The 56,788-nt window shown below is 38.1% G+C and carries 59 protein-coding genes, 1 pseudogene and 1 other annotated feature (1 of these 61 cut by a window edge); of the genes and pseudogenes, 44 read left to right on the top strand and 16 right to left on the bottom strand.

Going from position 1 to position 56,788, the window contains the following annotated elements:
* Both KJS37_RS07970 and KJS37_RS07965 read left to right on the top strand, forming a co-directional pair.
* On the top strand, positions 1-497 hold the 3' portion of the coding sequence (locus KJS37_RS07970; RefSeq protein WP_096368413.1) for an isochorismatase family protein. Its footprint begins 88 nt before the window's first position; 497 of the gene's 585 nt are visible here — the last part of the coding sequence; the start codon falls outside the window, past its left edge; its stop codon occupies positions 495-497.
* 353 nt (positions 498-850) lie between these two features.
* The gene (locus KJS37_RS07965; protein WP_213496753.1) at positions 851-2,953 is read left to right on the top strand and encodes a DUF3329 domain-containing protein; all 2,103 of its coding nucleotides are present in this window, start codon (positions 851-853) and stop codon (positions 2,951-2,953) included.
* Between the two features lie 113 nt (positions 2,954-3,066).
* On the opposite strand, the gene KJS37_RS07960 is transcribed toward KJS37_RS07965, so the two are convergent.
* Positions 3,067-3,606, bottom strand: a complete 540-nt coding sequence (locus KJS37_RS07960) for a hypothetical protein (RefSeq protein WP_017369752.1) — start codon at positions 3,604-3,606, stop codon at positions 3,067-3,069.
* A 205-nt stretch (positions 3,607-3,811) separates the two neighbouring features.
* On the opposite strand from KJS37_RS07960, the gene KJS37_RS07955 reads away from it, so the two are divergent.
* The 4 genes from KJS37_RS07955 to KJS37_RS07940 are packed head-to-tail and all read left to right on the top strand — an operon-like array spanning position 3,812 to position 5,385.
* A complete protein-coding gene (locus tag KJS37_RS07955) occupies positions 3,812-4,054 on the top strand; it encodes a GlsB/YeaQ/YmgE family stress response membrane protein (protein WP_017369751.1) in 243 nt (80 codons plus the stop codon).
* A gap of 32 nt (positions 4,055-4,086) precedes the next feature.
* The gene (gene amaP, locus KJS37_RS07950) at positions 4,087-4,644 is read left to right on the top strand and encodes an alkaline shock response membrane anchor protein AmaP (RefSeq protein WP_213496751.1); all 558 of its coding nucleotides are present in this window, start codon (positions 4,087-4,089) and stop codon (positions 4,642-4,644) included.
* Positions 4,645-4,655: 11 nt separating this feature from the next.
* The gene (locus KJS37_RS07945) at positions 4,656-4,841 is read left to right on the top strand and encodes a DUF2273 domain-containing protein (protein ID WP_213496749.1); all 186 of its coding nucleotides are present in this window, start codon (positions 4,656-4,658) and stop codon (positions 4,839-4,841) included.
* Positions 4,842-4,872: 31 nt separating this feature from the next.
* The gene (locus KJS37_RS07940; RefSeq protein WP_017369748.1) at positions 4,873-5,385 is read left to right on the top strand and encodes an Asp23/Gls24 family envelope stress response protein; all 513 of its coding nucleotides are present in this window, start codon (positions 4,873-4,875) and stop codon (positions 5,383-5,385) included.
* A gap of 32 nt (positions 5,386-5,417) precedes the next feature.
* On the opposite strand, the gene KJS37_RS07935 is transcribed toward KJS37_RS07940, so the two are convergent.
* Positions 5,418-6,575 (bottom strand): DUF998 domain-containing protein, encoded by a 1,158-nt coding sequence (locus KJS37_RS07935; RefSeq protein ID WP_213496747.1) that lies wholly within the window; start codon positions 6,573-6,575, stop codon positions 5,418-5,420.
* A 204-nt stretch (positions 6,576-6,779) separates the two neighbouring features.
* Between KJS37_RS07935 and KJS37_RS07930 the strand changes: the two genes are divergently transcribed.
* From KJS37_RS07930 to KJS37_RS07920, 3 genes are read left to right on the top strand one after another with little or no spacing between them, the layout of a single operon-like run.
* Positions 6,780-7,175 carry a DUF2177 family protein gene (locus KJS37_RS07930; RefSeq protein WP_213496745.1) on the top strand — a complete coding sequence of 132 codons (396 nt, stop codon included), beginning with the start codon at positions 6,780-6,782 and terminating at the stop codon, positions 7,173-7,175.
* Between the two features lie 12 nt (positions 7,176-7,187).
* Positions 7,188-8,981 (top strand): DAK2 domain-containing protein, encoded by a 1,794-nt coding sequence (locus tag KJS37_RS07925; RefSeq protein ID WP_213496743.1) that lies wholly within the window; start codon positions 7,188-7,190, stop codon positions 8,979-8,981.
* Positions 8,978-9,751, top strand: coding sequence for a DUF1295 domain-containing protein (locus tag KJS37_RS07920; protein ID WP_213496741.1), 774 nt, complete (start codon positions 8,978-8,980; stop codon positions 9,749-9,751). The genes KJS37_RS07925 and KJS37_RS07920 overlap by 4 nt, the downstream gene beginning before the upstream one ends.
* A 46-nt stretch (positions 9,752-9,797) precedes the next feature.
* On the opposite strand, the gene KJS37_RS07915 is transcribed toward KJS37_RS07920, so the two are convergent.
* A complete protein-coding gene (locus KJS37_RS07915) occupies positions 9,798-10,721 on the bottom strand; it encodes a LacI family DNA-binding transcriptional regulator (RefSeq protein ID WP_213496739.1) in 924 nt (307 codons plus the stop codon).
* Entirely contained in the window at positions 10,718-11,527 is an 810-nt protein-coding gene (locus KJS37_RS07910) for a Cof-type HAD-IIB family hydrolase (RefSeq protein WP_213496737.1), read from the bottom strand. The genes KJS37_RS07915 and KJS37_RS07910 overlap by 4 nt, the downstream gene beginning before the upstream one ends.
* A 476-nt stretch (positions 11,528-12,003) precedes the next feature.
* On the opposite strand from KJS37_RS07910, the gene KJS37_RS07905 reads away from it, so the two are divergent.
* The 12 genes from KJS37_RS07905 (at position 12,004) to whiA (ending at position 24,550) form a co-directional block, all read left to right on the top strand.
* On the top strand, positions 12,004-13,338 hold the full coding sequence (locus KJS37_RS07905; protein ID WP_213496734.1) for an amino acid permease: 1,335 nt from the start codon (positions 12,004-12,006) through the stop codon (positions 13,336-13,338).
* Between the two features lie 279 nt (positions 13,339-13,617).
* Positions 13,618-13,779 (top strand): hypothetical protein, encoded by a 162-nt coding sequence (locus KJS37_RS07900; RefSeq protein ID WP_165711999.1) that lies wholly within the window; start codon positions 13,618-13,620, stop codon positions 13,777-13,779.
* Positions 13,780-13,837: 58 nt separating this feature from the next.
* On the top strand, positions 13,838-15,331 hold the full coding sequence (gene lsa(D), locus KJS37_RS07895; RefSeq protein ID WP_213496732.1) for an ABC-F type ribosomal protection protein Lsa(D): 1,494 nt from the start codon (positions 13,838-13,840) through the stop codon (positions 15,329-15,331).
* 368 nt (positions 15,332-15,699) lie between these two features.
* On the top strand, positions 15,700-16,095 hold the full coding sequence (locus tag KJS37_RS07890) for a hypothetical protein (protein WP_017369738.1): 396 nt from the start codon (positions 15,700-15,702) through the stop codon (positions 16,093-16,095).
* 159 nt (positions 16,096-16,254) lie between these two features.
* Positions 16,255-17,640 carry an NAD(P)/FAD-dependent oxidoreductase gene (locus KJS37_RS07885; RefSeq protein WP_213496730.1) on the top strand — a complete coding sequence of 462 codons (1,386 nt, stop codon included), beginning with the start codon at positions 16,255-16,257 and terminating at the stop codon, positions 17,638-17,640.
* Positions 17,630-18,280, top strand: a complete 651-nt coding sequence (locus KJS37_RS07880) for a hypothetical protein (RefSeq protein WP_213496728.1) — start codon at positions 17,630-17,632, stop codon at positions 18,278-18,280. The genes KJS37_RS07885 and KJS37_RS07880 overlap by 11 nt, the downstream gene beginning before the upstream one ends.
* The gene (locus tag KJS37_RS07875) at positions 18,281-19,588 is read left to right on the top strand and encodes a glycosyltransferase family 2 protein (protein ID WP_213496726.1); all 1,308 of its coding nucleotides are present in this window, start codon (positions 18,281-18,283) and stop codon (positions 19,586-19,588) included.
* The gene (locus KJS37_RS07870; protein WP_017369733.1) at positions 19,552-20,163 is read left to right on the top strand and encodes a hypothetical protein; all 612 of its coding nucleotides are present in this window, start codon (positions 19,552-19,554) and stop codon (positions 20,161-20,163) included. Before KJS37_RS07875 ends, KJS37_RS07870 begins: the two co-directional genes overlap by 37 nt.
* A gap of 106 nt (positions 20,164-20,269) precedes the next feature.
* Positions 20,270-21,715 (top strand): cardiolipin synthase, encoded by a 1,446-nt coding sequence (gene cls / locus KJS37_RS07865; RefSeq protein ID WP_165714459.1) that lies wholly within the window; start codon positions 20,270-20,272, stop codon positions 21,713-21,715.
* Between the two features lie 44 nt (positions 21,716-21,759).
* Positions 21,760-22,650: an RNase adapter RapZ gene (rapZ, locus tag KJS37_RS07860; protein ID WP_017369731.1), complete on the top strand. Its 891-nt coding sequence runs from the start codon at positions 21,760-21,762 to the stop codon at positions 22,648-22,650.
* The gene (locus KJS37_RS07855; RefSeq protein WP_017369730.1) at positions 22,647-23,633 is read left to right on the top strand and encodes a gluconeogenesis factor YvcK family protein; all 987 of its coding nucleotides are present in this window, start codon (positions 22,647-22,649) and stop codon (positions 23,631-23,633) included. Before rapZ ends, KJS37_RS07855 begins: the two co-directional genes overlap by 4 nt.
* Positions 23,630-24,550 (top strand): DNA-binding protein WhiA, encoded by a 921-nt coding sequence (gene whiA, locus KJS37_RS07850; protein WP_017369729.1) that lies wholly within the window; start codon positions 23,630-23,632, stop codon positions 24,548-24,550. The genes KJS37_RS07855 and whiA overlap by 4 nt, the downstream gene beginning before the upstream one ends.
* Here the strand turns inward: whiA and KJS37_RS07845 are convergent.
* A complete protein-coding gene (locus tag KJS37_RS07845; RefSeq protein ID WP_213496724.1) occupies positions 24,547-25,113 on the bottom strand; it encodes a TetR/AcrR family transcriptional regulator in 567 nt (188 codons plus the stop codon). The two genes, whiA and KJS37_RS07845, sit on opposite strands and share 4 nt — an antisense overlap.
* A 132-nt stretch (positions 25,114-25,245) precedes the next feature.
* Here KJS37_RS07845 and KJS37_RS07840 point away from each other — a divergent pair, with 132 nt between their 5' ends.
* Positions 25,246-26,124: an ABC transporter ATP-binding protein gene (locus KJS37_RS07840; protein WP_165711989.1), complete on the top strand. Its 879-nt coding sequence runs from the start codon at positions 25,246-25,248 to the stop codon at positions 26,122-26,124.
* Positions 26,125-26,136: 12 nt separating this feature from the next.
* Complete coding sequence (locus tag KJS37_RS07835) at positions 26,137-27,777, top strand: ABC transporter permease (protein WP_017369726.1); 1,641 nt, start codon at positions 26,137-26,139, stop codon at positions 27,775-27,777.
* Positions 27,778-27,799: 22 nt separating this feature from the next.
* On the opposite strand, the gene ntdP is transcribed toward KJS37_RS07835, so the two are convergent.
* The 3 genes from ntdP to KJS37_RS07820 form a co-directional block, all read right to left on the bottom strand.
* Positions 27,800-28,330 (bottom strand): nucleoside tri-diphosphate phosphatase, encoded by a 531-nt coding sequence (gene ntdP / locus KJS37_RS07830; protein ID WP_096368393.1) that lies wholly within the window; start codon positions 28,328-28,330, stop codon positions 27,800-27,802.
* 72 nt (positions 28,331-28,402) lie between these two features.
* Positions 28,403-29,347, bottom strand: coding sequence for a metallophosphoesterase (locus KJS37_RS07825; protein WP_213496821.1), 945 nt, complete (start codon positions 29,345-29,347; stop codon positions 28,403-28,405).
* 7 nt (positions 29,348-29,354) lie between these two features.
* Positions 29,355-29,999 (bottom strand): CatA-like O-acetyltransferase, encoded by a 645-nt coding sequence (locus KJS37_RS07820; RefSeq protein WP_017369723.1) that lies wholly within the window; start codon positions 29,997-29,999, stop codon positions 29,355-29,357.
* A gap of 284 nt (positions 30,000-30,283) precedes the next feature.
* Between KJS37_RS07820 and KJS37_RS07815 the strand changes: the two genes are divergently transcribed.
* Positions 30,284-30,739, top strand: coding sequence for a hypothetical protein (locus tag KJS37_RS07815; protein WP_213496722.1), 456 nt, complete (start codon positions 30,284-30,286; stop codon positions 30,737-30,739).
* 85 nt (positions 30,740-30,824) lie between these two features.
* Positions 30,825-31,838 carry an oxygen-dependent tRNA uridine(34) hydroxylase TrhO gene (gene trhO, locus KJS37_RS07810; RefSeq protein ID WP_019291868.1) on the top strand — a complete coding sequence of 338 codons (1,014 nt, stop codon included), beginning with the start codon at positions 30,825-30,827 and terminating at the stop codon, positions 31,836-31,838.
* Between the two features lie 20 nt (positions 31,839-31,858).
* Here the strand turns inward: trhO and KJS37_RS07805 are convergent, their stop codons facing one another.
* The 3 genes from KJS37_RS07805 to KJS37_RS07795 are packed head-to-tail and all read right to left on the bottom strand — an operon-like array spanning position 31,859 to position 34,352.
* Complete coding sequence (locus KJS37_RS07805; RefSeq protein ID WP_213432729.1) at positions 31,859-32,227, bottom strand: hypothetical protein; 369 nt, start codon at positions 32,225-32,227, stop codon at positions 31,859-31,861.
* Entirely contained in the window at positions 32,220-33,032 is an 813-nt protein-coding gene (yidA, locus tag KJS37_RS07800; protein ID WP_017369719.1) for a sugar-phosphatase, read from the bottom strand. The genes KJS37_RS07805 and yidA overlap by 8 nt, the downstream gene beginning before the upstream one ends.
* A gap of 21 nt (positions 33,033-33,053) precedes the next feature.
* A complete protein-coding gene (locus KJS37_RS07795) occupies positions 33,054-34,352 on the bottom strand; it encodes an HD domain-containing protein (protein WP_017369718.1) in 1,299 nt (432 codons plus the stop codon).
* A 200-nt stretch (positions 34,353-34,552) separates the two neighbouring features.
* On the opposite strand from KJS37_RS07795, the gene KJS37_RS07790 reads away from it, so the two are divergent.
* From KJS37_RS07790 to rpmA, 6 genes are all read left to right on the top strand, one after another.
* Positions 34,553-34,930 (top strand): YwiB family protein, encoded by a 378-nt coding sequence (locus KJS37_RS07790; protein WP_017369717.1) that lies wholly within the window; start codon positions 34,553-34,555, stop codon positions 34,928-34,930.
* Between the two features lies 1 nt (position 34,931).
* Positions 34,932-36,110 carry a DUF998 domain-containing protein gene (locus tag KJS37_RS07785; protein ID WP_017369716.1) on the top strand — a complete coding sequence of 393 codons (1,179 nt, stop codon included), beginning with the start codon at positions 34,932-34,934 and terminating at the stop codon, positions 36,108-36,110.
* A gap of 90 nt (positions 36,111-36,200) precedes the next feature.
* Complete coding sequence (locus KJS37_RS07780; protein ID WP_213496719.1) at positions 36,201-37,109, top strand: diacylglycerol/lipid kinase family protein; 909 nt, start codon at positions 36,201-36,203, stop codon at positions 37,107-37,109.
* 145 nt (positions 37,110-37,254) lie between these two features.
* Positions 37,255-37,327 (top strand) — a sequence feature (ribosomal protein L21 leader region).
* A 33-nt stretch (positions 37,328-37,360) separates the two neighbouring features.
* Positions 37,361-37,675 (top strand): 50S ribosomal protein L21, encoded by a 315-nt coding sequence (gene rplU, locus KJS37_RS07775; RefSeq protein WP_003136338.1) that lies wholly within the window; start codon positions 37,361-37,363, stop codon positions 37,673-37,675.
* A 3-nt stretch (positions 37,676-37,678) separates the two neighbouring features.
* Positions 37,679-38,023 carry a ribosomal-processing cysteine protease Prp gene (locus tag KJS37_RS07770; protein ID WP_004257958.1) on the top strand — a complete coding sequence of 115 codons (345 nt, stop codon included), beginning with the start codon at positions 37,679-37,681 and terminating at the stop codon, positions 38,021-38,023.
* On the top strand, positions 38,016-38,300 hold the full coding sequence (gene rpmA / locus KJS37_RS07765) for a 50S ribosomal protein L27 (protein ID WP_213496717.1): 285 nt from the start codon (positions 38,016-38,018) through the stop codon (positions 38,298-38,300). Before KJS37_RS07770 ends, rpmA begins: the two co-directional genes overlap by 8 nt.
* 97 nt (positions 38,301-38,397) lie before the next feature.
* On the opposite strand, the gene KJS37_RS07760 is transcribed toward rpmA, so the two are convergent.
* A complete protein-coding gene (locus tag KJS37_RS07760) occupies positions 38,398-39,030 on the bottom strand; it encodes an ATP-binding cassette domain-containing protein (protein WP_213496715.1) in 633 nt (210 codons plus the stop codon).
* Positions 39,031-39,036: 6 nt separating this feature from the next.
* Positions 39,037-40,209, bottom strand: coding sequence for a hypothetical protein (locus tag KJS37_RS07755; RefSeq protein WP_213496713.1), 1,173 nt, complete (start codon positions 40,207-40,209; stop codon positions 39,037-39,039).
* Positions 40,210-40,815: 606 nt separating this feature from the next.
* Here KJS37_RS07755 and ald point away from each other — a divergent pair.
* The 5 genes from ald (at position 40,816) to KJS37_RS07730 (ending at position 44,418) form a co-directional block, all read left to right on the top strand.
* Entirely contained in the window at positions 40,816-41,922 is a 1,107-nt protein-coding gene (gene ald, locus KJS37_RS07750) for an alanine dehydrogenase (RefSeq protein ID WP_213496711.1), read from the top strand.
* A 118-nt stretch (positions 41,923-42,040) separates the two neighbouring features.
* Positions 42,041-43,000 (top strand): PhoH family protein, encoded by a 960-nt coding sequence (locus KJS37_RS07745; RefSeq protein ID WP_004257953.1) that lies wholly within the window; start codon positions 42,041-42,043, stop codon positions 42,998-43,000.
* A 1-nt stretch (position 43,001) separates the two neighbouring features.
* Positions 43,002-43,475 (top strand): NUDIX hydrolase, encoded by a 474-nt coding sequence (locus KJS37_RS07740; protein ID WP_213432720.1) that lies wholly within the window; start codon positions 43,002-43,004, stop codon positions 43,473-43,475.
* A gap of 9 nt (positions 43,476-43,484) precedes the next feature.
* Positions 43,485-43,973 (top strand): rRNA maturation RNase YbeY, encoded by a 489-nt coding sequence (gene ybeY / locus KJS37_RS07735; RefSeq protein WP_014024619.1) that lies wholly within the window; start codon positions 43,485-43,487, stop codon positions 43,971-43,973.
* Positions 43,957-44,418 carry a diacylglycerol kinase family protein gene (locus KJS37_RS07730; protein WP_017369707.1) on the top strand — a complete coding sequence of 154 codons (462 nt, stop codon included), beginning with the start codon at positions 43,957-43,959 and terminating at the stop codon, positions 44,416-44,418. The genes ybeY and KJS37_RS07730 overlap by 17 nt, the downstream gene beginning before the upstream one ends.
* Before the next feature lie 2 nt (positions 44,419-44,420).
* On the opposite strand, the gene KJS37_RS07725 is transcribed toward KJS37_RS07730, so the two are convergent.
* Positions 44,421-45,065 (bottom strand): ComF family protein, encoded by a 645-nt coding sequence (locus tag KJS37_RS07725; RefSeq protein ID WP_213496709.1) that lies wholly within the window; start codon positions 45,063-45,065, stop codon positions 44,421-44,423.
* Positions 45,062-46,318, bottom strand: coding sequence for an ATP-dependent helicase ComFA (locus tag KJS37_RS07720; protein WP_213496707.1), 1,257 nt, complete (start codon positions 46,316-46,318; stop codon positions 45,062-45,064). Before KJS37_RS07720 ends, KJS37_RS07725 begins: the two co-directional genes overlap by 4 nt.
* A 54-nt stretch (positions 46,319-46,372) precedes the next feature.
* On the opposite strand from KJS37_RS07720, the gene KJS37_RS07715 reads away from it, so the two are divergent.
* Complete coding sequence (locus KJS37_RS07715) at positions 46,373-46,996, top strand: YigZ family protein (RefSeq protein WP_213496705.1); 624 nt, start codon at positions 46,373-46,375, stop codon at positions 46,994-46,996.
* 12 nt (positions 46,997-47,008) lie between these two features.
* Positions 47,009-48,031, top strand: a complete 1,023-nt coding sequence (locus KJS37_RS07710) for a DUF475 domain-containing protein (RefSeq protein WP_017369703.1) — start codon at positions 47,009-47,011, stop codon at positions 48,029-48,031.
* Between the two features lie 36 nt (positions 48,032-48,067).
* Here the strand turns inward: KJS37_RS07710 and KJS37_RS07705 are convergent.
* Positions 48,068-49,089: pseudogene (locus KJS37_RS07705) on the bottom strand (alpha/beta hydrolase).
* 317 nt (positions 49,090-49,406) lie between these two features.
* On the opposite strand from KJS37_RS07705, the gene KJS37_RS07700 reads away from it, so the two are divergent.
* From KJS37_RS07700 to KJS37_RS07675, 6 genes are all read left to right on the top strand, one after another.
* Positions 49,407-50,186 carry a formate/nitrite transporter family protein gene (locus tag KJS37_RS07700; protein ID WP_213432715.1) on the top strand — a complete coding sequence of 260 codons (780 nt, stop codon included), beginning with the start codon at positions 49,407-49,409 and terminating at the stop codon, positions 50,184-50,186.
* 13 nt (positions 50,187-50,199) lie between these two features.
* Positions 50,200-51,168 carry a glycine--tRNA ligase subunit alpha gene (glyQ, locus tag KJS37_RS07695; RefSeq protein WP_017369700.1) on the top strand — a complete coding sequence of 323 codons (969 nt, stop codon included), beginning with the start codon at positions 50,200-50,202 and terminating at the stop codon, positions 51,166-51,168.
* Positions 51,168-53,201 carry a glycine--tRNA ligase subunit beta gene (glyS, locus tag KJS37_RS07690; protein ID WP_213496703.1) on the top strand — a complete coding sequence of 678 codons (2,034 nt, stop codon included), beginning with the start codon at positions 51,168-51,170 and terminating at the stop codon, positions 53,199-53,201. The genes glyQ and glyS overlap by 1 nt, the downstream gene beginning before the upstream one ends.
* Positions 53,202-53,217: 16 nt before the next feature.
* Positions 53,218-53,457, top strand: a complete 240-nt coding sequence (locus tag KJS37_RS07685; protein ID WP_004257921.1) for a DUF896 domain-containing protein — start codon at positions 53,218-53,220, stop codon at positions 53,455-53,457.
* Between the two features lie 253 nt (positions 53,458-53,710).
* Positions 53,711-54,922 carry a voltage-gated chloride channel family protein gene (locus KJS37_RS07680; protein WP_213496701.1) on the top strand — a complete coding sequence of 404 codons (1,212 nt, stop codon included), beginning with the start codon at positions 53,711-53,713 and terminating at the stop codon, positions 54,920-54,922.
* A gap of 158 nt (positions 54,923-55,080) precedes the next feature.
* Complete coding sequence (locus KJS37_RS07675; RefSeq protein ID WP_213496699.1) at positions 55,081-56,547, top strand: AcpB/EbpR/MafR family transcriptional regulator; 1,467 nt, start codon at positions 55,081-55,083, stop codon at positions 56,545-56,547.
* Positions 56,548-56,788 lie beyond the last annotated feature (241 nt).

Raw genomic sequence — 56,788 nt, 5'->3', positions numbered from 1 at the left:
ATAGTAAAGAAGAAATTCTTGCCAAAAATGATAGATTGCTGGACAAGTTCAAGAATACAGCAGGACTTATTGTTTTTGTACATGTGAAGAATTATGGGCCAGAAATGCTCACTCCGCTTACAGATACAAATATAAGTGCTTCTGGTCCACTTCCTGAAAATTATAGCCAATTTGTTTCTCCTTTGGCTTATGATGAAGAGGTTAAAAATAAAATCCATGTCAAAAAGCATAATTGGGGCGCTTTTTATGGGACAGATCTGGATGTGCAGTTACGTAGACGAGGCATTGAGAATATTATCTTGACAGGTATCGCCACAACGATTGGTTGCGATACGACGGCGCGTGAAGCTTATCAACATGGATATAATGTGATTGCTGTTGAAGATGCAATGACAGACTTTAATGGAGCGCTACATACGGGTATTGTTAACGGTATCTTTACACGCTTAGGACGCGTCCGCTCGACAGAGCAAGTCTTGAGGATGGTACAGGATTAGACCATAGAGAGCAATAGTTTTTGGTGATTTGAAAAGTTTAAGATGTAGAAGAATAAACGCTTTTCTGCATCTTGAGCTTTTTATATTTTCAATTTTTAAGGGAAAAGTTGGGAGAGATTAAGAGCATCACCTGTAACAATATGTTAATCTCTTCATAAAGTAAGATTGTGTCATTTTTTTGCTATAATGTTATCGGTGATTTTTTCACATTTATTTGATAATGTAAGTTATTGAAGATTTAAAATGAGAAAATGTCTGATAGTAAAATAAAAAAATTTTAAGCCTATACTTTGCTGACTTAAAATGTAAAGAAAAAGGAAGTGACTTCGTGAAGTCATTTAAAGGTGTCACATATGAATAAGCGGACAAAATTCAATTTTCTAAGTGATTGGAATATATTGCGTACAATAGCAACTTTAGTAATTCTTTGGTTGACTTTTATTTTTATTTTGAACCTCAACCACTTTACAGGCTACACGGGCGATGATTTTTTGTATCACTTTATCTATACAGGTGCTTGGCCAAGTGAACATCTGAGTGAATATCATAATATTGGTGATTATATCTCAGCAGTCTATACGCACATGACACTATGGAATGCACGCATGACATCAATAATTTTCGAAATCTTAGCGATGCAGCTTCCTAAAGGAATTTTCAATATCCTTAATGCCGGTATTTATGTATTGGTTGGACTCTTGTTGAATGTGGTAATCAGTGGGAAAAAGGTACTTTTAAAACCTTTACATCTGGCACTAACCTTTCTTTTGATGTGGTTTTTTATTCCGGGGATGGGAAGTACGGTGCTTTGGGTCAGTGGTGCTGCGAATTACCTGTGGGCCACAGTAATTATACTCCTCTTTTTATTACCTTACCGTTTTAATGTAAGTACAAAACGTAGCTGGGAAGAATACTACCTCCCAGTTTTGGGACTTTTAGCAGGCTTAACAAATGAAGTCGGTGGCGCGACAACTGTATTGCTTGCTCTCATTTTTACGGTTTATAATTTTAAAAAATCGACAAACGGAAACACGGTGGCGCAGATTTTAGGAACCTTAGCTGCCGCCTTTGGTTTTGGGACGCAAGTCATCTTATCATCAGGATCTGCTGAAACTCAGAACTACGGTGCTTCTTCCGGTTTAGGCCAACGTTGTCTTGATATCGTATCGGGAACTGCGCATTATTCTGGTTTTCTTATATTGCCCATCCTTGTGTTTGGGGGAATTCTTTATTTTAACCGGAAGCAACTCCAAGAAAAAGCATGTTACCTCTGGCATGGAGGACTTATCTTTCTGGTATCAGGTCTTGCAGGTTGTGCTGCAATCCTAGCCTCGCCGATCACACCCGCCCGTCTTTGGTTTGCAAGTAATATTCTGTTTATCATAGCTTTATTAATGATGATTGAAGCATGGCAAGAGTTACGTACACAAAGCTTTTGGACCAATCTTCCTTTGTGCATTGCCATTCTTTGCTTAAGCTTTGTGAGTTTGCCAAGCTATGACTATAATTTAAAAGACATCAAAAATTCATATGAATATTTTTATACAGCCCAATCTATAGCTCAAAAAGCAAAGGAAGAGGGAAAAACTTCGATCCGCGTACCTGGGATTCCGATGACTTCTAACGACTTTAATGCTTATTTTGGAACGCCTTATTTGGTTTCAAGTGAGCACCCAGAAAAAGAATGGTCCAACACATGGTTTGCCAAATATTATGGGCTAGAGAAAGTCTATTTGGATGATACAGTGCCAATGGCAAAAGTAAACTTAGAGAATGCTCAACCTATTGATAACATTCTGAATGCTTACAATAAGTATTTTGGTTATTTCCAACGCAAGATTCTTCCTTTCAATACTGATAAGGTCTTAAAACGTGAGCAAACCGCTAAAACTTCAACATCAAAAGCAACCATTACTAAAGACCCTAAACCCGATAATAAAAACTTACCGGTAGATAAACCTTGGCTGCGTAATGCGCTCATTCGCTATATTGATGTAAATAAGGATGAAATCGTTGCAACAGAGCAAATCACTTCCCCTTATAATGAAGCTTACGATATCTCTCATGCAGCAACATCTGGGTATGAAACACTATCAAATAACCCTAAATCTTACGTTTTTAATAAGCGTTTTGATCAAGCCATAGATATTCACGTCAAACCGACGCTCCATAACATTACGCTATTCTTTAATGGCAAAAACCAAAAAAATGTTTCCATCACAAATGTTGAAGGCCAAACAGGAGAAACGATCACTGTACAATTGCCACGAGGCTACAGTAGCAATGGATCAAAAACAACACGTGTCATCATTGATGCAGAGACGACTTGGGATAAAACAGTAGAAGTAACTAAAATTCCATTTTGGAAAAATCTAGGAAGCTTCACTACATTTTACAGCGTATTTGGTGGATTGTTCATCTTTGTGGTTTATGATGCCTTTCTTAAGAAACGTTAAGAAGGGTAGTTTTGTAAAGTATTTAGAGATAAAAAAAGACTAACTTTAGTTAGTCTTTTTTGTTAATTTCCTATTTTTTATAAATTTAGTTTATTTGTTCTTAATGCTTACCGCTATTTTTGAATGAAGTAATAAGATGATGCTTCACCTGAAGCGAGGAGAGCATTCGCTTTGTCTTGAAGTTCCTTGTAGGATGTTGAGACTGTTGACTCATGCTTGTTTCCTGCTTTATCTACGTAAACCAAGACCCAAGCACGTCCGTTTGGAGTTGCTTCAGAGCTAGATGGTGTTGCATTAGGGTCAGCCTGAGGACTATGTCCACCTGCACCGTTATTTTCTACAGGATTATTTGAGTTATCGACCCAACCTTGATCTGAACTTTCTGATGTTGCAGGTTCAGACGGCTGTTCAGATGTTGCTGGGGCTTCAGAAGTAGCTGTTGTGGAATCTGAAGTTGAACTGGCATCTGAGCTTTCAGATGTTGATGTTTCTGAACTGCTGGCTTTACTTGTACTTTCACTTGAGCTTTTAACAGAGCTAGAAGGTTCAGAAGATGTGTCTTTCTTTGCGCTAGTTGTATTGCTGCAAGCTGTCAGTAGCAAGGCAGCAGCTAATGAACTAACTAAAAGTAATGATAATTTAAATTTTTTCATATGTAAGACTCCTTAAAATTCCTTTTTGTTACTTCCAGTATAACATATTGTCTCTTAAAAACCTGATTAATTATCTATAAATTAAAAGTTAATGAAGGAAAAACTCTCATCTAAAAAAGATAAGTCGAATAATTTGTAAGCGTTTTTTAACTTTGTTAGAATTATTATATAGAAAAAATAATAATTAGAAAGAAAGAGGTGCTTTATGATTTGGTCATTAATCGTTGGTGCAATTATCGGGGTGATTGCAGGAGCAATCACAAGTAAAGGGAAATCCATGGGTTGGATTGCTAATATCTTAGCTGGTCTTGTGGGTTCTGCTGTTGGTCAAGCCTTGCTAGGATCATGGGGCCCTAGTTTAGCAGGTATGGCTCTTATTCCTTCCATTATCGGTGCCGTTATCGTGGTAGCTGTTGTTTCTTTCTTCTTAAGTAAAATGGGCGATTAAACAGTAGTTGCAGTAACACGGGAGGAGGAAATGTGTCAAAAGGAAAAAAAATTATTCTAATTTTAGTTGATTTATTTCTTATTACAACCATCCTACCACTGTTTCTATACACACTCGGGAAATTTGATATAGACCAGCCAATCAAAGATATGTCACAAGTTCCTTACATTGGTCCCTACTTGCCTACATATTTCTTGTTTGCAACAGGAATTTTAGGAATTCTCTTACTCATTCTCTTACTCGTTATTATCTTCTATCCAAAAAGATATACAGGCTTTGTCCTAGGAGAAGGTAGAGGAGAACTGCTTCTTAAAAAATCTGCGATTGAAGGTTTTGTGCGAGAAACGCTCAAAGAAAATAGTTATATCAAAGACCCGAAAATCGATACTTTGTTAGGTAAAAATAAGATTAAACTTGCTATTAAAGGTGAGATTATACCTCGCGTGCAAATTTCAGAAAAGTCCCTACTTATTGAAGAAGAAATTCGTAAAGGACTTAAAGAGTTTCTGGGGGTAAATCATCATTTAAGTTTGAAAATAAAAGTGAACGCTGTAACACCAAAGAGTAAGAGCAGTTCACGTGTATTATGATTGGAGGTTAGATGAATCTTTTAGAAGAATATCAATATCCAATTATAGGTGGGGCAACTGGAGCGGTCATCGCCATATGTATCTTTACAATTGGCTTTTGGAAGATGCTCTTACTGTTTTTACTCATCGTGCTTGGTAGTTACATTGGTTTCTATCTCGAACGTACTGGATATCTTGATAAAATAAGTAAAAAATAATTAAATAATTTATAAATCAAAAGGAGAAGCTATGGTACAAGAAAACAAAAAAACTTTGGATAACTCAGTTGATGCAGTAAGTGGAACTTTAACTTATGAAGATAAAGTGATTCAAAAAATCGTAGGACTTGCCTTGGAAAAAGTAGACGGATTGCTTGCAGTTGATGGTGGCTTCCTGTCTAATCTCACAGGAAAACTCGTAAATACGGACGATGTAACTTCTGGTGTAGGTGTCGAAGTCGGTAAACAACAAGTGGCGGTCGATCTTAAAATCGTAGCTGAATATAAGAAATATGTTCCAGATATTTATAAAAATATAAAAGAAGTTATTTCAAAAGAAGTTAAAGGCATGACAGACCTTGAAGTTGTAGAAGTTAACGTAGATGTTATCGATGTTAAAACGAAAGAACAACAAAAGCAAGATGAACAAAGCCTCCAAGATAAAGTAGGCGATGCTGCAAAATCAACAGGACGATTTACTTCGGAAAAAGTTGATCAAGTAAAAGACAAAGTCAGCGATGATGATGAACCACGTGTAAAATAAAAAAATAAGGAGATTTTCTCCTTATTTTTTTATTAAATCTCTTCCTTTAGTTGGACAATTTTGACTTGATAGACACTTGATTCATGAAGCATTTTTTGGAGAGCATTAATCATCAGAACCAACCATGTAAAGGAAATTGCAAAGGCGATAATTTCGAAAACGGTCAGAGATAGATAATGCACTTTTAGAAATAAAATTGCTGAAGTAACAAGAGCGACGAAAACAATAGCTGACATGCTGAGAAATTCCTTCGAAATTTTGGGTAAAAGATATTTACTTAATACTATCAGGATAATAATGCACAAAACAATACCATACGCAGAAGCATTGTGAAAGGCCATTGTCCATGATTGAGCGGGGAAAATACCTACACCAGCAATAAATAGTGCGATGACATAGTAAAAGGCCTGAACAATCTTGACTTTGAAATTATATAAGTCGCTTTTTTGAAAATCCATAAATAAATAATCAGTAATTGTTAATAGCATCAAGGCAGAAAAAATCATCGTAAAATTAAATTGCCATTGATTTTTAGCCTCACCTGTTCCTAAAAAGCTAAAGTTGTATTGCCACCAAGCATTTTGGCCATTCATAGCCATGGAAAGAAAAATACCACCGATGAAGGTAATAAACAATAAGATAATCAGATGAGAAATTTTAACAGAGGCTGCAAAGAGAATTAAAAAGTAAAAAACAATAGCTGAAAAGAGTGCAGCTACAAAAGAAGCTGTGAAGCGATCGAGAGTTACTCCGACGAAGGTCATTCCCAAAATGTACCAAATTAATGCTTGAATCGCAAAAACAATCAAGGTATAGGCAAGGCTGATTGTGACAAGTTCTCTTATACGGCTAAGCATGCGTTTTTGAGGTGAGGTATTTTGCTTGGCGTAAACCCAGAGGAAGGTTGCAAAGCCAATAATTGTCGCACACAGCATGCTGATTCCAGCGACAGAATGATACCGCCCGCCTGTAAAATTAATCTGAGAATGGCCACTTAAAAAGAAAGTAAGTAGCGAGATAATTAAACTTAATAAACTGGGAATAAGCATATAGTGTAACGAAAAATTTTGTGCATCAATTTGACCAGCGTCACTTTTTAAGACAATCTGATTTTGCTCGATTGACATTTTATAGTTTTGTTTCTCAAATTTATCCGCAACTTCATCCGGGATTTCAATAATTTTTTTCATTTATCTTCTCCATTTTTTTAACTCCTATTTTTATTATTATATCAATATTTTGACGATTTAAGTTCTCCGATTCATTTAAGAAATAAAAATTTTCTGAATTGAAAGATTTGAGTTAAGTTTTTCGCTAATTTTAAAGAGAAGTGTTAAAATTAATGAAATGAAATCGGTTGCCGAGTAGGATATGTAGTGGAAAAGGGGTATAAGATGTTTCAATTTCTAAAGCTGTTTTTAATCAATGCAGTAATTTTCCTTATTTTAGATAGTTTATGGTTAATCTTTGCAAATAAAAAGTTTTATCAACCGTACATTGGCCATTTGATGGGGCAAACCAAACTTTTGCCTGCCATCATTTTTTACCTTATTTATGTGGCTGCACTTGTATTTTTTGTTTTGGTACCTGGACAAGTGAAAGAAAGCATTTCTTACGTTCTTTTAGCCGGAGCTTTTTTTGGAGCAGTATGTTATGCCACATATGATTTGACAAGTCTTGCGACATTGAGCGATTGGCCATTGAAAATTACAATTGTTGATATTATTTGGGGGAGTTTTGTGACTTCCCTTAGTGCAGCACTCACTTATATAATTGCTGCAAAGCTTTAGAAGGAGAAAGAAGTGGGAGAAAAAAATGAAAATTATCGCTTGTTACAGAGTTTTAGAGCTGGGGCAGAAAAAGTAATCCTTCAGAAAGAAGAGCTGAATAAAATAAATGTTTTCCCTGTGGCAGATGGAGATACAGGTAGTAATCTTGCCTCACTAATGCAAGCTATTATTGACAATGTACCGATGAAAAATTATCCTATGGATATTCTTTTAGATGAAATATCAGCAGCAGCACTTATTGGCGCTCGAGGAAATTCAGGAATCATTTTTGCCCAATATTTAAGTGCTGTGGCTGAGAACTATCAGAAAGCAGAAACGAATTTTGAAAGTTTTGTGGAAGCTTTAGAACAAGCTGTAAACAAAGCTTATAGTTCGTTAATAGATCCTAAGGAAGGGACTATTTTAACAGTAATGCGTGCCTGGTCTATTACACTGGTAAAAAATTATAGATTGAATCACTCCTTTGAAGAGGCCTTGTTAGAAGCAAAAGCAGAAGCACAAGAAGCACTAAATGCTACGCAATTTCAGATGACCTTATTACGGAAAAATAAGTTGGTAGATGCAGGGGCGAAAGGTTTTTATTATTTTATCCTTGGTTTTACAGACTTTTACTGCGGTAGAGTTTTAAAAGTTGGGGATGAAGAGGCAGATGACGGTCTAGAGAGGGTTAAAGAACTTTCGGTAAATCATATCATAGCTGAAGCACCGCGTTACAGATACTGTTCCGAATTTATCATCAAAGCACCCCAAATCTCTGAACTTCAATTACGAGAAGTACTGCAAGAAAAGGGCGATTCAATGGTTACTGCCGGAAATGCTAAACAGTTAAAACTCCATATGCACACTAATGAGCCTCAAAAGATCTTGGCAAAGCTAGAAAAATACGGACAAATTATCTACCAAAAAGTAGACGATATGCGGCTACAGTACGAAATTTCTCAACAAATGTTAGCTCCAATAGCGATTGTTACAGATTCTATAGCTGATTTATCTCAAGAATTTGTGCTTGCCCATCAAGTGCATGTTTTACCTGTAAATGTCACTGTGGGAGACCAAAATTTTCTAGACAAGTTGACAATTAATGCACAACTTATCAAAGAAAAAGCAGGTGAAAATCTTAAGATGAGTACTTCACAGCCAAGCATCCAAACTATTGATGCACTTTTCTCCTTTTTGGAAGGTAAGTATGAACATGTGCTTGTTATCACGGTAGCGTCACAACTTAGTGGCACATATCAGTTGATTGAGCAACGTATCAAAGAAAAAAATTATTCGAAAAACTGGATTCATCTCATTGATTCACGATTAAACTCTGTTGCTCAAGGTTTACTTGTACAACAGGCAGCCCTACTTGCGGAGAGGAGAGTTCCTATCCGACATCTTGTGCAAGAAATCCAGCAGCTACGTGAAAGAATATTCATCTATGTGGCAGTGGCTGACTTATCTCCGATGATACAGTCAGGAAGAATTCCTCAGTCTTTGGGAGCAATAGCTCAAAAACTCTCACTCCATCCAATAATTAGTCTAGACAAAACGGGCAATGGGAAACTCATCGGTGCTTCCTTAAGTCAGAAGCAAAGTATGAAAAAAATACTCAAAAAAATCCAATCCTTAGCAAAAAGTGGACAGATTGAAGATATTGCTCTGACTCATGTCTTGGCCCAAGGTGATATAGAAGATTGGCAGAAAATATTAAAAGAAAAAACGGGCAATGATTATAAGGTGATTGAGAGTTCATCTGCCATTGCTATCTCTGCGGGAGCGGGAAGTATCGCTGTCGCTGGCATTACAAAGGAGCGGTTATGATTTATGGAATAGTTTTAGGGGTTTTACTTGTTTATTTCATTTGCTGGTTTAAAGTAGCAGACCAGAAGAAAAACTATGGATTAATCGATATAGCATGGGGTGGTGGTTTTGTTTTGACAGCGTGTTTAAGCTATTTCTTCAATACTCAAATAACCATGCAAAATAGAGCAATTTTGGTTTTGGTTGGGCTTTGGGGTGTGAGGTTATTCGTTCATTTAGCTCGACGCAATTGGAACAAACCCGAAGATTATCGCTATACCAACATGCGCCGCAGATGGGGAAGTCACGCGCCAAAACTAAAGGCTTTTTTCTCCGTCTTTATGGTTCAGTACCTTTTACTTTTTATTATTGCGCTACCAATCATGCAAAGCAATCACCACCCGGAAAGTCAAATTTTTTGGTGGCAAATTCTTGGAGTAGTGGTTTGGCTGATAGGTTTTGTTTTTGAAGTAATAGGTGATTGGCAACTGGGACAGTTTAAGAAGAATAAAGAAAACAAAGGAAAATTACTGACCAGCGGCTTGTGGTCAGTGACGCGACATCCGAATTATTTTGGAGAAGCTGCATGTTGGTGGGGCATCTTCTTGATCGCTTTTACAGACATTTCTGATCTTTGGTTGATCGTGAGTCCACTTTTAATCACTGGTTTACTCTTGTTTGTTTCTGGAGTCCCATTACTTGAAAGGAAATACAAAGCACGCAAAGATTTTCAAGCATATGCACAAGTCACCCCTAAATTTTTCCCTTTCATCGGCAAGAAAGGACTGTAAAAAAATCCCAAGATAAATTTCTTGGGATTTTTATGTCACGCCTCAGTTAACGTTCAAGGATAAACTCAGAGTTAACAGAGGTCTGTTTATTTACTTTTGAAACAGCCTGTTCAAAAGCCATCCGCCCGACTTGACGGCAATGGTTGTCAATGGTGGGTAATTTGAGCAATTGTCCAGCCAGCAGACGTTCTTGTCCTACAATAATCGGTTTCGGAAGTCCTTGCTCATCAAACCAGCGCCATACATTGGCCGCAATTTCGTCGGAATTAGCAAAAATTCCGTCAAATTGTATTAATTGTGGAGCAAAGCGATAAGCATCCTCAGATGAGATAAGGCCTGATTTGATCTGCTCGGGTCTTGCCTCAAGTTGGTAAACATCCTTGTAAGCCTGTAGAGTAGTTGAAATTGTTGGACTTTTACCTCTGGATAAGAGAAAGCCAATATTTGAACAGTGTTGCTCCTTGAGCCATTCAAAGGCTTCACGATAAGCAGGGATCCGATTTGCATAGGTTGCTGGAATCCCTGAATTTTCAGGTTTGTAGCAGAGCACGATAGGACCATATTTCTGATATTTAAGAATCGTCTCTTCAGGTACTTGACGTGAAGTGAAAATGATGGCTTCAAAGGCCTTTTTACGTAATTTTTCTAGATATTCAATTTCTAAATCCTGATTATAGTTTGAAGGGAGAATAATGATTTTATATCCTGTTTCAAAGCTTTTCTCAAGGATTCCTTCTAAAATTTTGCTGAAAAAGGGTGACTTGATATAAGGAAGTACAACACCGATATTATGTGTAGCTCCATATGCCAATTCTTGAGCAATCGCATTTGTCGCATAGTCTAATTCGGCAGCAACTTTCAAGATTTCTTCACGCGTGTGTTGAGAGGCATAGCCATTACCAGAAAGCACACGAGAAACGGTGGCTTTGGAGTATCCAGTAAGTTTGGCAATATCAGAAAGAGATGTCATAAGGTTACCTGTTCGTTGATTTCACGAATAGCTGAGAGCGCCTCAGTTACACCGTGATCTGTATTTTTAGCTACCACTATTTTAACATGGGCTTTCACTTCTTCGCTAGCATTATCTACTGCGATAGGAAGACCGGCAACCTTCAAGAGTGGAATATCGTTATTTCCATCACCAATTGCAGCAATTTCCTCAAAGTCAATTTCCTTTTCTTCCAAAATAGCTTCCGCAGCATCAGCCTTAGTTTTTTCAGCAGATGTAATCTCTAAAGTATGTGCTGTGGAACGAGTCACATGGATATCAGGAATATCCAGCTCTTTTAAAGCATGCTCAATTTGTAGCATTTCTTCAGGATTGAAAGTCATCAGCATAATTTTGTAGATTTCAGATTGTCCGTCAAATGCTTTAATACGTGGTTCAGCTCCAGTAAGGGCTTTTTGGAAGAAGACTCCCTTGTCCTGTTTCTTAATGTACCAATGTGCCAAGCTGTACCAGCTGAGACTTACATTTGGAAAGTTTGAAGAGAAGTAGTCCAAAAGAGCGGAAACAATATCAGCTGGTAAGGTGTGCTTTTCAATCACTTGAATCCCAAAATCATTTTGAGTAAAAGTTAGATTGCCGTTGAAAGCAATCTGTGGTGTTTTCAGCTGAAGTTTATTCAATGTAGGTCCCATCTCAATCGGGCTTCGTGCGGAAACAAGGGTAACGGGGATATCACTCAGACAGACTGACCAGCGATTTGTATCAGAAAGGCTGCCGCGTGTGTCAAGAAGTGTTCCATCCATGTCTGTAAAAATGTGTTTAATCATCGTTAAATCTCCTTTATGTTTTTTGATGCTTTCATTGTAATTTATGAAACGCGTTCCATGTCAAGCGATATGCTTTTCCGATTTGGAAGATAAATTGAGGCGAAAAACTGGAATTTCATAAATTTTCACATAATTCTGTATAAATTCTTGCAATTTAAAATATTTTTACGTATAATAAGTCTTAAATTCATAAAGGAGAAAATCACATGAGCAAAACACTTCCATTGACAGTCTATTTCTTTTGGCGCAGATAAGTTGTGTTTATGCTTGGCATAGATACAACTTTTGAGTATTCTCAAAAAGTATCTGTGCCCGTGATAAAAAGCCGGGTAATTTACCCGGCTTTTTCTTTTTGAATTTAACCGCTCTTTAGTTTTTGTTAAACCATTAAAGTTAATCTATCGTGATCCAAGCAGGGCTTTACCTTTTTTATAAAAAACTAAAGAAGCAAAAAAAATAGAAATGAGGGATTTTACTTGGAAAATTCTAATCAAGAACTGAAGTCTTCAATGAAGACGAGACATGTGATTATGCTATCACTTGGTGGCGCCATTGGAGCGGGCTTATTTGCTGGTTCCAGTAACGCCATCCAAGCCGCTGGTCCAGCGGTAATGATTGCTTATCTTTTAGCTGGCGTAATTTTATATGTCGTGATGCATGGTGTTGGCCAAATAATCATTCATCAAAAAGAGAACACTGTTGGTTTAGCAGGGCTCATCTCCCCTTATGTGGGAAAAAGATTTGCCCACTTTACAGACTGGGTTTATTGGTCCTTATGGATGGCTGTTATGGTAGCAGAATCAGCAGCCATTGCTCAATTTTTAGGAGTTTGGCTCCCCCAAATTCCATCGTGGATTTTTGTACTTATAGTAGCTATTATTACCTTGGGGTTAAACCTTTATTCAGTACGTGTCTTTGCGGAAACAGAGTATTGGCTGGCTTGGACAAAAATTATTGTCATTCTTATTTTGATTGTTGTGGGACTTTATTTAGTCGCAACTCAAGTTTTCCACCTCGGCCTCAGTGAAGGCCTTGGAAGAATGAACACTTATGGTGGATTTATGCCCAATGGTATGCAGGGAGTGTTTAATTCCATGCTTATCGTCCTATATTCTTATGGGGGATCAGAACTCATCGCCTTGACAGTTGCAGAAGTAGAAAACCCTAAGAAAGCTATACCAAGAGCGATTCGAGGAGTTATTATCCGTATTTTCTCTTTCTATGTTATTCCAATGTTTATCTTTGTAGAGCTCTACTCATGGAAGTTCTTGAGTACAACAAAAGAAAGCCCATTTGTTTTGATTTTTGAAAAACTCGGGATTCCAGGAGCAGCTTTGATTGTTAACTTTGTTATTATTTTAGCTCTTTTTTCTGTAATTAACTCAGCGATTTATGCCACATCGCGTTCGGTCTATTCACGCGCCAAAGATGCAAAGGGTCCAATCGGACAAACGCTAGGTAGACTCTCGAAGAAACAAATTCCTGTCGCAGCAATTATCTTTTGCTCAGGTATGCTCTTTATCGGAGCTATTCTTTCCTTTATTTTTGGTGATAATCTCTTTGTCTATCTTGCGGGATCTATCTCTTACACGATTCTTATTGTGTGGATGATGCTCTTGATTGCTGCAATTATTTTCTATTTTAAAACAGGACTTGGTGGTTGGTTTATCAAGACGGTTTCTATCTTCACTTTAATTGTGCTGCTTATTGTGGGCTATAACGTTGTGATTTCAAATCCATGGGGAATTTCTGTATTTGCCTTAGTTGTCTGCCTCCTTAGCCTTTTAAGCTATCGTAAAAAAGAAGAATAAATAAATGAAACACTAAACTGTCAAGTATTTTTCTTGACAGTATTTTTTTGTTTTGATAAACTATTCTTAACAATAAAAGCGAGGTAAGGTCTATTGAAATTATAAGTCATGAAAATTGAAAAAATGTTAAAGGCGATTCTGAAAGAAAGTTCGCAGATGTTTTTTCGCATTCATGATTTATAGAAATAGACTTTCAAAAATAAAGCCCTTTTTAGGCTCATTTTGAACTCTTTTTCTCTATTTTTGTGGATGCGAAGATAGAGAAAAGGAGTTTTTATTTTGAATAAAAAACAGAAAGAGATGCAAGCTCGATTAGATAAAATCAGAGCGGTGCAGAAGAAAATGCCTGTTCAGACAGGACAAAAAATACAGGCCAAAGGACTTAAACACGCAACAAAGCCACATACAACTTCACAACATTATACGATAGGTTTTAATTAGAAATTAAGAACAGGGTGACATAACAAAAGCCCATGAGCTTTTTTAGTAAAGGAGAAGAATGTCGAATATTAAAATAAATAATTTAACATTTGGTTATACCGATCAGCTTATTTTTGACAATGTAAATATCAATATTGATGATCAATGGAAGCTGGGATTGGTTGGCCGTAACGGGAGAGGGAAAACTACACTTTTAAAAATCCTTCTTGGAGAAGTGGATGTACATCTTGAAATTAAAACCAATAAGAGCTTTGTGTATTTTCCTCAGACGATTAATGATAAAGACCAGTTGACCTTATTTGTCTTGCAAGAGTTAGCTGACTTTGAGCAGTGGGAACTTGAGCGTGAATTGACACTAATGGGCGTAGATTTAGATACTTTATGGCGTCCTTTCAATAGTCTTTCTGGTGGAGAGCAAACAAAGACACTCTTAGCACTTTTATTCTTGGATGAGCATAATTATCCGCTCATCGATGAGCCAACCAATCATCTTGATAAAGCTTCACGTGAGAAAGTTGCAGCCTACTTGTCAGAAAAAAAGGGATATATTTTAATCTCACATGACCGTAATTTTCTCAATAAGACGACAGATCATACACTTGCGATAGAGCGTGCGGACTTACAAGTATATGCAGGTAATTTTGCTATCTACGAGGAGGAAAAAAGATTGCGAGATCTCACGGAAAAGGCACAAGATGATAAACTCAGGAAAGAAATCGGTAGATTGAAGCAAACGGCGCGTGAAAAAGAAGCGTGGTCGCGTAACTTAGAAGCAACAAAATCCCGCAAGAAACGAGGTTTTGATTCGGAAACAAAACGTGTTGATAAAGGTTTTATTGGACGAAAAGCAGCAAATATGATGCAAAAGTCTAAAAATCTCGAAAAGCGCATGAAAGAGGATATCGCTGACAAGGAACTACTTCTAAAAAATTGGGAAGAAGTACCTGGATTGGAAATGAGTGTCTTAGAGAGTCATCAAAAACGCTTACTGACAGTGGAAAATTTAGCGGCTGGATTTGAAGACTTTCTTTTTGAACCTGTGTCTTTTACACTTGAACAAGGTCAGGTGCTTGCACTAACAGGAGAAAATGGTAGAGGAAAATCTTCTCTAATGAAAGTCCTCACAGGTGAATTTACTGGCCGTTATGTTGGAACATTTGAGTTGGCCCATAACTTGGTCATTTCCGAAGTAAGACAACTTGCAGATAATAAAGGTTTCCTAAATGAATTTGCTAAAGAAGAAAACTTAGAATTAGAACTTTTCCTCAACAATTTACGTAAATTAGGCGTAGAGCGCAAAGTTTTTGAGCAAAAAATCGAAAATATGAGTCAGGGACAGCAGCGTAAAGTTGAACTTGCCCGCGCTTTGAGTCAGCCGGCGCATATTTATCTCTGGGATGAACCGCTCAACTATCTTGATGTTTTTAATCAAGAGCAAATCATTCAAATGATAAAGAGGAGCAAGCCTAGTATGCTTGTCATTGAGCACGATCAGTATTTTGTTGATCAAGTAGCAGATGCCCAAATCGAACTCGTAAAAAGCAGCGTTTAGCACACTGCTTTTTTTATTGAAAAAATTCAGAGATTTCTTGACATGTTCCTTTTATTCATGTATACTAAAAGAGTCGAAAGAATGAAAGCGTTTTACGTGCGCGTTATTTTGAAGACACAGCTCTTTATCCAAAGAGCAATCTTTCCTATAAAATGTTTACAAAAGTAAGGACGTCCGTTGGTGAAGCGGGCGTTTTTACTTTAGAGTAAAAATTAGATTTTTATATCGTTCCAAGGAAATAGCTTACAAAAGGTACAAACTCAAGTCTAGACCGATGAGTAACAATAATGGTCGGCAAAGTATTTCGTTTTTAATATTGGAAATCTTATTGTAAAATAAAAGTAGAATTAATGAAATGGAGAAAAAAGATGTCTAAGGTCGGAAAGATACTGATTTCACTGTCAGGCGTGCTACTAGTTACAATTTTAGTAATGACTGCAGTAGTTTTTACACAAAATCGTGAATCAATGAAAAAACTTACAGCAATCGAAGAAAAATGGGAAGAACAAGGCCAAGGCGGCATTGGAACATATACTTTTTTAGTTTACTATGCCCCATCACCTGAAGAAGTTGAAAGTATGAAGACTAATTTTGAGACCAACCCTGATACTTTGCGAGTTTTTGTCGAAGCAAGCAGCCGCATTGAAGCTAAACAAGAAGCTATGAATCGCCAGCATATTGATGAGGCTCAAATTTTGCATATCGTCAATCCAGATGGTACAAGTAAGGATGGGTGGTGGCCACCAGTGCGTAATATGAATTAACTTTTGGAGAACATCTCAAATTGAGGTGTTCTTTTTTGATACCTCATTTCATCTAAATGTAAACATTAGAAAACCTCAAGTTACATTTTGCGCATTATGTTAGGGAAATAATTCTTATTTTAATATAATTAGTATTAAGTTAAAATAAGGAGACGTTTTATGAAAATTGTAATTATTGGTGGTTCTCATGCTGGTATTGCTTGTGCCAAGCGTGCGCGTGAAGAGTATCCAGAGTCTGAAATAATAATTTACGAAAGAAAAGCGGAAGTGAGCTTCATTTCCCAAAGCATTCCGCAATTTTTGATGGGGAAAAATAATCTGGCGAGCCAATCGACTTACACCTCTACTAGAGAGCTTGAAGATTTGGGGATCCATGTCAAAACGCGGACAACTATTGAAGATATTAATACAACAACTAAGCAGTTGACTTACACTGAAAAAGACGATGAAACCCCACTCACAGATCATTTTGACAAATTAGTCCTAGCAACTGGGTCATACCCTGTCATTCCCCCAATTCGTGGTGTGATCAATGACAACGTATATTTTGTTAAAAACAAACAAGATGCTTTTGCTCTTCGCAAATTTATGGATAAGAAAAAAGTTGTTGCGGTCATGGGAGGCGGCATGATTGGTGTTGAGCTTGCTCGTATTTTCCGAAAAAAAGGTATGGAAGTTTATATTGTCCAAGCTGGAAATCGCATCCTGAATAAGTATGTTGATGAAGAAGTTGGTGAAGAAATACGGAGCTTACTTGAAAAGGAAGGGATCAAAGTGCATACTTCATCTTTGGTTCTGGACATCAAAGATATTTCATCATCAAAACTCAGTAAAAAAGGCCAAACTATAGCTGTTTACACAGAACATAAACAAATAAATGTCGATGGTGTTGTTGTAGCTATAGGTTTTCGACCAAATTCGACTCTATTAATGGATCAGGTCCTCATTGGCGATAGGGGTGCAATCGAGGTTGATGAATATATGCGTACCAGTGCAGATGACATTTTTGCAGTAGGAGACTGTGCCACCACAACTATGAAGCAAGTAGAGCACAAAATCTATCTTCCCCATGCCTCAGATGCTTTCCGTGAAGGAGCCGTCGCTGCTATTAATCTTATGGAGCCTAAACGGATGATTACGCCGTCTCAAGGCACTTATTCTATGAATTTAGAGGAATATAGCATCTGTGTCTCAGGTCTAAGTAAAGAAACCGCTCGAAAAGAAGGCTACGAAGCTGAGCTGGTTTATCTAGAAAATCACTTTATCAACTCTGATGACTATGTCAAGGTATGGCTTACCTATGACAAAGGAAATCATAAGATTTTAGGTCTTCAAGCTATGGGCACAGTCTCTAATCTCTCAAGCTATGCCAATATTGTCTCAGTTGCTATCCAACAAGATATGACGATTGAAGACATGGAATTTGCAGATCTCTACTTTGAGCATGGGTTCCAAAATCCCGATAACTTTCTAAAAATTGCAGCACAAAAAGTAAGAGAGCAGCTTCACCAAAAGCAAGAGGGGAGAAATCCAGATGCTAAATAAGCGATCATCAACTGCGCTTGTTCAGCTTGACAATTTACTTCAAGCACTTGAGCGACTAGACAGTTTACGCATTCAGCGCACACAACTGAAAAAGGCCATGAAGCGTGAAATTAACGCTACTCGTAATCGTTATGCTTTTATCACAGGTTCAATTGCGGGGATATTTATTGCGGTCGCATTTTTCATCGTTGCTGGTGAATATATGCTTCAGCGGATGGACTTTGAATTTTTGATTCTTTTTGACGTTTTCTACTTTGTTTTTTCTAGCATGATTTCTATGGTGATTTTTCTACTTCTATGGGAGAAAGGGTTACTCAAGCGGTTTTCCAGCCCTACAGTAGCGAGGATTAATAGTGAGACTCAAACAGAGCGTGAGCGCCTTCTAAAAGAAACTAGAGAAATCTTAGATTCGGAAACAGTATCTCAAACAAATATTTCAGTGAATTACTTAACGCCTAAAGCTATCGAAATTTTTCAGAGCTATATTCAAACTGGTCAATGTGATACTGTACGCGAGGCAGCCCATATTTTTGAAATTGATTTAAAAAATAGTAGAAACCGCTATGCGAAGTTCTTCCAAAATTATGAGTCTTTAGTTTCACAAGAACGGAATTATATTGAAAAGAAGGGCGGAAACTAGATGGTTGGTTGGTTTAATCTTAGCAGCATTGTTGATGTAATGCTCTTCATTTTTATTTTTTATCCGATTGTTGGTGGGATATTCTGGATTATTGGTGGTACTTACTATCATTTCCGGACTAAAAATCGTCTTCCCAAGTTTCCAGAAGGTACTAAAGAGCCGTTCATAACCATCATGGTCCCTTGTCACAATGAGGAAGTTGTTATCGAGCGTACGCTGTATTACTTGGACACACAGATCAATTACAAAAATTATGAAATTATTGCTATATCTGATGGTTCAACAGACAATACCAATGCTATCTTGCGAAACTGGCAAGAGGCGAAGCCCGACTCACATTTAAGAGTTATTGAAGTACAGAAGAATAAAGGAAAAGCACATGGACTTACGCAAGCAGCCCTTCATTCGAAAGGGGACTTTCTCCTCTGTATCGATGCAGATTCTTTCGTTACTGGAGATGCACTTAAACATATGGTGGCTTGGTTCATGAAAGATTCTATTTTTTCTCCAAAAGAACTGGTTGCTGCAGTCACAGGAAATCCTATGCCACGTAATTTGACTTCTTTGTTGGCGAAATTACAATATGTGGAATATCATTCGATTATCGGAATGACCAAGCGTGCACAATCGATGATTGGACGAATTTTCACAGTTTCAGGGGTCTGTGTCATGTATCGGCGGGAAGCTTTGATAGACATAGGGCTTTTTGATCAATCCAAAATCACCGAAGATATCGCTGTCAGCTGGGCATTGCAGCTTAAGGGTTGGCGGATCCAATATGCACCGAATGCCCGTTGTTATATGGAAGTTCCTGAAAAAATTAGTGTCCTTTACAAACAGCGGCGGCGTTGGGCACAAGGTGGCCTTGAAGTTTTTATGTCTCACACTCTGGATGTGCTTTTACATCCTGTGAAAACTTTTCCATTCATCTTTTTGCTCATGGACCAATTTTTATCAATCATGTGGGCCATTTTCTGGTTTATCTCGTCACTATTTGTCATCTACTGGCTCTTTTTCTGGGTGGCACTTGGGGATGGTTTTCAGATCAGGCGTTTTATGATTAGTGCCTTGATTTTCATCATGTATGAATTTATTGTTGGTGTGACACAGTTGTTAACTTCAATTTGGTTTAATGATAGTGATAAAGCTGCCATGAAGTATTCCCTTTTCGCAGGCTGGTACACATGGATTTATTGGCTCATTTCACCATTCACTTTGCTCGCGGCTTTGCCAAGAGCGATTAAAGCACAAATAACAGGAGGAGGAGGAACATGGGTATCCCCAGAGAGACAGAAGACAGGAGATTAAATGGAGAACCACATGTTGATTCAGAACGTCCGCGCATCCTGTCACGTAAGGAAATCGAGAATGAAGTGGTTTACGATGCATTCTTTGATCCAAAAGCAGCACCAGATTCGAAGTTGATAACAACCCGGTTGCTTAATGTTTGCGGGATAATCATTGTCTGGTTAGTAACCTTTGTACCTGGGATAGTTACTTTATGGCAAGTCTTTTTGACTGAAGAGATATTAGAAACAGAGGAGCCCTTCTTTTATTTGGAGTCCACAACACGACTTTTCTATACCTTTACGCAATCAATCCTTATGACCCTACTTGTAGTGTCGATCATTATTGCTTTGCTTGCGTTCAACCGTAAATGGTTTAGAACTAAGGGATATTTTTCTGATAAATTCCAGGACAAACGAAAGAACGCTTTGGAACAAATTGAGATCAAAGCTGATATTTTAGAGTTCCATTTCTCAAGAAAATTAGGTGAGGAAGCAGTACGCCGAAATATCAAGTGGGTCGTTATTTTACCCGAAGAAAATATTGATACCGACGAGATTGAGCTACTTTATGATGATTATATTAAGAAACCTTGAAGTATATTCAAGGTTTTCTAAAAGTATTATTATCTAAAATGAAAGCGAAACAGTCCTTAATTTGCTATAATTAGATAAGAATACTTTTAGAAAAAGGAGTTTTATTTTGGGGATTCTTGCCATTGTTGAACTATCTATTTTTGTCCTAAACTTCTTTTTATCATTGACCATCATTTTTCGGGAGCGAAAAAGCACCTCAACAACATGGGCTTGGCTCTTTGTGGTCAACCTGCTACCGGTCTTTGGCTTTATTTTATATATCTTGGTTGGTCGTGGCATTGCACACTATCGAATTTTTAAAGTGCAGCGTGCCTTTCGTGTGGGATTTGAGGAACAATTGAAACGTACTTGGAGAGTATATAATGAAGAGGGCTTCATAAAAAAAATAACGCGGAATCATGGTATTACACAGCTGATTCATATGCTTTTTGTTGAAGAAAAAGCCGTTATTTCAGCAAACACAGGAGTGAAAATCTTCACAGATGGTCGTGCAAAGTTTGATGCACTGCTTGACGATATTCATAATGCCAAACACCATATCCATTTAGAGTATTACATCTTTCGTATGGATCATCTGGGAAGGGAGCTTACCGATGCTCTTACTGCAGCTGTAAAACGTGGTGTTGAAGTGAAAGTCCTCATTGATGCTTGGGGAAGCAATAAAACGAAAATGCATGAGTTTGATGAATTGACGAAAGCTGGGGGAGAGGTGTCCTATTTCTTTCCGCTGATTTTATCCCTCATCAATCCCCGAACAAATTATCGTCTACATCGTAAGATCGTGGTTATCGATGGTCAAATTGGTTACACAGGTGGTTTCAATGTGGGAGACGAATACGCAACAGAAACGGCTAAATTTGGTTATTGGAGGGATACGCATCTCCGTTTAACAGGAGATGTTGTGTATTCTTTACAGAATCGCTTCATTATGGATTGGAACAGTCAACATAAGTTTGAAATATCAGAAGCAGAAGAGTACTTCCCAGTAGCCTTAGAAGAAGACCGTATCATCACACAGTTTGTGACCTCTGGTCCAGATGAAGTTAAAGCACAAATCAAAATGACCTATATGAAAATGATAAACAGTGCAGAACGTGAAATCATCATTCAAACACCTTATTATGTTCCAGATGATGCTTTACATGAATCTTTGAAATTGGCACTTTTATCTGGTGTAGAAGTTCGGCTTATGATTCCTAATAAGCCAGATCATCCGCTGGTGTATTGGGCAACCTATTATTATGCGGCAGACTTGCTTAAGATGGGGGCAAAGGTTTATACTTATGAGAAAGGGTTTGTGCATTCTAAAACGCTCATCATTGATGGAGAGTATGCATCTGTAGGATCAGCAAACTTCGACAATCGAAGTCTCCAACTTTGCTTTGAGGGAAATATGGTCCTTTACGATTATGATATTTCGCAAAAATTACGTGAAGACTTTAAGAAAGACCTTGAAGTCAGTAAACGATTGACCATGGAAATATACGAAGAGCGTAGTACTAGTATTCGCTTTAAAGAGGGGCTTGCAAGACTCATTAGTCCAATGCTTTGAACAAAATAATCCTATTTATACTTTATAAGAAAGAGGAGAAAAACATGGATAACAAACTGAATATTGTCATTATTACAGGTATGTCAGGCGCAGGTAAAACTGTAGCTATTCAATCTTTTGAAGATATGGGCTACTTTGCCGTGGATAATATGCCACCTAACTTAATTGAAAAATTTGTTGAGCTTCTCAATACACCAGATAGTAAGATAAACAAAGTCGCAATGGTTGTCGATATGCGCTCACGTATCTTCTTTGACCGCTTGCGCGGTATCGTTGCAGAACTTTCTAATCTTCCAGAAGTGAATTTCAAACTTTTATTCCTTGATGCAAGTGATGTTGAACTGGTTGCACGTTATAAAGAAACACGCCGTTCACATCCGCTAGCTATTGATGGACGTGTACTGGATGGGATTACACAAGAACGCGAAATTCTCTCAGATTTGAAGTCCTTGGCTGAAGTTGTTATTGATACAAGTGAGCTCACACCACGTAATTTGCGGGCCCGTATTCTTGAGCGTTTTTCAGAGACAAAAGAAGCACCATTTCGTATTGAAGTTATTTCCTTTGGCTTTAAGTATGGTTTGCCGATGGATGCAGACTTAGTCTTTGATGTGCGTTTTCTACCAAACCCACACTATATTCCAGAGCTTCGTGATAAAACAGGGCAAGATAAAGAAGTCTTCAACTATGTTATGAACCAGAAAGCTTCTGAAGATTTTTATAAAAATTTAATGAATATGCTCTTGCCGATTATACCTGCCTACCAAAAAGAAGGAAAATCTGTATTGACAATTGCTTTTGGCTGTACAGGTGGACAACACCGTTCTGTCGCATTTGCTGAACGTGTATCCAAAGCACTTCTTAAAGAAGATTGGCATTTAAATACTAGCCATAGAGATAAGGATAGACGGAAAGAAACGGTTAATCGATCATGAGTAAATCAAAAGTAGTAGTTATAGGAGGCGGGACTGGGATTCCCGTTATTTTGAAGTCTTTGCGTCAAGAAAATATCGATCTTTCCGCAATTGTAACAGTAGCAGATGATGGCGGCTCTTCGGGCCGTCTGCGTTCAGCAATTAATATTGCTCCACCTGGAGACTTGCGCAATGTTCTTATCGCAATGAGCGACATGCCAAAATTTTACGCAGATATTCTCCAATATCGTTTTGATGCAAGCGATGGGGAACTTTCTGGTCATCCTTTAGGAAATCTGATTATTGCAGCGATTGGTGAGATGCAAGGATCGACTTATCAGGCGGTGCAAACTCTGGCTCGTTTTTTCCATGTGCGTGGAAATGTTTATCCCTCAAGTGATGTAGCTTTGACTTTGCATGCTGTCTTTAAGGATGGACATGAAGTTGAAGGTGAAAGTAAAATTGCTGATTATGAAGGTTTGATTCATCATGTATATTTGACTGAGACAAATACGGGACAGAGACCACGTGCCTCTAAAAAGGTTGTTCAAACTATAATGGAAGCAGATACGATTGTTTTAGGACCTGGCTCCCTCTTTACTTCAATCTTGCCAAATATTGTCATCCCAGAAATTGGTGAAGCCTTATTAAAAACAAAAGCCCGTATTGTTTATGTCTGCAATATCATGACACAACGTGGGGAGACGGAGCACTTCAGTGACGCCGATCATGTACGTGTCATCCACGAACACTTAGGTACTCGTGTGATTGATACCGTTCTTGTAAATAGTGCTGAGGTGCCAGAAGAGTATATGAATTCTAATAAATTTGATGAGTATTTGGTACAAGTTGTTCATGACTTTAAAGCACTCAGAGAGGAAGAAGTTAATGTTATTTCAAATGATTTCTTAGAATTGATTAATGGTGGAGCCTTCCACAACGGGGATGCAATTGCTTCAGAAATCATGGGCATCAGTACACGTTGTGAGAGAAAAAAAGAATGAGCTTTACAAGTGAAATAAAAAAAGAACTCACGAGTCAAAAAGCAAGCCGAGGAACTTTGCTTGCATTAATTCGGATGAATGGCTCTCTGGGTATTTCTGGTGGTTTAACCTTGTCCTTGTCTACAGAAAATGCAGCAACCGCAAAGTATATCTATCAGATGCTCCTCGAAATTTACCAGATACGTGCCGAGATTCGGGTGCATCAGAAAACAACATTATCCAAAAATAGAGTATACACGGTTTTTATCGAAGAGAAGGTCAATGCATTGCTCAATGAGCTACAACTTTCGGATTCGCTGATGTTTCTGGACTCTGGTATCCCTGAGTCAGTCAAATATGACCAACAAGCACAAGAAGATTATATGCGGGGGGCTTTTTTATCGAGTGGTTCAATGCACAACCCAGAAAAAGGCGATTATCAGTTGTCTATTTCTAGTGTATATTATGAACATGCTGAAGACTTAAAAGATATTTTTAATAATTTCGGTTTTGATGCGCGTGTCATTGCGCGGAAGAACCGCTACATCCTCTATTTATCTAAAGCAGAAGAAATCATGGATTTTTTGACTTTGATTGGTGCGATGAAGGCACGTTTAAAATTTGAAGATGCAAAAATAATGCGTGAAATGCGTGGCTTGGCAAACCGTCAATCCAACTTTGAGTCGGCAAATATAAACAAATCAGTGTCAGCAGCGCAAGATGTAATATCGGCCGTCAAATATTTAGCAGAGAAGAAAGAGCTGGAAAACCTGCCCCCTGCACTCACAGAGGTTGCACATGCACGGATTGCTCATCCTGAAGCAACAATTAAAGAGTTAGGGCAACTCTTGGACCCGCCTCTGGGTAAATCAGGTGTGAATCACCGGTTACGAAAACTGACAGCTTTAGCAGAAGAAATAAAAAAAAGCGGAAATTAATCCGCTTTTTTTAGAGCATTTAAAAACATTTCAGTAAGAATCTCAGGGCGCTTCAGTGCCCTTTCTAAAGGGATTCTTTTCATGCCTTCACTCATAATATCGATAAAAAGAATCAAATCCTCATCCGTGTAATCAGGAGAAATTTGACCTTCTGCACGTCCCTTTTGAAAGAGTTTTTGATAAACAAGATGTTGAATATGTCGCATATCTGTATCAAAGAAGTTAGGATCAGTAGCGTATTGATTCATCATGTTTTGCAAAAAAATATCAGTCATTAAATGAATCTGTCTTATTTTAAAACGCGAAACCTGACGAAAAGTCTCACGAAAATTTTCTTTCGTGTTTACCAACTGTTGAATTTCTTCAATCATAAAATTAAGTGCATCTCGTATAACGATATTCATCAAGTTATTTTTATTCTTGTAATATTTAAAAATTGTGACCTTAGAGACTTGTGCCAGTTGAGCAATTTCATCCATAGAAATATCTGAAATTAAGCGTTCTCGTAGTAGGTTAGAAGTCACTTCAAGAATGGCTTTTTTCTTTTTTTCTGTTTGATTCATTTTCTTGCCTCCACAAAAGAATACTTTATATGTATTATATCTTTTCGTTTGTACTCTTTCAACTAAAATAGTACAATATGAACTATAAAAGTAAAAATAGTACATATTAGTATGGAGTGAGGAGGCAAAGCAATGCAAAAGATTGTTGAAATAAAAAACTTGCAGAAAAATTTTGGTAAATTTCAAGCTTTGAAGAATGTTACATTAGATGTAAATGCCGGAGAAGTTTTGGGCTATATTGGTCCCAATGGTTCAGGAAAATCAACAACGATTCGTGTTTTGTTGGGGATTATTAAAAAGAGTGGAGGCTCAGCCACAATATTTGGTAAAGATGTGTGGACGGATGCCATTGAAATTCATAAGAAAATTGCTTATGTGCCCGGCGATGTCTATCTTTGGCCCAATCTCTCTGGGGGCGAGATTATTGACCTTTTCTTGAAATTACATGGTCATGCAGATTTAAAAAAACGTGATGAACTTATCAAGAAGTTCGAACTTGATCCCAAGAAAAAGGCGCGTAGCTATTCCAAAGGAAACCGTCAGAAGATTGCCTTAATTGCTGCCTTAGCCACGGATGCTGAACTTTATATATTTGACGAGCCAACCAGTGGTTTGGATCCCTTGATGGAATCGGTTTTCCAAGCTGAAGTCCAGCGCCTCAAAAAATCGGGGAAAGCCATTATTTTGTCCAGCCATATCTTATCTGAAGTCGAGCGTCTAGCAGATCGTGTTGCTGTTATTCGAAAAGGAGAAATCGTTGAAACAGGGTCACTTGATGATTTACGTCATTTGACACGTGATACTTTTAAAGTCGAAACTACTCAAGCGCCAGAAGCGTTGCATGGATTAGAGGGCGTCCATGATTTGCACCTCAATGGCAATAAGGCTGTTTTTCAAGTGGATTCGGATAAAACAGATGTTATCTTAAAAACTTTACTTAAGTATGGGGTGAAGAAGTTAGAGTCTACACCGCCAACTTTAGAAGAGCTCTTCATGCATCATTATGAATAGGAGGTGAACGTTATGGACAAACCTTTAAATAAAACCTTTAGTATGCTGAGGGCTTTACTCAAGAGAGATTGGCTAAAACTTGTCTTTTGGATAGTTGGTGTGCTGGCCTTTGCAGCGTCGGGAGTGGGTAAATTCGAGCTTATCATGCAGACTGATAGTCAACGAGAAACCATGTTTAATGTTTTTCAGGGACCAGCTATGACGGCATTGTTCGGTCCTATGACGGTCGCTCAAGGTAAGGACTTTACCGCGGCTGCAGCTTATGGAACGACCATGCCTTTAATTACGGCAATAACATTCGCTGTTGTTGCGATTATCTATGTTATCAATCGTACACGAAAAGAAGAAGAAGATGGAATCGCTGAAGTTTTTCGCTCTTTTCAAGTCGGAAAATTAGCCAATACGACAGCCGTTGTTATTGAACTCTTTGTTTTACAAGTCTTGATTACTGTAATCTTGGCGATTTCAATTCAGTTGCAAAATATTCCAGGTATGACTTCTTTTAGCGAGAATCTCTTGTTTGCCTCTGCTATAGGTGCTCAAAGTTTACTTTGGGGCTTGTTTGCACTTGTTTTTGCACAAATCTTTTCCGACTCAGGCAGTGCCAAAGGTGCTACTTTTGGCTTGCTTGGTTTGCTCTACCTTATTCGTATGGGAACAGATACACAAAATGTAAATTGGGGCTATTGGAACCCTTTAAGTTGGTCCTATCTAACCGACCCTTATGTTAAGAATCATTGGCTTCCCATCTTCTTGGCTTTAGGATTGAGCCTTATTCTTCTCGTTCTCGCTTATTTCCTTGAAATTAGGCGAGATGTCAATGCAGGATATATTCCAGAGGTAAATGGTAAGGCTCATGCATCGAAAAGCTTGCTCAGTTTTACAGGGCTTACGCTGAGGCAACAACGTACAGCTAGTATCGGCTGGATTTTAGGGCTTTTTGTTCTAGGCATTACTTATGGATCAATGATTGACCAAATCGGTGGCTTTGTTGAATCCAGTCCAACTATATCCAAACTCTTTAATATTGACCCTCATCTGGCTAATGAAGCCAGCAAGGTAGCAAGTAAAGCGATGATTGAAAGTTTTATGTCGACAATCTTTATGATTTGTGCTGTAATGGTTGCTTGTTTTGCGGTCACTTCTCTCATGCGGATGGTAACAGAAGAACGAAAAAATCGGCAAGAACAGCTTTATGCTATGCCAATTAGTCGTTATAAAGTTTATGCCACTTATATGATTATCTCTTGGATATTGGGAGGTCTTGCTCAATTTGCAGTTGTGCTTGGTATCTATCTCGCCCAAGCCAATAATGACAATGCATTCAGTTTTGCTAAAGTAGCTGCAGCGGGAATGTCTTGGACTGCTGGGATTTTCTTTGTCCTTGGGATTTTAGGTTCTCTAATGGCCGTGCTTCCACGCTTGAGCACATTAATCTGGGTTTATCTTGGTTTTGCTTTTTTCATGAGTTATATTGGTAACATATTGAATCTCCCTGCTTGGTTGAATAATTTTAATGTTTTCCACCATATTTCAAGACTTCCGGTAGAAACAATGAACTGGGGCAATTTTGTATTTATACTTGCTTTAGCAGTAATATTTGCTCTGATTGGCATGTTTATTTATCGGCAACGTGACTTGATTGGTGATTAAATAAAAAAATAGTCCGTCTGGACTATTTTTTTAATTGATGATAGCGATTGTACCAAATGTCAACATACTCTTTGGAGAAAGGTCCGCGTTCATTATTTATCCAATCAACAAGAATTTTTACATTTTCTTTCAAAATGTGGTCAATTTCAGGAGAGTAGTTCATTTGTTTCCTGTGACGTTCATATTCCTCAACGTCTAGGAGTTTTTTCTCGCCATCTTTAAATACTTTTACATCGAGATCGTAGTCGATATATTTCAGTGCCTCATTGTCTAAGACAAAAGGGCTCGCAAGGTTGCAATAGTAGCTGACGCCTTCCTCACGAATCATAGCAATGATGTTAAACCAAAACTTTTTGTGGAAATAAACGATTGCAGGTTCACGTGTGACCCAACGACGGTCGTCTGACTCGGTTACAAGTGTGTGGTCATTTACACCAATAATTGAATTTTCATTTGTTTTCAGTATCATCGTATCTCGCCAGGTACGATGTAAACTGCCATCATGTTTATAGCTTTGAATCGTGACAAGGTCGCCTTCTTTCGGAAGATTCAAGGCTTCACCAACTTTCCAAAATTCAAAGTTCTCGCTTATTATTATAGCATAATATTCAAAAAGTTTCTGGACTCAGGTTGGTAGCTCAAAAAAGCTTAAGCTCCTGAGGAGCTCCCTTGACAGATGCTGTGCACGGTAATCTTCCCAAATATTAAGTGATCTAATCGCCTGGTATCTTTTACGCAAATGATAATGTTCTTCGATTTGATATTCGGGATAGTCTTGCAGAAAATCGCTGACCATTTGCCACTCGTAAATATAACCTAAAGGACGTGAATGATAGACAATCTCATCGATAGTTTGAGCAGAAATTCGGTGGTGTGCGTGTCCAAAGACAACGTCCGTGATTTGAGGATACTGAATGAACAATTCATGGAAAGCTTGTGATCCAAGATAAGCATTGAAGCGCTCAAATTTTTTATAAGCTGTATTAATGGAAAAAGCTTTGTGTGGAACAAAATGCATGGCAATGATGATACGGCCAGAAAAATCTAGATTTTCCAAAATTGTTTCGAGAGTGTTGAGAGTATGTTGTGTCGTAAGGGCATCGCTATAATCACGATGGATTTTGCGATCAAAGTAAAAGCTATTTTTAAAGGATAAAAGTTTCTCATCTGAGTAATCTTGAACGAAAGAGTAATCATACCAACCGTGAAAACTAACTAAAAGTGTATCCCCAAAATACTTAAGCGAAAAGTCCTGTGCATTAATTTCTTTTTCGGATAAATGTACCATATCGTGATTGCCAAGATTATGGCTAATATCAAAGTTTTTTGATAATTGCTTAAAAAAAGGTGTCGTAATTTTTTTATAGTCGTTGGACATATCTCCTGCAAAGTGCAAATCAGTCACAGACTGCTCTTGCAGGGTATCAATTAAAACTTGAGTTTCAGAATCTGTAAATTGATTAACATCCAGATGCAGATCTGAAAGCAGTGCTAATTTTTTCATAGTTAAATTATAACAGAACCGTAAATCAAGTTCTAATTGTGTTAACCGAAAAAAGATTACAGGAATTTTTGGTTTATTGATAATTTTGGACTAATTTTTCAATTTCTTCATCCAATAAGGTATAAAATGCTGCAATGTGTGCTCCGTCCACAAGAGCGTGGTTAGCAAGAACCGAAAGGGGAAGCAACAGTTCCTTGTTTTGTTCAAAATACTTTCCCCAGGTGATTCTTGGATTGCTGTCCGCAGGAACTGGTGTTGGATTAATCATGGAAGTAAAGGAGAACCATGGAAGTGTGGAGATAAATAATTTATTTAAAGTCCCTTTAGGCTCCTCCTCGATTGAGGGAATGGCTTTAGCTTTTTCTTGCTCTTCCATGGCATAGCTCAAAAATGCAGCAAAATCAGGTGTGAAATCAAGATTGCAGTAAGTATAGGTCCCGTCGTCTAAGGAAACTGTGTGTGATGTCTGACAGTTATCAAATTCTATAATTTTATCTTCAACGATACGTTGTTTAAATTCTGAAACACCGTTTGCTGCTTGGGATACACAGTAACAGATCGTTAAGAAAAAAGGAAATTTATTCTTTTCTATCGTTGCGATAAGTTTTGTAATATTTACGTTAACGGTCACTCCAACATAGGGTTGGGCAAGACTTTTAAAATATTCAAAATGAGAAAGACGATTATAGGAAGCCATGTCAATATGTTTATAATTCATTATTTCTCCTCGGAAATCACTATTAGAAGTGAGGGTTTTGTTAGAGTGTACCATAGATTTCTATAATTTTGAAGTACTTATCCAGCTGTCAGATAAATTCAAAGTATTTTTATTTAAACCAGGTCTAATTTTCGTGCAAGGCGGGTCAAACAGTCCTGCTGAGGAATATGTCTACAGAAAATAAAATTGTGAGCTTATAGATTATAGCTAACTAGAGTCCGAACGATAATTTTGATATAATAGGGGGAGATCAAAATAAAGTTTAGAATTTATATAGGTTATAGATGAATAATACGGTAAAAATACTGCAAGGGATTTCAAGAATTCTCTTACTCGTTGTTGGCTTAGCATTAATCTCAGGCTCTCTCTTTTTTACTGGGGTTCATATGGCTAATAAAAACGTCACAAAAACTGAAACTCAAGGTGCGATTGTCCGCGGGGACGAAGCACTAAAAGAGGTGAACTACACTTTTGAAGGTGTTAGTCACCAAGTACGCCCTTTGGATACTTACTTTAGAAACTTGGGCACTGTTGATACAAAAATCAAAATTTATGTAGACAATGAACACCCAGAACGTATCTTTTTGACTTATCGTGGGGATGGGCTGATGCGTACGGCAGGGGTATTGGCAGGTTGGGGCCTATTATTGTTGGTTATTCTCTTGGGAGAAAGACAGCTGATGAGTCGTATGAAAAAACTTGAAGAACTTGCCGAAGAAGAAAAAGAAACACTTCCTTGATTGTGTTTTTTTTGTATTGAGCTTTGTGCAATAAAACACAAGCGCATTTCTTAAGAAAAATATAAAGCTGTGCTACCATAGAAGCATGACTATCTTACACAATAAAATTTCAAATAAAGAATTAAAAGAACGCTTAGAGGCTGAAACAGAGCCCCGTACAACAATTTCTTTTTATAAATATTTTAATATTGCTGATCCTCAAGAATTTCGTGATAATCTCTACATGAAATTCGAGGATTTAAAAGTTTTTGGCCGTGTTTATATTGCGAAAGAAGGAATTAACGCACAAATCAGTGTACCTACTCCTAATTTAGAAAAATTTAAAACGACACTTTACCAAACAGCGCCAGAATTGGATGGACTTCGTCTAAATTATGCAATTAAAGATGATGGTAAATCTTTCTGGGTCTTACGCATGAAAGTCCGTAACAAAATTGTTGCAGATGGTATTGATGATCCAACGTTTGACCCTTCAGATGTTGGGCAGTACTTAAAAGCTGAAGAAGTGAACGAAATGCTTGGCAAAGAAGACACTATCTTTGTTGATATGCGTAACCACTACGAATATGAAGTTGGACATTTCAAGGATGCCTTAGAAGTACCATCTGCAACTTTCCGTGAACAGCTACCAATGGCTGCAGATATGCTTAAAGACGATAAAGATAAAAATATTGTCATGTACTGTACAGGTGGAATTCGTTGTGAAAAAGCCAGTGCTTTTATGAAGCACGAAGGTTTTGAAAATGTTTACCACGTGGAAGGTGGAATTATTGAATACGCACGTAAAGCCAAAGAGCAAGATTTACCTATTGAATTTATTGGTAAAAACTTTGTATTTGATGAACGAATGGGAGAGCGTATTACGGATGACGTTCTCTCAACATGTCCACAATGTGGCGAAGCTTGTGATATGCATACGAACTGTAAAAATAAAGCTTGTCATCGTTTATTTATCCAATGTGAAAATTGTGCCGAGCGCTTTGAAGGTTGTTGTTCACAAAGCTGTGTGGAAGAACTCAGCTTATCTGATGAAGAAATCAATGCTTTAATCGCAGAGCGTGCAGCGGATCCAACATTCTTCACAAAAGGAAGAAGCTAACAATTAGAAAAAGCAATCGTTTAAACGATTGCTTTTTCTAATTGTTCCCTGAGTTCTGTTTCAAAATCAAGCACGTGCCCCAAAGATAAGGCAAAATCTGCATCGGAAATATTCATTCGTACAAAGAATTCCCCAGACTGATACCGAATCATAATATTTGGACGTACTTTTTCATGCAGAGCATCCTGTGTCTGTTCATTACTATATATATACCAGAAATATTCAGTGGCTTCTTTTTTATAGAAATCATCTTTTACCAGTAAAAGAACAGTTTTAAGTTGGTCAGAGAGTTGGAGTTCTTTTGCATAAGTTCCATCTTTATAAATCGGAAGTCCGTCATACCAAAAGTGAATATTCTGACCAAAGATTTCTTCAGCAAGTTTATTCATAATCTTTCAAAACCCATTCGTTAATGGCATGCGCGACACCAGATTCAGCATTAGATTTTGTGACATATTTGGCAATTTTCTTCAAATCTTCTTTACCATTGCCCATGACAACTGGGTTTCCAACAGCTTCTAGCATAGAACGGTCATTTTCCTGGTCACCAATAGCCATTAACTCGTCCACATCTAGGAAGAGTTTTTTAGCTAAGTGCAGTACAGCATTTCCTTTGCTGGCTTTTTTATTCATAAATTCAAGATAAAATGGAGTTGATTTGACCATGTTATAACGCTCGAAAAATTCAAAAGGCAAGTAGGCGATAGCATTGTCTAAAATTTCAGGTTCATCAATCATCATTACTTTTGCAACTTCAAGTGCTGCAATTTCCTCAGGCTGACGGAAATAGAGGGGCATATTAACCAAGGAAGCTTCGTGAATAGTGTATTTGCCGATGTCACGGTTACTTGTGTATATTCCTTTTTTAGTAATGGCGTGCATATGTACACCGATTTTACGAGCGGCAGCATCAATATCAAGAACATCTTCTGCCTCTAGGGTTTCCATGATAAACTCTTCACCAGTCGCACGTTGTACTAAAGCACCGTTATAAGTAATAACATAATCACTGTAATCCGTCAATTCAAGTTCTTCCAGAATATCGTGAACACCCATGAGTGGACGTCCTGTTGTAATGACAACTTTTACCCCAGCAGCTTTGGCCTCTGCAATTGCCTGCTTAACTTCAGGCGTGATTTTGCGTTCTGGGTCCAATAATGTACCGTCGATATCAATAGCAATAAGTTTAATCATTTTATTTTTTCTCTTTTCTAATTAAAGGTTGGTTTGCATAAAGGTGATGAATTCAGGATTCTCCAACATGATTTTTGGGAAGTAGAAGCGGCTGTTTCCGTGAATGGTACCCGCTAGGCTTGCCACAATAGGAGAAACCTCGGAGAGCTCAATGAGACTGCCATCTTTTTGTAAAATTTCAATCTGTGTTCGTGGTTTATTTGAACTGGGACGATAAAAGTCATAAGGCAGATCGAAGTTACTGTTGGTTCCCGTAAAGTATTGAGGGTCAAATCCAGCTTTCTCAACGAGATTGCGCAGCTTATCCAAAAGCGAAGCATCAGAGTTAAAAAGATCCAGCTGTTTTTCTTGTCCTTGATTGTACTCCAAGGATTTTAAGAGGTGACGGTTGATATACATCTGAGCAAGCTTAGACAAAATATCATCTTCGTTAGCCATCCATGTTTGAAAATAGGTATTCATCACACCGTCATCTAAGGCAAGATAGTCTTGCAAGGTTTGTTTATTCTCAAAAAAAGGAACTAGACACGGACTTGTTCGCGCAAAGTAACTATGGTTAAATTGGTATAAATATTTAGCACGTTTAAGCAAGTTTTGGAGAATGACTTCCATGGAGCGACTGGCTGGGTGAAAGTAAACTTGCATGTACATTTGATAACGGCTCACGATGTAATCCTCCACGGCATGCATCCCAGAGATTCTGAAGACAATGCCGTCTTCATGAGGTGCAATTACACGGAGAATACGCGTCAAATCAAACTGTCCATAAACTGCCCCAGTATAGTAAGCATCTCTTAAGAGATAATCCATCCGATCCGCATCAATTTGACTGGAAATAAGTTGCACCACTTGTGGATTAGGATAGTCATGGGAAATAACAGAAGCGACTTGCTCTGGAAAGTCGGAACTTACTTTGCGTAAAACCGCATTGATTTCAGTAGTTGGTGAGGTAATAATCTCACGTGTTATAGCTTCGTGATCTGTACCAAAGAGGCCTTCAAATGTATGAGAATAAGCGCCATGGCCAACATCATGTAATAAAGCCGCGCACTGTGTAACTAAATTTTCTTCTGGATTCCAAGTTTCAGGATAACGTTTAGTGAACCATTCAGTGATTGTCTTAGCGATATGATAAACACCCATACAATGTGAGAAACGACTATGTTCGGCTCCATGAAAAGTATAAGAGGAAGTTCCCAGTTGTTTTATACGACGTAGGCGTTGGAATTCCGCAGTGTTGATTAAATCATAAATCGTTTGGTTTTCGACATGAATATAATCATGGACGGGATCACGAAAAACTTTTTCGAGCTGTGCCATACAACCTCCTTTGTATTTTGCATGCAATTATCTTGATGTGACTGAATGTGTTTTAGTTTCAAGATAAGTTTTTCGATGAAGAGTCACCAAATGAGACTCTTATTTAATGAAAACTCTTGCATTACTGTAATACAATTATAACCGAAATTGACATAAATTGCCATTTTACTAATAAGGCAAGTTATAGTAAAATAACAGTTATGGAAATTACTATTCGGAACCGTATTGTTATTGATGGACAAGAAGAATTTATTCGTGAAACTTTTGAAGGGGATGTGAAAAAGTTAGGGAATAAAATTGCATTATATTACAAAAATGCTGAAGAAGAAAAAGTCTTAATAAAGTTTGATGAAACAGAATTAAGTATGACACGTTATGCTGATAAACCAGTTACTATGCGCTTTCATAAAGAGCTTTCAACACACACAGTTTATGAAGGATTGGGTCCTTTAGAGATTTTAACTGATGATTTTCATATGAATGAAGAGCTAAAACATGTGAAGTTGAAATACCGTTTAGCTCAAAATACAATCCCTATCGGAGAATATCGGATGAGAATTGATTGGAAAATAAGTTGAAATGAAAAAAATATTACTCCCTGAGGAACTGTACGACCAGCTGGAGTTGTCAGGTGAAAAAGAAATCGAAGTTGTTGAAAATAATAAAAATAGTTTTACTATTCGTGCTAAAACACCCAATAAGAGAGAAGATGCCGCGCGGGTCTTTCTGATACCCACAGCGCTCAGCACATTTCTCTTTTTTGTTGCCAGTCAAGTTATGGGACTGACTCAGATTAGACTATCAGGTACGGCATCAATTTCAACTGGAGTTCTAGTTATTGCTAATGCAGTCGCGTTGACATCTTTCATCATTGCATTTATTAAAAAGCGAAAAGAGCTTTATCATACTATGGTGCCGCGCGTGTACTGGCGAACTTTCCCCTCCGTTATTCTTTCTGTTTTTATTATTGTGACTTTAGGTTTGGTTGCCTTATTTTGGTTTTTAAACCAACTCTTTTATGGGTTGAGTTTTGATGTTTTTACGTCAATGATGATTTTTGCCATCTTCTCTGGAATTTTAAATTATCTTTTGATCTTTGCCGTAGACACATTTTCTATCCAAATGATGATCAATATGCTTATTTTGGTTTCTGTTGGCGGACTTGTGGCAAGTATGGCTGCCAATAATAATCAATATTGGTGGCAAAAGAATTTTAGTCTTTTGGGAACGAGTGAATCTAACACAAGCTTGCAATTTAATATGACCTTGGTTGTTTCAGCTGCCTTGATGATTGCTTTGTTTGATTATATATTTGTATCAATACGCGAGAAGTTAGGGCACCGTATACGATTTATGATTTTGCAAATCTTATTAACTTTGTGTGCTGTTTCTATTGCTTTAGTCGGTTTAATCCCTAATAATGGGGATGGTTTAGCGCATATTATGCATGATGTGGCAGCCCAGCTCATAGTCCTATTTATGAGTCTGTCTATCTTGGGAATTCGTTGGTTTTTACCAGACTTAGATAAAAACATGTACCGTATTTCTTATGGTTTAGCGAGTCTGATTGTTTTTGGTTACTTTTTATGGCATCCACTCTATTATTTAAACTTAACTGCATTTGAAATTCTTTCCTTTAGCCTATCCTTTGCATGGATTATGCTCTTGATTAATACATTAGTGAGGATATTGTTTAATCCACGTGTCGTTTATCAAGTTGATATCGTAAAAGACGTAGAAAAAATCACAGAAAAATAAGCTGTGGTTTTTTCATATACTAAAAGCAGAGCAGGTTTTTTTTACCTTAAGTAAAAGCTATGGTAAAATAAAGACGATAGGGAGGTCAAAATGAAAGAAGTAAAAGTATTTTATAATGAAAAATCAGGAAAAAATGACGAAAACGAAATATTAAATACAATTAAAAATTTTTTTGGAAAAGAAGAAAACAAAGCCTCTCATGTGGAATATATCAATCCAGATAGCCCAGAAGATGCAGTACGTTTAGCAAAAAAAGCAAGTCAAGAAAACACAGATCTTGTAGTGGCACTTGGTGGAGATGGAACGATCAATAAAGTATGTGGTGGCGTATTTGAGGGAGGAAGTAAATCTATCTTAGGTATTGTTCCCAATGGTATGGTCAATAACTTGTCAAAATCACTTCATATTCCTCAGGATATAGAAGCTGCCTTGCAAAATCTCAATGAGGGGAAGTTGCAAAAATTTGATATTGCCAAAGTGAACGATGACTATATGATTTCCAGCTTAACATTGGGAATCTTGGCAGATATCGCTCAAAACGTGAGCAGTTCGGAAAAGAAAAAATTTGGACCTTTTGCTTACTTGAAGGATGCTTATAAAGTAATTCGTCATAATAAAAGCTATCGTATCGAACTCAAATATGATGGAAAAACAAAGGCCTTAAAAACAAAATTATTATTAATTACGATGACCGATACGATTGGCGGAAGACAGGCTTTATCCCTTGATGCTAAGGTCGACGATGGTCTCATCCGAGTGTATTCTTTGAAGGAAATTAATTTGTTCAAAATATTATTTCACCTCAACAAACTACGCAAAGGCCAACTCGAAGATTTTATGGAAATTACTTATTTTGACACCAATCACTTAGAAATAAGTGCTCAGTCCAACAAAAAACAGGACATTCCTTATTCAAGAATCGATGGGGATAAAAGCTCGCCGCTTCCATTGGACATAACGGTATATCGCAAAGGTTTGACTACGGTGGTTCCTAAATAAGAACTTTTTCTTGTATTATTTATAAAAACACCTGATGAATGCAAACTTAACAGTAAATGACAAATAGAAGTAAAAAAAACCTTGCATTCCACTTGAATTGAAGAATATTTTCTGCTATACTTATATAGTTGTCTTTGTGGTCTCCCATAAAGTACAACCGCACGAGGTACCGTTTAAGTAGCATTAGCTCACGGTCCAAGGCGAGTCTTACAGCCGTTTTACGGCACAAAATCTAACAAGGAGGAATCACAATGTCAAACTACGCAATCATCAAAACTGGTGGTAAACAAGTCAAAGTTGAAGAAGGACAAGTTATCTACGTTGAAAAACTTAACGTTGAAGCTGGTCAAACTGTAACTTTTGACGAAGTTGTTCTTGTCGGCGGTGCTACTACTAAAGTTGGTGCTCCACTCGTTTCAGGTGCAACAGTTGTCGGTGAAGTTGAAAAACATGGTAAACAAAAGAAAGTTGTTACTTTCCAATACAAACCTAAAAAACACTCACACCGTAAACAAGGTCACCGTCAACCTTACACTAAGGTTGTCATCAAATCAATCAACGCTTAAGGCATGATTGAAGCGGTTATCAGGACAAAGCGAGATAAAATAGTTTCCTATGAGATCTCTGGGCATGCTGAATCAGGTGAATATGGCCATGATGTGGTCTGTGCAGCTGTGAGTGTGTTGTCAATTACAACAGCAAATAATCTCTATGAAATGGCAAAGATTAAACCTATTGCCAACATGGAAGATGGTTATCTTTATGTTGAAATACCTTTGAGTACTCCTGAAAGACAAGGCGAATTGGCTCAAACACTTCTCCAAGCGTTTGAAAATGCTATGCGAGAAGTATCAAATAATTACAGCCAATACATTACACTTAAAATTGAAAATGGAGGGCAATATAATGCTTGAACTTAATCTGCAACTCTTCGCCCACAAAAAAGGTGGGGGTTCTACTTCCAATGGTCGTGACTCACAAGCTAAACGTCTTGGTGCTAAAGTATCTGACGGTGAACTTGTAAGCGGCGGTTCAATCCTTTTCCGTCAACGTGGTACACATATCCATCCAGGTGCTAACGTTGGTCGTGGTGGCGATGACACTCTCTTCGCTAAAATCGAAGGACACGTTAAATTTGAAATGAAACGTGGTAAAAAACACGTTTCAGTTTACCCAGCAGTAGCTAAATAATGGTGAACGAGTCTCTCTTCGGAGAGGCTTTTTTTATAAATATAAAAGAAAAGACGATGGGAAAAGTCCGCTCTAAATGGATAGTTTCATGTCTTTTTTACATGAATACTCGGGTTTCCTGGATTAATTTTTGTGCCTCCCTAAAATTTAGGACATCATCAAAACCATATTTTGAAAGAAAATAGACTTGGTCGCAATGCTTTTCAACCTCCTCTAAGATATGGGAAGTAAGTAGGATGATTTTTGTTTTGGAAAGCTCTTTTAAGATTTGGAAGGCTTTGGCGCGCATCGCATTATCAAGTCCATTCATCAGCTCATCGACAATGATAAGATCTGCTTCGAGGCTTACAGTGTTAATGAAGGCCAGTATTTCTTTCATTCCTAGAGAATACTTTTTGATTGGTTTTTTAAAGAAGCGTGAAGCAGAAAATATGGGCATGTATTTTTCTGCGTTTTTTAGCTCTGCTTTTGTCAAAACCTTAATATAATCGATTGCTCGAAGATTAGGCTCAAAAATATCAAGTGTCGCAACATAGGAAACTCTACCTTGATGCCAGCCATCAGAAATCTGAATATCTCCCTCGTAGTTCATTTCCTTATTAATTGCCGTGAAAAGCGTAGATTTTCCTGTGCCATTTCGACCGATAATACCATAAAGACCTGGTTTATCAAGTGTGAGACATATGTTACTCAGCGTACAGGTTGTTAGATTGTTTATTATAAGTTTCATAAGTTACTAGGCCTTTCTATAGATGTACTTTGTGAATAAGAAATGGCTGATGCCATAGAAAAGAATACTGCAAGAAAGCAGTACAAGAGCACCAATCCAGAGGGAGTCTCTTCCAAAGAGAAAGTTCCCAGAAGTTGGCCAAGAATTTTCACCGTTGGAAAACTGCAAGACAGTGTTAATGTTTAAGTAGGTTAAAGGGATCCATTTAATGATTGTTTTCATCGCTTCATGCGTATGGATAATAGAATAAGTGACCAGCAGTAAAGCGATAACCGCTGAAGGAATATAAGCTTTTCTGATAAACTGTGAGAGGAGCTGTCCTAAACTTGTAATAAATAGGATGGCCAGAAGTAGATAGAGCAGACGCCAGAGCAACTCCTCGCCCTGAAACACATCATAAATCGCACCAACGACAAAGTTAGGGAAGTTCCAAGATCCGATGCCAAACTGGAGTCCAGCGATGAGCGCAAAGACCAGTAGGGTAGAAAGAATGAGCAGTAGCACAAAACCAATAGGAATAAACAGATGTTGGAAATGAAGCACTTTTTTATCCTTTTTCATCAAATGGTAATAACGCAAACCATTAGGCATTTCCATCGCTAAGGCATCTCCACAGATAAAAGTCAGCAGGATTAGACCATAAAGCCCTCCTAAGCCAATCAAAATATAGAGGGCAGCGCCAATACTGGATGGGTTCATTCCCGGAAGTTGTGAAAAGTCTTGCCCACTGGCTAGGACTTGGTGGTACCATTTAGAGGTTGCCTTGAAATGCTCATATCCCCCACCAAAAGGAAGCTCTTCACCATTTTTTTGTGCTTCCTCTAACTTTTTAATTCTTTGTTCATTATAAAGTTTATCTAAACGCCAGAATTCATTGTAATTATTTTCTTCTAATGCTTGAAGTTTTGTCTTATCTAATTTTAACTCGTCATTGAATTCTTTTAAGAGTTCTTCAGCGTTTTCTGGGGGATCTCCAGATTCACTAAAACTTTTGAGTTCCTTGATACTCTTTTCGCTGGCTTTGATATTTTCCTGTGTTGTATTTTCTAATCCTAAACCATGAGGAAGATGAGTTCCTACAGTTTTAAAAGCAACAAACTGAAAGATTAAGCCGATGAACAGTAAGGAGAGCAGAATTTTATTTTTAATATTGCTTACAAATTTTTTTAGTATAAACATATTTTTTCCCCTTAAAAAGAATGAAGGGAAAATAAAATATTTTCTCCTTCCGCCATTTTTATTTCTTAGTAAGCATTGTAAATGTAGTCTTGATAGTAACGTGTTCCACTTCTATCAGGATAGAGTGGAGTTCTTCTGACCCTATAGCCATTTACAACTCTTAATTCACGATAAAAGGTCTGAACAAGTCTATCTTGTGGCGTGTATACTCTTTGTCGAACAACAGTTCCTACCCAGACTCGAGGTGCAGGCCTTTGAATGTCATTCGCTTGTACTAAAGCAGAACCTGACGTGAGTGCAAGAGCTGTGAAAGCAAGTAATAAGCAGTTTTTTAAGTTTTTTGTTTGACATGTAATTTATTTCTTTTTCTATAAATATTGATGTTATATTGAGTGCCTCCTTTCAATGCCTAACCTCTTTTTTTGCCTTACACTGTATAAGACGTAAATACATCTTGCTTTTCACTAAAAATATATCTTGTAGAATAGAAAACATAAATATCTTATTATTCTAAAAAGATAGTGTTATTTTCCCTTTCTATAATTTAAGCGCTTTATTTATGGTATATTTACTCTATAATTTTGAGTTGCATTGAAGGAGAAAATAATGAAAATTGGTGTAGTAAAAGACTTGAAACAAGGGGAAGCACGTGTCGGAATGACGCCGGAAAATGTAAAAACTTTGGTAGAGGCCGGGCATACGCTATATGTTGAAAATAATGCAGGTTTTGGTGCTGGTTTTCCAAATGAGCAGTATATCGCAGCGGGAGCCAAGATAGTGGAACGTGAAGAAGCATGGGAAGCAGAAATGATGGTTCGTGTAAAAGAGCCCTTAGAGGAAGAATATCAATACCTTAAAGAGGGACAAATAATCTGGGGATTTTTACATTTACCTGCAAATAAAGCTTGTGTTGAAAAAATGATGGAAATGCATGTAACTGCTTTTTCGGCTGAAAATATCGCTGTGGATGGAATTTTTCCATTACTCAAACCTTTGAGTGCAATTGCGGGACGACGCGCTGTTAATATTGGACAATATTATCTGGAAAAACAACATTGTGGACAAGGGATTCTACTCCCTGGTATTCCCGAAAGTGGTATCGAGGCAGGGCATATTGTCATATTTGGTGGTGGTACTGCAGCAGAAAATGCAGCAGATATTGCTTTGAGTATTGGTTGTTCTGTCCTTATTTTAGAGTTGAATGATAGACGTATTAAAGAGCTGGAAACACGTTACGCTGGTAAAAAGTTACAGGTTGTGAAGTCAACAACAGAAGCACTTGAAGAGCACATAAAAAAAGCAGACGTTTTTATTTCAACAATTCTAATTCCTGGTGCTAAGCCCCCAAAACTTGTGAAAGAGTATATGGTGAAATCAATGAAACCAGGTGCTGTGATTGTTGATATCGCTATTGATCAAGGGGGGACGGTTGAAACGATTGATCACGCAACAAATCATGCGGAACCGGTATTTACAAGACACAATGTCATTCATTATGCAGTGCCAAATATGCCAGGGGCAACACCCCGTACTTCAACTTTGGTCATGTCTAAAGGGAATATAGAATACTTGAAACGAATTGCCGACAATGGTTTAGAAGAAGCACTTAATCTTAGTGAGTCGCTTCGCTCTGGTATGAGTGTTTATAAAGGAAAAATAGTTTCATCTGCACTGTCTGACTCAATCGGACTTCCTTATACAAAAATTAAGTAAAAGTTATTGGGATTTCCCAATACTTTTTTATATTCAAGAAAGGTGTGGAAGCGTATAAACCTTGAAATATGGTATAATGAGACAAAGATTATAAATAAAAGAACAGGAAGGTATTTGTTTGGCTAGACATTCCGTAGAATTTAAGTTGGAAAATCCAGAAGATGCAGTTTTACTTTTTGGTTCACAGGATAAAAATGCACAGTTGATTGAATCTCAACTTGCTGTTGATATAAATTATCGCGGGGAGCGCGTACAGATTTTTGCTGATAATGAAGTAGCGCCTGAGCAGGCACGTAAAGTTTTACAGGCTCTTTTAGTTTTGATTTCTCGTGGTTTACCTGTTCATAGTTCTGATGCGATGATCGCAGTTAAAATGGTGCTTGAAGATAACATCGAAAATTTCATCACACTTTATGAAATTGAACTCACTAAAGATGCTGTTGGTACGCCAATTCGGTTAAAAAATGTGGGGCAAAAGCTTTATGTAGACAGTGTGAAACAGCACGATGTCGTCTTTGGCATTGGTCCTGCTGGGACTGGGAAAACTTTTTTGGCTGTCGTTATGGCAGTTCAAGCATTGCGTAATGGTCAGGTAAAACGAATTATTTTGACACGTCCAGCCGTTGAGGCTGGTGAAAATCTGGGGTTCTTACCGGGAGATTTACAAGAAAAAGTAGATCCCTATCTGCGCCCTGTTTATGATGCCTTGTTCCAGATTTTAGGAAAAAATGCAACAGAACGTATGATGGAGCGTGGGATTATTGAAATAGCACCTTTAGCATATATGCGCGGGCGTACCTTAGATGATGCCTTTGTTATCTTGGATGAAGCACAAAACACAACAACGATGCAAATGAAAATGTTCTTGACACGTTTAGGCTTCAACTCAAAGATGATTGTTAATGGTGATATTTCACAGATTGATTTGCCTGCTAAGGCCAAATCTGGTTTGATTGACGCAAAAGAAAAACTTTCTGGTTTAAATAGTATTGATTTTGTCTACTTTACAGCTAAGGACGTTGTCCGTCATCCTGTTGTAGCTCAAATTATTAATGCTTACGAGAAAAAAGGAGAGTAAGATGTCTGAAGGTTATGTTCTCGACTTACGTAAAATAGTGGGCCCGCGCCCACTTGTCGTTGCATGTGCCAGCATAATTATCTATAATGAAGATGGAATCTTGCTGCAGAAACGTAAGGATACAGGGTGTTGGTCTTATCACGGCGGTTCAATTGAACCTGGAGAAACAGCGGAAGAAGCTGCAGGCAGAGAGCTTTTTGAAGAAATAGGTTTGACTGTAGAAAACATGGAGTTATTTACCGTGTGTTCTGGAGAGGAACAGCATTTCTGCTATCCAAATGGTGATGAAGTACATATCGTGGATACTGTTTATGCCAGCAAGGATTTTTCAGGACAAATGGTTTTTGAAGAAAGCGAAGTTCTGGATGCACAATGGTTTGCATTTGACCAATTGCCAGAAAATATTATGCCTTCGACAAGAACACCGCTCTTAGATTTTGCGAGAAAAATGAGAGAGAACATCGAAAATATATAAGGGAAAAGAATGTATATAGAATTAGTTGATGAAACGGAAAAAGTTTCAAAAGAAATTATTGAGCAAACTGAAAAGTTATTAAGCTTTGCTGCAGATTATATAAAGCTTGCCGACTCAAAAGAAATGTCTGTTACTTTCGTTGATAATGCACGTTCACAAGAAATTAATCTGGAATATAGGGAGAAAGATGCACCTACGGATGTTATCTCGCTTGAATATAAACCGGATGAAGATGAGTTTTTCTTTGATGAAGATATGGATATTCCAGAAGAGTTGATGGATGAGCTTGATCCTTTTATTGGTGAGCTCTTTATCTCAATCGATAAAGCTGCCGAGCAAGCAGCAGATTATGGACATTCCCTTGAACGTGAATATGGCTGGTTAGCTGTACATGGCTTCTTACATATTAATGGCTACGATCATTATTCTCCAGAAGAAGAAGCAGAAATGTTCGGACTTCAGGAGGAGATTTTGACTGCTTATGGACTTAAAAGATAACGAAAAAGATGTAAAAATTTTTAATAAGGAAGACTTTGCAGACGGTGACGTCCCTGAGAATACTCAGCGTAAGCGTTGGAAAAATACGAATGTTATTTCCAGTATGGAGTTCGCAATCACGGGTATCTGGACAGCATTTAAAGAAGAAAGAAATATGCGCAAGCATACACTTTCTGGTGTTCTGGCTTTAATCTTGGGTGTTGCTTTGCAAATTCGAGAATTTGAGTGGCTCTTCCTTTTTCTTGCCATCTTTTTGGTTTTTATGGCAGAGCTCTTCAATTCAGCTATTGAGAATGTGGTTGATTTGGCTGCTGATTACCAGTTTCATTTGCGCGCTAAAAGAGCTAAAGATATGGCCGCGGGAGCTGTTTTAGTCATTTCTGGTTTTGCCGTGATTGTTGCTGCGTTTATCTTCTTACCTAAAATTTGGCACCTATTTTTTTAAAGTCAACGACACAAAGAGAAGGTTTTGATTTCCTGAGCCCCTCCTTGTTTTAAGACAGCTATAGCATGTTGGAGCGTTCGACCGGTAGTATAAACGTCATCCACCAGTAAAATTTTATCTGGTACTTTTACCCTTGCTTTTAAAGTAAAGGTATTTTTGTTTTTAAGACGTTCATTTCTGGTACGTGTATTTTGTGTAGGGCCTTCTTCTTTTTCTAAAAGAGAAGAGAAGGGAAGGGAGTGTAGAAGTGCAATAACTTGATTGAAGCCCCTCTCCTGAAAACGTTGCTTACTCACAGGAATTGGAACAATTGTATAGCCTCTTTCTGTTTTAAAATATTTGTTAAAAACATGATGTAGGCGATAATCTCCCATAAATTTATAACGACTAAAGAAGTCTTCCATAGCTGTATTATAGGTAAAGACAGCTTGATGATTTACAATAATGCCTTCCTTTTCCCAAATCTTGCAGTCAGAGCAGACATCTTTTATGTCTGGCTTATAGCAGCGGCTGCAATAAGGAGTAGTAATCTGTTGAAACTGATTGTGACAACTTGTGCAAATTCCGGGAGAGGGTAATTTTAAGAGCAAAAGCTGATGAAAGGTGGGTTCAAGAGTGTACTCAGCATGGCAAAGCAAACAAATCATTGGAAACCTCCTGCTTTATTCATATTTCTGATATCTTTATAAGCTTCCAACATTGCTGTTGTTTTTCCTAAATGAAAGAAAATCACTTTGCCGTCAGGTCTTTCGGTACTTCGACCTACTCGTCCGGCAATTTGGATGAGGCTTGATCTTGTGAAATTATGGTGGTGACTTTGAAATACAAAAACGTCAACCTTAGGGAAGGTTACGCCACGTTCTAAAATAGTCGTTGAGACAAGGATAGAAACTTTTCCGTGTCGAAAACGTTCCACAGACTCTAAGCGTTCAAGACTCGTTGATGCAACAAAGGCAATTTCTTCATGAGGAAAACTGCTTTGTAAGTCTTGGCACAGTTTTTCTCCCAGCCTTATTTCAGGGGCAAAGATAAGTAATGGTAAACCAGATTCGCGTTGTTTTTTGATCATCTTGTAAAACTTGCTCTGCCAAAAAAATTGCGGAAGTACTAGTGGAAAACCATGAAAGCGTCGGGGAAGTTGTAACTTTTCGATTTGCCCCAACTTGACTTGTTTTTCCAAATTGTTGGTGGTTGTTGCAGTAAGATAAATCAAGCTTGAAGAAGGTTTTCGAGCTTGAGCCAGCGCAAAATAAAGCATTTCATTATCTGGAAATGGAAAAGCGTCAACTTCGTCGAGAATGAGTAAATCAAAGGCATGACGAAAACGTAAAAGCTGATGTGTGGTTGCAATTACAAGAGGAGAACGGCTGTATTTCTCACCCTTTCCATGCAAAAGCGAGATGGGACAGGAAAAATCCCTCTTTAAGCGATAGTAAAGTTCTAGACAAACATCAATGCGTGGACTCGTCAAACCCACAGCTTTTCCTTTCTTTAAGGTGGCATCAATGACTTGATAAATCATTTCCGTCTTTCCTGCCCCTGTTACAGCCTGTACCAGCACTGTTTTTTGCTGCCGATGCAGATTAAGTAAATTATCGGAGAGATATTGCTGAGGACCTGTGAGCTTTCCTTGCCATTTTAGACAAGAAACTGCAGTAAAATTTTTCTGTGGAAGGTGATAAAGTTTTTCATCAGAGCGAACACGCCCCATCTGAATACAATGCGGGCAATAATAAGCACCAACGGGGAGATAAACCTCTTTTTTCTTACTCTTTTTACCACAGCGGTTACACATGATAATCGTTTTTGAAACTTCTTTCATACCATCAAAAAGTATGACTTCGTCTGGTATTTTCGTCAATTCTTTTTGCAGAAGAAGTCTACCGTATAATTCATTCATATCTTTAAGACGAAAAAAGTCGCATGTTTTCACTATTTTTGATAAAATTTATTTATGATAATTACCATAAAAGAGGATTTCACTGCAGAAGAAGAAATCAAAAAATCGCGCTTCATTTGCCATTTGAAGCGCGTTTATACTGAGGAAGAAGCACGATCCTTTATTTCAGAAATCAAAAAAGAGCATCATAAGGCAAATCATAATTGTTCAGCCTTCACTTTAGGCGACCGTCAGGAAATTCAGCGTTCAAGTGATGATGGAGAACCTTCTGGCACAGCTGGTGTACCTATGCTGGAAATTCTTAAGAAAAGAGAAATTACCAACGTTTGTGCAGTTGTTACTCGATATTTTGGGGGTATTAAACTCGGTGCTGGTGGTTTAATCCGTGCATACGCGGGGAGTGTCGGTCATGCTCTAGATCAGGTTGGTTTGGTCAAATTTGTCACACAGGAGCAATTAATCTTGACTCTTGATTACGGGAACTATGACGGGCTGCAACGCTTTTTGAGCGCCCAAGGCTTAATTATCTCAGAAAGTGAATTTCTCTCCGATGTTACGGTCAAGCTCTTTGTTGACTTGGATAAGTCCGACCAACTTTTGGCCGATTTGATTGAACAGTTCAGTGGAAAAATTTCCGTGGCAAAAGGGGACAAGCACCTGGTGGAAGTTGATATTTAGAAAAAGGAATTTATGAAAATTTTTAGAAGCTCGTTTATTGTTAGTATTATTGCATTGATTATTGCTTACCTCTACGCTGGATGGGATGGCTTAATGATTACAGCTATCCTAGCGGTATTGGAAATTTCACTTTCCATGGATAATGCCATTGTTAATGCACGTATTTTGGAGCGTATGAGCCATGCTTGGCGTAAAATATTTTTGACGGTGGGGATTTTGATTGCTGTTGTGGGGATGCGTTTGGTCTTTCCGCTTTTGATTGTTGGTGTCTCCGCAAAACTGGATCCGATAAGCGCCATGCGCTTAGCTTTAGAAAAAGGTGATCCCAGTGTTCCAGGGACCTACGGTTATATTTTGCACCATGCGCATCCTTCAATCGCTGCATTTGGTGGTATGTTTCTTTTGATGCTTGCACTTGGTTTTTTCTTTGATCAAAGGGCACATACATGGCTAAAATTACCCGAGAAAGTCTTGCAACAGATTGGCCATTTCCCCGCAGCAAATGCGATAATTTCAATGCTTATTCTTTTATTGACTGCTGAATTTATTGCAGCTGATGCACACACTGTTCTTTTCTCAGGTGTTTTGGGGATTGTAACTTATATGTTGGTGAATGGCTTTGGCGATATGATGACCGAGCATATGCCTACCGAAACAGCAGGTCAGACGACTTACGCTGTGGGAAGAGCAGCTTTCTCGCTCTTCCTTTACCTCGAAGTTATTGATGCTTCCTTTAGTTTTGATGGTGTTATTGGTGCCTTCGCTATTACCTCAGACCCTATTATTATTCTACTTGGACTCGGTGTTATCGGGGCAATGTTTGTCCGCTCACTGACCCTTTACTTGGTAGAAAAAGGAACACTGAATGAACTTGTTTATTTAGAACACGGTGCGCATTGGGCGATTCTTACCTTAGCCATTCTGATCTTGGCAAGTATCCATTGGGAAATTGGTGAGGCAGTGACAGGTTTACTTGGCGGGATTATTATCGTGTTATCCTTTATCTCAAGTATTATTTACAATCGAACACATTAATCAAATAAAAAAAGTTGCACCCCTTGTGCAGCTTTTTTAATGTTGTACGGTATTTTCTTGAATGAATTGGAGGGTTTGCTCGTAGCAGAGTTGTGCTTCTTTCGTACGGTAATCAAATTGGTACTCATGTCCAATTTTTTTATTGGAATCACTAAAGAAAAGCTCGGATACAGGAACGTTTAACTCCCTTAAACGCTTTGCCAATGCTTCACCTTCTGGAGCGAAACTAAGAGTATTTCCATCCGTAATATAAGTGGGCGGATAGTTTTCTGTTACGGCTGGAACCACGCTTGCTTGTTTTAGATGTGTATCGGTTTTCCAATCTGTTGTACCTAAGAGTGACCAAGCCACAGTTTTGGTGAATGCTTTAAGCAATAAATTATTTGAGTTATCATGTGCCTTTTCCTGTAAGTTTACAGGGCCGCAATAAGAGATGACACCTTTTAAATTTTGCTTAGTGAGGAGGGGGCGAAGTTTAATGCGTTCGCATAAGGTTTATTGGTTTGGATAGCTGCATATTGGGCTGCAATTTGGGCACCAGCGCTATCACCTCCAAGAATAATTTGAGTGAAATCAAGAGAAGGATATTTATCTTGATGATGGAATAAATCCTTTATCAATTCGTTTATTTGCTGAACTTGGCTGGGATATTGTGCATCAGGTGCAAGTGCATAATTAGGACAGATAACAGCAACTTGAGCATCATGCGCAATCCTGGTGGCAAATTCTTTAACATCAGTTTTATTTCCTCCGACATAAGCACCACCATGAACCCAGATAATTACTGGAATAGGGCCTTTGGTATTTTGTGGCATGTAAATGTCAAAGGTATTTCTTTTTTTGTCTGAATTATAGCTGATGTCACTTTTCAAAAGGACCTTTTTCTTGTTAGCCTCATAGGTATTTTGATCTGTTATCTTTCCGCCACTTTTAGCAAAAAGACGGTTGATCACAAATGCTCCGGGACGTGGGGAGATATTAAACACCAGTACCACTCCTAAAATTAATACCACAAGAAAGCCTAACAATAAACTTATAATCTTAAATATTTTTTTCATGATGGACTCATTATATCAAATTATTGCATGATGCAAATGATTTTTGAAACAGGGTTCAGCAAGCTGAATCACAGTTTTAGTGCTTTAAATCTGAAACTTTAAAAACTTAAAGCCTAGCCTTGACATTTCGAACAAAAAGGACTACAATTTTAAGGTAAAGCAAGCGACTCGGGACAGTGAAAGCCGAGATTTAAAATGGCCCAAAATCATCGCAATACGAATGAAGTAAAAAATAAAGGTGGAACCGTGCATAGCACCCTTTGTCTTAGGACAGGGGTATTGCGCGGTTTTTATATTATTTTAAGGAGTAGAATATTATGATGAATCCAGCAGAAATACTGGCTGCAACTATTCACCATGGACAAGAAAAGGTCAAACGACCGATGTTAGAGAAAGCTGTACTTGGCTTTATTGGAGGAGCGTTAATTTCTTTAGGTTATCTGCTTTATATCCGTGTCATATCCAGTGTAGTCGATGATCTTGGAAGTTTGGCAAGTTTTATCGGTGCAGCAGTGTTTCCTATTGGTTTGATTGTTATTCTCATGGGCGGTGGCGAGCTCATCACATCGAATATGACGGCTGTTTCTGTATCATTCTTTGCAAAGAAAGTAAAGTTTTCAGATTTGCTCAAAAACTGGATTGTCATCACGATTTTTAATCTTCTGGGTGCCTTCTTTGTGGCTTTCTTTTTTGCACACATTGTTGGGTTGACTAGTACAGGTGTGTACCGTGAGGAATTAATCACCGTTGCGCACTCGAAAATAAATGCAACTTGGCTTCAGACTTTGGTTTCTGGAGTAGGGTGTAACTGGTTTGTAGGCCTTGCGATGTGGCTTTCTTACGGAGCCAAAGATGCGGCTGGAAAAGTAATGGTAATCTGGTTCCCGACAATGGCTTTTGTGGCGATTGGTTTCCAGCACAGTGTGGCAAATGCTTTTGCCATCCCAGCAGCAATTTTTGAAGGTGGCGCAACATGGATGGAATTCATCCGCAATTTCAGTCTTGTCTATGCTGGAAACATCATCGGTGGTGTGATTTTCGTTGCTGGTTTCTACTTCCTTGGATATAAACGCCAAATGAATGAACTTAATAAATAATAAGGAGAATTAAATGTCAAATAATAAATTATCATTTCAAGATATGATTCTGACTTTGCAGGCTTTTTGGTCTAAGCAAGGTGCAAACTTGATGCAAGCCTACGATAACGAAGTTGGTGCAGGAACGATGAGTCCTTATACTTTCTTGCGTTCAAATGGTCCTGAACCTTGGTCAGCGGCATATGTTCAACCTTCACGTCGACCTGCAGATGGACGTTATGGTGAAAACCCTAACCGCCTTTTCCAACACCACCAATTTCAAGTGGTGATGAAACCTTCGCCAAAAAATATCCAAGAACTTTACTTGGAAAGTTTAGCTGCCTTGGGTATTGATGCTTTGGAGCATGATATTCGTTTTGTTGAAGATAACTGGGAAAATCCATCAATGGGTTGTGCCGGTATTGGTTGGGAAGTTTGGATTGATGGACAAGAGTGTACACAGTTTACTTATTTCCAACAAGTTGGTGGTATTGAAGTGGATTCTGTAACTTCTGAAATTACTTATGGTCTAGAACGCTTGGCAACAGCTATTCAAGAAGTTGACAGTGTCTACGATCTTGAATGGGGAAATGGCGTACTCTATGGTGATATTTTCAAAGAACCAGAATTTGAGCACTCAAAATTTGCTTTTGAAGAGTCTGATCAAGATATGCTTTTAGACTTGTTTAACAAGTACGAGGCAGAAGCACTTAAATTACTGGACTTAGGTTTGGTTCACCCTGCTTATGACTTTATCTTGAAGAGCTCTCATACCTTTAACCTTTTGGATGCACGTGGTGCTGTTTCTGTAACTGAACGTGCGGGTTATCTGCACCGTGTACGTACAATGGCGCGTAAAGTTGCCAAAACATTTATCGAAGAACGTGCTAAACTTGGCTTCCCACTTTTGAAAGATGAAGATTTACGTGAGAAATATTTGGGAGAAAAAGGGAAGTATACAAAAGTTCTGGCACAATTGGCAGAAGAACAGGAGGCAAAATAATGGCAAACTATTTACTCGAAATTGGCTTGGAAGAAATGCCAGCCCACTTGGTAACACCTGCAATCAATCAATTGGCAGAACGTCTTTCGGACTTTTTGAATGAAAACCGTTTAGAATTTGATGCTATCCGCAAATTTTCAACACCACGTCGTTTGGCTGTTTTGGTGGAAGGACTTGCTGAAAATTCCGAAGCAATGGACGAAGAAGTCAAAGGTCCATCTGCTAAAATTGCTAAAGATGCTGAAGGAAACTGGTCAAAAGCCATTCAAGGTTTCTCTCGTGGACAAGGCGTAACACCTGACGAATTGGTCCTCAAGGGCGATTACTATTTCGCAAACAAACATATCGCGGGCGTAGCTGCACAAGAAATATTGACAAAAGTTGGCGATGAAGTCATTTCTAAAATGCAGTTCAAAACTTACATGAAATGGGGAAATAATAGCTTCCTTTTCGTGCGTCCAATCCAATGGATGATTTCTTTACTAGATGCCGAAGTGGTTCCCTTTGACATTCTTGATGTGACTGCAGGAAATACAACACGTGGTCACCGCTTCCTTTCAAACCAAGTATTTACGCTTGAACATGCGACAGATTATGCCAAAGTTTTGACTGATAATTTTGTTATGGTTGATGCTGGAGCACGTAAAGCTGAGATTACCCAACAAATCAAAAAAATTGCAGTTGAACGTGGCTGGAAAGTTGAGCTCTCAGACGAAAAACACGTTGAACTTCTTGAAGAAGTCAATAACCTAGTCGAGTACCCAACAGCTTTTGTCGGAAGCTTTGACGAAAAATATTTAGCAGTTCCTGAAGAAGTTCTGGTTACGTCAATGCGTGATAACCAACGCTATTTTGAAGTTTATACTGCAGATGGCAAGCTTGCCCCGCACTTTATCTCCGTGCGTAATGGTAATGCTGGAGGCATGAAGAATGTCATCTTAGGTAATGAAAAAGTTTTGGTTGCTCGTTTGGAAGATGCTGAGTTTTTCTGGAAAGAAGATCAAAAATTAAACATTGCAGATCTTGTGAAGAAACTTGAAAATGTAACTTTCCATGCAAAAATCGGTTCAATCACAGAACATATGGCCCGTACAAAAGCTATTGCAGCACATCTGGCAGATATTGCCAATCTGACAGAAACTGAAAAGACGGATGTAGCGCGTGCAGCAGATATTTACAAATTTGACCTTTTGACAGGTATGGTTGGTGAATTTGATGAACTTCAAGGCGTTATGGGTGAAAAATATGCTCTTCTTGCAGGTGAAAATGCTAATGTAGCAGCAGCAGTTCGTGAGCATTATATGCCTGTATCTGCTGAAGGGGATTTGCCGGAAACTGCTGTCGGAAGTGTTTTGGCTGCTGCAGATAAAATCGACAGCATTCTTTCATTCTTTAGTGCAGGCTTAATTCCCTCAGGCTCAAATGACCCTTACGCTTTGCGTCGTGCAGCGCAAGGATTGACACGTATTATTGAAAAATTCAACTGGCACTTTGACTTTTCTGAGTTTATCGCCGCACTTGATTATGAAAATAAAGAGCAAGTTATTGATTTCCTCAAAGGTCGTGTGCAAAAACTTCTACTGGATAAGAAAATCCGTCACGATATTGTTGAAGCAACAATTGCGGCAGATACAATGGATATTGCTAACATGATGGAAATTGCGCCAATGCTTAACAGTTATAAGGACGAAGAAACTTTTAAACCAGCTATTGAAAATATTTCACGTGTGATCAACTTGGCGAAAAAAGCCGATCATGTCGGTACGGTTTCTTCTGAACTCTTTGAGAACGATGCTGAAGGCATGCTTTACGAAGCTACAGAAGAACTTAAAGCAGGTTGGGCAAACTTGTCTGCCTCTGAAAAATATGATATTCTTGTCAACAAAGGTGTTCCAGCTATTAACAATTTCTTTGAAAATGTAATGGTTATGGCAGAAGATGAAAAAGTACGCCACAATCGTCTGGCCTTGCTTACAGAGCTGTCAGCACTTACAGGAACAATGGCTGACTTTAGTTTAATCAATACAAAATAAGGAGGATATTGGTCTTATGGCAATCACAAATGAACAAGTAGAACGTATCAATGAGCTTGCACGTAAACACAAAGCAGAAGGACTAACAGAAGCCGAAACTGCAGAACGTGCTGAATTGCGCCGTATTTATCTTGATAGCGTACGTGAAAATCTCCGCGGTCAAGTTGAAGCAGTAAAATTGGTGGATGAAGATGGAAAAGACATCACACCAGAAAAACTTAAAGACATTCAACGTGCCAAAGGTATGCGCGATTAAAGCTGGTCGAGCATTGTGCTCGGCCTGTTTTAATATGCTCCCAGATTAGCTCCTGAAGGAGTTAATGCTGCTTGAAAATTCCTATGAGAATTTCTAGAGCACCTTATTGGTCAGGAATCTATCTTGACAAATTGATAATGTTAGATGACAATTCCTATCAGAATTGCCTGGGCATTTTATTTAGGCAGAAATCAAGTTAGTTTGATTTCTGCACCCTTGTTATTATTTAGACAGGTAAGAGGAATTACTTTTAATGAAAAATATAAAAATTGGAATATCAAGATGGGCTATACTTTATGCCGTATTAGCTCTTGTGATTGGGGTAATCATTGGAGCTGTTGATGCTTTATTTGGGCGTGGCTTGATTTATATTACTGAAACACGTGATGCACATCCCTTGTATTTTCTTCCTTTTTTAGCATTAGCTGGTCTTTTGATTGTTTATGTTTACCAACGTTTTGGTAAAGAGAGTCAAAAAGGAATGGGTCTAATTTTTGAAGCTGGAAATAAGGGGCGAGAAGATATCCCTAAACGCTTAGTGCCCTTGATTATCTTTTCAACTTGGCTGTCACATCTCTTTGGTGCAAGTGTCGGTCGAGAAGGAGTAGCTGTCCAGATTGGTGCTACGATTGGTCATACAGTGGGAAGTAAACTATCTTCCAAAGAAGCACAAAAAGTGCTCTTGATTACGGGGATGGCAGCTGGTTTTGCAGGACTCTTCCAAACCCCTATTGCTGCAACTTTCTTTGCTATTGAAATCTTGATGGTGGGCAAGATCGAATATATGGCTCTCTTCCCCGCCCTGGTCGGTTCTTATGTAGCTAGTGCGACTTCTCATGCTTTAGGCTTAGAAAAATTTTCCTTTGCGGTCAATACCGACTTAACTATTGATCCGTTGGTGCTTCTAAAGCTTCTTATCGTGGCCATTTTTTTCGGCTTAGTCGGTCGCATCTTTGCCCAAGGTTTAGCCTTTATGAAGACTTATATGGCGAGCAAGCTATCTAACCCTTATCGCCGCATTTTACTTATGGGTCTGATTTTGAGCTTGGGTCTTATCTTTATCCATCTTGATCGTTATGCAGGACTAGGGACGAATCTAATTTCGATGAGTTTTAATGGGCAGCATATCAATGCCTACGATTGGCTTCTGAAGCTGCTCTTTACGGTCTTAAGTATTTCAGCAGGTTTTCAAGGTGGGGAAGTGACACCGCTCTTCGCGATTGGTGCAAGTTTAGGTGCGACCTTGGCTGTACTTTTGGGCTTACCTGTCGGCTTAGTTGCTGCTGCCGGTTATGTTTCCGTCTTTTCTTCAGCAACAAACTCTTACTTTGCTTCCATATTCATTGCTGCAGAAGTCTTTGGCTTCGGTACGGTCCAATATATCTTACCGATCGTTACAATCGCCTATATTCTCAATGGCAATGCTTCGATATACGCACAAGGGAAACTCAACTTAGATGTTTAAAAAAGAATGAGACTTTTGGTCTTATTCTTTTTATTGTCTATTTTCGTATGTCTAGAATGAGCAATTTTTGATCACAAATTATAGTGAAGTGATAAAATAGAATAAGAATATGAAAACGCCTACGAAAAAATATTGGCTTAGAAAAGAAGAGGTCAGCTGTGAATATTGAAGCTTTACTTGAAAAGAAAGAGCAAATACAGGTTAAGATTCTACGTCAGTTGGTCATCAAACATGATAAGGTAACAGCACAAGAACTGTGTGATTGGGTAAATCTCTCGCGTCCATCAGTTGAAAGTTACCTAGAGGACATCTCTTATCTGGGAAAGGTGATGGGGACGCCTATGGAAGTTCTGCGACAGGATAATAAACTTGTCCTAAACATGGCGGACACCCAGAGCTTAGATGAGATTATTAGTTTTTTAATCCACGATAGCGTCAAATATCGTTTGCTTCTCTTACTTTTTGAACAAAAGAATTATATGATTTTTGAATTGGCAGAAGCCTTACTACTCAGTGAATCTACCTTGTTTCGCAAAATTAAAGAGCTCAATAAACTTTTAGAAGAGTTCGAGATTCAAATCAAAAACAATAAGTTGGTGGGGGAAGAAAGTCAGATTCGTTATTTTTACTATTTGCTATTTGACTCGATTCATCCTAATTTTCGTCCAGAGTTGCTTCAAGTCACGAAGTTTCAAGTTGATTTTGTTCTGCAACTCGAAGAAAGCTTAAAAGTTAATTTTTCGGCAAGCAGTCAGGATAAACTTTATCGTTGGTTAGCAATTACAGAAAAAAGGCGCAAGCTTATAGATATCCAAGTCACTAATTCTTTGGAAATAAAGAAAATCTATCAAGATGACCACCTTTATCAGTTGTTGGACTCTCTTTTTTACCAATATATTTATGATAAACAGAGTAAGAATAATTGTGAGACAATCTTCTTCTACAGTTTTATCTTATCCTTTTTTATCTTAGATAAAGAAAGTTATTATCGCTTTGACATCTTTCGTAGTAAAAAGATCCCTACAGTGCTTTTGAATATTTCTTTAAGAGAACGTATGCTTAACCACTACCGCCCTCATCGTTTGGGTTTTGAAGAGGAAAAAGCCATCAGTTATCAGCTGGCTCAAGTGAATAATAAGTTCGCTTTTTTCCAAGGCAGCCTCTTTACTAAGAGCCAAGAAGCTTTACTGTTGCATAAGCAAAACTGGGTTGATAAAAGTTTTCAGGATTTACTTGATAATCTTAAAAACATTGCCTTAAGTTATATTCCAAAAGAACAGGATTTGCCTGAACTCATCTTTGGCTATCGTAATGCTTTGATGTTACTTGAACTTTTATCTGCTCAACAACTGACGGTGGCTTATGACTTGTCTGATACGCCAGCTTATCAAATCCCTATGGAACACTATCTTAAAAATCGTCTTAGAGCAGTAGAAAAGATAAAGCTAGAGCATTATCATGAAGGTCAGAGTTACGATCTGCTTATCTCAAGTAAAAGAAATGACAGTCGAAAGTTTGTCTATATTCTTTCCGAGTTTTCCAGCGATTATGACTTTGAAGAGTTACTGACCTGTATCGAAGCCTTGAAGAAAGAAAAATTTCAAAAGAAAGCAATTCTCACTTGAGAATCAGAATAGAAAAAGAGGCAGTCTGTCTCTTTTTTATTTGTTTATATGGAAATAATTTTGCTTTTGTTAACAAAAATATTACAATGATGTTATATCGGTGTCTTTTCGTTAACTGAAAGATATCTAGAATTGACAGGAGTAATATTATGTCTTATAATCTAGCAGCACAGCACAGCACAGCACAGCACAGCACAGCACAGCACAGCACAGCACAGCACAGCACAGCACAGCACAGCAC

The organism is Lactococcus formosensis, from assembly GCF_018403745.1.
GTDB lineage: Bacteria > Bacillota > Bacilli > Lactobacillales > Streptococcaceae > Lactococcus > Lactococcus formosensis.
This window is presented reverse-complemented; position numbering and strand designations above follow the sequence as displayed.

What these genes read in the sequence shown, in the direction of transcription:
- KJS37_RS07965 (WP_213496753.1), top strand. Translation starts at nt 851, where the DNA reads ATGAATAAGCGGACAAAATTCAATTTTCTAAGTGATTGGAATATATTG.
- KJS37_RS07960 (WP_017369752.1), bottom strand. Translation starts at nt 3,606, where the DNA reads ATGAAAAAATTTAAATTATCATTACTTTTAGTTAGTTCATTAGCTGCT.
- KJS37_RS07955 (WP_017369751.1), top strand. Translation starts at nt 3,812, where the DNA reads ATGATTTGGTCATTAATCGTTGGTGCAATTATCGGGGTGATTGCAGGA.
- KJS37_RS07945 (WP_213496749.1), top strand. Translation starts at nt 4,656, where the DNA reads ATGAATCTTTTAGAAGAATATCAATATCCAATTATAGGTGGGGCAACT.
- KJS37_RS07940 (WP_017369748.1), top strand. Translation starts at nt 4,873, where the DNA reads ATGGTACAAGAAAACAAAAAAACTTTGGATAACTCAGTTGATGCAGTA.
- KJS37_RS07935 (WP_213496747.1), bottom strand. Translation starts at nt 6,575, where the DNA reads ATGAAAAAAATTATTGAAATCCCGGATGAAGTTGCGGATAAATTTGAG.
- KJS37_RS07930 (WP_213496745.1), top strand. Translation starts at nt 6,780, where the DNA reads ATGTTTCAATTTCTAAAGCTGTTTTTAATCAATGCAGTAATTTTCCTT.
- KJS37_RS07920 (WP_213496741.1), top strand. Translation starts at nt 8,978, where the DNA reads ATGATTTATGGAATAGTTTTAGGGGTTTTACTTGTTTATTTCATTTGC.
- KJS37_RS07915 (WP_213496739.1), bottom strand. Translation starts at nt 10,721, where the DNA reads ATGACATCTCTTTCTGATATTGCCAAACTTACTGGATACTCCAAAGCC.
- KJS37_RS07910 (WP_213496737.1), bottom strand. Translation starts at nt 11,527, where the DNA reads ATGATTAAACACATTTTTACAGACATGGATGGAACACTTCTTGACACA.
- KJS37_RS07890 (WP_017369738.1), top strand. Translation starts at nt 15,700, where the DNA reads ATGTCTAAGGTCGGAAAGATACTGATTTCACTGTCAGGCGTGCTACTA.
- KJS37_RS07885 (WP_213496730.1), top strand. Translation starts at nt 16,255, where the DNA reads ATGAAAATTGTAATTATTGGTGGTTCTCATGCTGGTATTGCTTGTGCC.
- KJS37_RS07880 (WP_213496728.1), top strand. Translation starts at nt 17,630, where the DNA reads ATGCTAAATAAGCGATCATCAACTGCGCTTGTTCAGCTTGACAATTTA.
- KJS37_RS07875 (WP_213496726.1), top strand. Translation starts at nt 18,281, where the DNA reads ATGGTTGGTTGGTTTAATCTTAGCAGCATTGTTGATGTAATGCTCTTC.
- KJS37_RS07870 (WP_017369733.1), top strand. Translation starts at nt 19,552, where the DNA reads ATGGGTATCCCCAGAGAGACAGAAGACAGGAGATTAAATGGAGAACCA.
- rapZ (WP_017369731.1), top strand. Translation starts at nt 21,760, where the DNA reads ATGGATAACAAACTGAATATTGTCATTATTACAGGTATGTCAGGCGCA.
- KJS37_RS07855 (WP_017369730.1), top strand. Translation starts at nt 22,647, where the DNA reads ATGAGTAAATCAAAAGTAGTAGTTATAGGAGGCGGGACTGGGATTCCC.
- whiA (WP_017369729.1), top strand. Translation starts at nt 23,630, where the DNA reads ATGAGCTTTACAAGTGAAATAAAAAAAGAACTCACGAGTCAAAAAGCA.
- KJS37_RS07845 (WP_213496724.1), bottom strand. Translation starts at nt 25,113, where the DNA reads ATGAATCAAACAGAAAAAAAGAAAAAAGCCATTCTTGAAGTGACTTCT.
- KJS37_RS07840 (WP_165711989.1), top strand. Translation starts at nt 25,246, where the DNA reads ATGCAAAAGATTGTTGAAATAAAAAACTTGCAGAAAAATTTTGGTAAA.
- KJS37_RS07835 (WP_017369726.1), top strand. Translation starts at nt 26,137, where the DNA reads ATGGACAAACCTTTAAATAAAACCTTTAGTATGCTGAGGGCTTTACTC.
- KJS37_RS07820 (WP_017369723.1), bottom strand. Translation starts at nt 29,999, where the DNA reads ATGAATTATAAACATATTGACATGGCTTCCTATAATCGTCTTTCTCAT.
- KJS37_RS07815 (WP_213496722.1), top strand. Translation starts at nt 30,284, where the DNA reads ATGAATAATACGGTAAAAATACTGCAAGGGATTTCAAGAATTCTCTTA.
- trhO (WP_019291868.1), top strand. Translation starts at nt 30,825, where the DNA reads ATGACTATCTTACACAATAAAATTTCAAATAAAGAATTAAAAGAACGC.
- KJS37_RS07805 (WP_213432729.1), bottom strand. Translation starts at nt 32,227, where the DNA reads ATGAATAAACTTGCTGAAGAAATCTTTGGTCAGAATATTCACTTTTGG.
- yidA (WP_017369719.1), bottom strand. Translation starts at nt 33,032, where the DNA reads ATGATTAAACTTATTGCTATTGATATCGACGGTACATTATTGGACCCA.
- KJS37_RS07795 (WP_017369718.1), bottom strand. Translation starts at nt 34,352, where the DNA reads ATGGCACAGCTCGAAAAAGTTTTTCGTGATCCCGTCCATGATTATATT.
- KJS37_RS07790 (WP_017369717.1), top strand. Translation starts at nt 34,553, where the DNA reads ATGGAAATTACTATTCGGAACCGTATTGTTATTGATGGACAAGAAGAA.
- KJS37_RS07785 (WP_017369716.1), top strand. Translation starts at nt 34,932, where the DNA reads ATGAAAAAAATATTACTCCCTGAGGAACTGTACGACCAGCTGGAGTTG.
- KJS37_RS07780 (WP_213496719.1), top strand. Translation starts at nt 36,201, where the DNA reads ATGAAAGAAGTAAAAGTATTTTATAATGAAAAATCAGGAAAAAATGAC.
- rplU (WP_003136338.1), top strand. Translation starts at nt 37,361, where the DNA reads ATGTCAAACTACGCAATCATCAAAACTGGTGGTAAACAAGTCAAAGTT.
- KJS37_RS07770 (WP_004257958.1), top strand. Translation starts at nt 37,679, where the DNA reads ATGATTGAAGCGGTTATCAGGACAAAGCGAGATAAAATAGTTTCCTAT.
- rpmA (WP_213496717.1), top strand. Translation starts at nt 38,016, where the DNA reads ATGCTTGAACTTAATCTGCAACTCTTCGCCCACAAAAAAGGTGGGGGT.
- KJS37_RS07760 (WP_213496715.1), bottom strand. Translation starts at nt 39,030, where the DNA reads ATGAAACTTATAATAAACAATCTAACAACCTGTACGCTGAGTAACATA.
- KJS37_RS07755 (WP_213496713.1), bottom strand. Translation starts at nt 40,209, where the DNA reads ATGTTTATACTAAAAAAATTTGTAAGCAATATTAAAAATAAAATTCTG.
- ald (WP_213496711.1), top strand. Translation starts at nt 40,816, where the DNA reads ATGAAAATTGGTGTAGTAAAAGACTTGAAACAAGGGGAAGCACGTGTC.
- KJS37_RS07740 (WP_213432720.1), top strand. Translation starts at nt 43,002, where the DNA reads ATGTCTGAAGGTTATGTTCTCGACTTACGTAAAATAGTGGGCCCGCGC.
- ybeY (WP_014024619.1), top strand. Translation starts at nt 43,485, where the DNA reads ATGTATATAGAATTAGTTGATGAAACGGAAAAAGTTTCAAAAGAAATT.
- KJS37_RS07730 (WP_017369707.1), top strand. Translation starts at nt 43,957, where the DNA reads ATGGACTTAAAAGATAACGAAAAAGATGTAAAAATTTTTAATAAGGAA.
- KJS37_RS07725 (WP_213496709.1), bottom strand. Translation starts at nt 45,065, where the DNA reads ATGATTTGTTTGCTTTGCCATGCTGAGTACACTCTTGAACCCACCTTT.
- KJS37_RS07720 (WP_213496707.1), bottom strand. Translation starts at nt 46,318, where the DNA reads ATGAATGAATTATACGGTAGACTTCTTCTGCAAAAAGAATTGACGAAA.
- KJS37_RS07715 (WP_213496705.1), top strand. Translation starts at nt 46,373, where the DNA reads ATGATAATTACCATAAAAGAGGATTTCACTGCAGAAGAAGAAATCAAA.
- KJS37_RS07710 (WP_017369703.1), top strand. Translation starts at nt 47,009, where the DNA reads ATGAAAATTTTTAGAAGCTCGTTTATTGTTAGTATTATTGCATTGATT.
- KJS37_RS07700 (WP_213432715.1), top strand. Translation starts at nt 49,407, where the DNA reads ATGATGAATCCAGCAGAAATACTGGCTGCAACTATTCACCATGGACAA.
- glyQ (WP_017369700.1), top strand. Translation starts at nt 50,200, where the DNA reads ATGTCAAATAATAAATTATCATTTCAAGATATGATTCTGACTTTGCAG.
- glyS (WP_213496703.1), top strand. Translation starts at nt 51,168, where the DNA reads ATGGCAAACTATTTACTCGAAATTGGCTTGGAAGAAATGCCAGCCCAC.
- KJS37_RS07685 (WP_004257921.1), top strand. Translation starts at nt 53,218, where the DNA reads ATGGCAATCACAAATGAACAAGTAGAACGTATCAATGAGCTTGCACGT.
- KJS37_RS07680 (WP_213496701.1), top strand. Translation starts at nt 53,711, where the DNA reads ATGAAAAATATAAAAATTGGAATATCAAGATGGGCTATACTTTATGCC.